Here is a 57,671-nt window from a genome sequence, read left to right as displayed (position 1 = left end):
CGTTGCCTGTTTAAGCGTCGTGACCTGATCTGCCGTCAGCAGGGCGGGGAAATGCGCATCCGCCAGAACCGGAGCCAGGGCTGATTGCAAATTCTCTGCAAGCTGAGAGAAAGCAGCTTGAAAACGTGGATGCATGACGTTGCCTCATCAAGGTTAATGGATCGGTAGTGTACGGAGCCGTACGGCCTTTATATGTGATCCAAATCTCATTATGTGTGCAACTTATGAAATGAAAATGAAATTTGCGCGACGCATCGCAAATTTTAGCCCATTACTGCCAGAATAATCGGGAAGATAAACGGCGCGACCAGGGAAGTGATAATCCCGCAGATCACCAGCGCCAGCGAGCTGAATGCCCCTTCCTGATAATCCAGTTCCGCGCAGCGTGCGGTGCCCAGCGCGTGCGAGGCGGTACCCATCGCCAGACCGCGTGCCGCTTTGGTACGAATTTTCATGATATTCAGCAGCGTATGACCAAACACCGCGCCCAGGATACCGACGAAAATCACGCACACGGCGCTGATGGCCGGAATGCCCCCGATGCTGCCGCCCACGGCCATGGCAATCGGCGTGGTGACGGATTTAGGCAGGATAGAGGCGGCGATCTGCGGCGATGCGCCCATCATTAAGGCCACCGAGGTGCCGGTGATCATCGCAACAAGGCTCCCCACGAAGCAGATGGTTATGATGGATTTCCAGCGCGCGCGGATCTGATGCAGTTGCTCATATAAAGGAAACGCCAGCGCCACCACGGCAGGCTGCAACAAATCGTTAAGGATCTTGCTCCCGGCGAAGTAACGCTCATAAGAAATGCCGGTGAGCAGCAGAAAAGGAATAATCACCACCATGGCGACCAGCAGCGGGTTGAGCAACGGCATTTTGAAACGCACCGCAAGCTTACGCGCAGCAAAGAACACCACCAGGGTTAACGGCAGGGACCACCAGATATTCGCCATCATTTTTTTGTTTTCTCCCCGACGACCTTACGTTCGCCATGCACAATGTGTGAACTCCAGCTGACGACCAGGAAAACCACCAGCGTACTGATGGCGCAGGAGACCACAATCGGGCCGAACTGCGCTTTAAGCACATCGTAATACTGCATAACCCCAACGCCGATAGGCACAAAAAGCAGGGCCATGTAGCGAATGAGAACGAAGCACCCTGGGTTGACCCATTTTGCGGGCAGCACCTGTAATGCCAGCAGTACAAACAGGATCAGCATGCCGATAATGCTGCCGGGTATCGTAATCGGCAGCAGCGAAGCGATAAAAATGCCGGCGTACAGGCAGGCATAAATGAGGACGAAGGCGCGAAGGTATTGCCAGATAGTATTCAGTGATTTGCTCATGGTGAAAGTCCTTGCTGAGACGTATTCATCATACAATTAAACCTGAAAATGTGCCACGGATCACATCATGAATTTTGGGCATATCAGACATTCCGGAATGGAACGCCGGGCTTTCAACATACATAGAGAGCAGCTACTATAGCGCGTCTTTTTTCACAGGTACTCAGAATGCGTGTTTTACTGGCCCCGATGGAAGGCGTGCTCGACTCTCTCGTGCGCGAGCTGCTTACCGAGGTGAACGATTACGATCTCTGCGTGACGGAGTTTCTGCGCGTGGTCGATATGTTGCTGCCAGAAAAATCATTTTATCGTCTCTGTCCGGAACTGCATCGTCAGAGCCGCACGCCGTCCGGTACGCTGGTGCGCGTCCAGCTGCTCGGCCAGTATCCTGAGTGGCTGGCTGAAAACGCCGCCCGCGCGGTAGCGCTTGGTTCGTACGGCGTCGATCTTAACTGCGGCTGTCCGTCAAAGCTGGTCAACGGCAGCGGCGGGGGGGCGACGCTACTTAAAGATCCGGAGCTGATTTATCGCGGCGCAAAGGCCATGCGTGAGGCAGTGCCATCGCATCTGCCGGTGACGGTCAAAGTCCGTCTGGGATGGGACAGCGGCGATAAGCAGTTTGAAATTGCTGACGCGGTGCAGCAGGCGGGCGCCACCGAGCTGGTGGTGCACGGGCGAACCAAAGAGGATGGTTATAAAGCCGAGCGCATTAACTGGCAGGCGATTGGCGAGATCCGCAAACGGCTTACGATTCCGGTGATTGCCAACGGCGAAATCTGGGATTACGAGAGCGCGCAGGCCTGCCTCAAAGAGACCGGCTGTAATGCCGTGATGATTGGCCGCGGTGCGCTGAACGTGCCGAACCTCAGCCGGGTGGTGAAATATAATGAGCCGCGGATGCCGTGGGCGGATGTGGTGAAACTACTGCAAAAATACACGCGGCTGGAAAAGCAGGGCGATACCGGCTTGTATCACGTCGCGCGCATTAAACAGTGGCTGAGTTATTTGCGTAAGGAGTACGACGACGCGCTGGGATTATTTCAGGAGATCCGTACCCTACAGACGTCTGCGGATATTGCCCGGGTGATCCAGTCGAAGTCCTGAGCGAAGTGTGAAGAGTTTGCCCGGCGCGGAGCCGGGCAACGGAATCAGAAAATCATCTTGAATACGCCGGTTACCACCAGCAGCCCTATCAGAAATATAATCAAAATAACCCACAATAATATTTTCATTCGCCTCTCCTGCGTATGTCTGTCGAAGTAAGTGTAGCAGTCAATTCATAATTAGCATGAATACATGAAATTAACTCATTGTCTTGGGGAATAAATTTCCGGATATGAAAATGTATAACAATATGCGGATTGCCACGCGTTACTAAAAAACGGAACGTCAGTAAGCGTAAGTTGCGCCTTTATTTTTTTGAGTTCATGGCGTAATGAAACGTTCTCTTACTTTATCTCTGAGTGCTCCTCTTGTTTTTATGCTGGCCGCCTGCGCGCCGGAACATGCCACGGTGTCTCCAGTAAAAACGCAAGCCGCCGCCGCAACTGTAAATACCCAACTGCGTCATGCCGACTGGCCAAAAAGCGAATGGTGGAAAGACTTTAACGACCCCCAGCTCAACGCGCTGATCGACAAAGCGCTGGCGGATGCGCCGGATATGCAAATTGCCCGTCAGCGTATCACCCTGGCGGAAGCACTGGCGAAAGCCGCTGTCGCTGCTGAGGGTCCACAAATGGATTTTTCCGCAGATGTGGAACGGCAAAAGATGTCGGCAGAGGGGTTGATGGGGCCATTTGCACTGACCGACCCGGCAGCGGGGACCACCGGCCCCTGGTATACCAACGGCACCTTTGGTCTGACGGCGGGTTGGGATCTGGATTTATGGGGTAAAAACCGCGCCCAAATTGAGGCCCGCATCGGTAAGGTGAATGCGCAAAAAGCGGAGCTGGAGCAGACCCGCCAGCTGCTCGCCAGCAGCGTCGCGCGGCTGTACTGGGACTGGCAGACCGAGGCCGCGGTGGGTGACGTGCTCGCGCAGATCAAACGGGAGCAGGAAAATATCATCGGTGCCGATAGGGAGCTTTATCAGCACGGCATTACCTCCTCGGTGGAAGGGGTTGAAACGGATATCAGTGCCAGCAAAACCGATGAACAGCTCGCTGACGTGCACGGCAAAATGAAGGCCATTGAGGCGCGTCTGAATGCGTTGACCAATACCCCTTCAGTCACGCTCGCACGGCATGCCTTACCTGACGCAGAGGCATCGCTGCCATCAACGCTCGGTTATGAACTGCTGGCTCGGCGCCCGGATTTGCAGGAGGCGCACTGGTATATCGAAGCATCCATGAGCGAAGTCGATGCCGCCAGAGCCGCGTTCTACCCTGACATCAATTTGATGGCGTTTTTGCAGCAGGATGCATTGCACCTGAGCGACCTGTTCCGCTCATCTGCGCAGCAAATGGGCGTAACCGCGGGGCTGACGCTGCCAATTTTTGACAGCGGTCGGTTGAATGCGAACCTGGATATCGCCCAGGCGCAAAACAACCTCTCCGTGGCGAACTACAACAAGGCCGTGGTAGATGCCGTAAACCAGGTCGCCCGGACGGCCAGCGAAGTGGAAACGCTGACCGCCAAAAATCAGCACCAGCAGCAGATCGAAAAAGATGCGGCGCGCGTCGTCGCGCTGGCGCAGGCGCGCTTCAGGGCGGGGATCATTGCCGGCTCCCGGGTGAGTGAAGCAAAAATTCCGGCGCTCAAAGAGCGTATTACCGGGTTGATGCTGAAAGGTCAGTACGTGGATGCCACGCTCCAGCTCACCTCCGCGCTGGGTGGCGGATATCATCACGGCTAAAATTGCGCATTATCTATACTTACCTCTTTGCAGATTTTCAGGAGGTGAGTATGACGCGAGTCGCAATTGTTACCGCATCGGATTCAGGAATTGGCAAAACGACGGCCCTGATGCTGGCCGAGCGCGGGTTTGATATCGGGGTGACCTGGCACTCAGATGAGGAAGGGGCGCTGGCAACCTGCCGTGAAATTGAAGCGCGCGGGCAGCGTGCCGAGGCCATTCAACTCAACTTAAGCCATTTACCGGAAGGCGCAAAGGCCATTGAAACCCTGATTACGCGTTTCGGGCGGCTGGATGTGCTGGTTAACAATGCCGGGGCGATGAATAAAGCGCCATTTCTGGACCTGTCGTTTGACGACTGGCGGCACATATTCACCGTTGACGTGGACGGCGCGTTTCTCTGCTCGCAAATCGCGGCGCGTCAGATGGTGAAGCAGGGGGAAGGGGGACGGATCGTGAACATCACCTCGGTTCATGAACATACTCCGCTGCCGGATGCCAGCGCCTACACCGCCGCAAAGCACGCTCTGGGCGGGTTAACCAAATCAATGGCGCTGGAACTGGTGCAGCATAAGATCCTGGTGAACGCCGTCGCCCCCGGTGCGATCGCCACGCCGATGAACGATATGGACGACAGTGAAGTGAAAGAGGGATCTATGCCGTCAATTCCGCTGGCGCGCCCCGGCCACACCAAAGAAATTGCCAGCCTGGTGGCGTGGCTGTGTGACAGCGACGCCAGCTACACCACCGGGCAGTCGTTTATCGTCGACGGCGGTTTTATGCTGGCGAATCCGCAGTTTAAGCCGGAAGGGTAGATACCCTTCTCCCTCTCCCTGTGGGAGAGGGGCGGGGTGAGGGCAGCAGGCCGAACTCACTCTTCATCCCGCCGCTTTTCACGATGCTTGAGCCACAGCCGTACCCCAATCACCACCGCAACCACCAGGATCAACCACGCCCAGTGCTTCAGGTGCTGGTCAAGATTATGCAGCCATGGGCCAATCACTTCGCCACCCGCGTAGCCAAGCGTGGTGAAAATCAGCGCCCAGGCAATCGCCCCGAGAATGTTCAGCGGCAGGAAGATTTTCGGCGGTAAGCGGCTCGCGCCAATCAATATTGGCCCAATGATGCGAAAGCCGTACATAAAGCGGGTGCCAATCACAAACAGCCAGGGACGTCGCTGGATAAGCCGCTGAGCACGGCGAATTTTCTTTTGATGCCTGGCAAAACGTTGCAAAAGCGTCGGGCCAAAGCGCAGCCCCAGAAAGTAGAGCAGCTGATCGCCAATCATACCGCCCAACGCGACGGCGGCGACCACCAGCGAGAATTTCAGCAATCCCTGGTGTGCGGCCACCCCGCCCAGCAGCGTGATGGTTTCGCCTTCCGCCACGCTGCCGATCACCAGCGCGGCGTATCCATATTGTTCAATAAGACCGTTGATATCCATTACGTAAACGTCGTCTCCCTTACTGTGCCTGCGTTAATCATATACCCCATCCATTAACCGCGCGGCAATCAACGGAAATTTCCCACTGTACATAAAATAATCTAAAGCCTGCATTATACTTAAGCTATTGCTGACGGGCCGACAACAAGGGGGCGTTATGAACCATGTCTGGGGACTTTTCTCCCATCCCGATCGTGAAATGCAGGTCATCCGTAACGAGAACGAAACGGTCGCGCATCACTATACCCACCATGTCCTGCTGATGGCAGCGGTGCCGGTGGTCTGCGCATTTATTGGTACTACGCAGATAGGCTGGAACTTTGGTGACGGCACCGTGGTTCAGCTTTCGTGGTTTACCGGACTGTACCTGGCCATTCTGTTTTATGGCCTGATGCTGGCCGGGGTGGCGGTGATGGGGCGGGTCATCCACTGGATGGCGCGCAACTATCCGCAGCGCCCGCCGCTGGCACACTGTATGGTCTTCGCCGGATACGTCGCGACCCCGCTGTTTTTAAGCGGTATTGTCGCGCTCTATCCACTGGTCTGGCTGTGCGCGCTGATCGGTACGGTTGCCCTCTTTTATACCGGTTATCTGCTGTATGTAGGGGTGCCAACCTTCCTCAATATCAATAAAGAAGAGGGCCTGAGCTTCTCCAGTTCTACGCTTGCCATCGGCGTACTGGTCCTGGAGGCGCTACTGGCCCTGACAGTTATTCTTTGGGGTTATGGATACCGTCTCTTCTAAGTTCCCTGCATTGCTGGCGTAAATGCCAGCAATGCAGCATCTGGTTATGATTCTCCGCTGGCGACAACGCACGGTGACCGCTATGATGCCGAAGCCAGCCTGTGTTTATCCGTCGACACAGGCGGTGTACGTCATAACGTGCGTGAATCATTATCAGAAGTCTCATCATGCTGAAATTTCGAGTGTCACTCCTTAGTCTTGCGCTGCTGTTGGGCGTCTCCGCTACCGCGCCAGCCATCGCCAAAACGACCGCAGTCGCCACCGCTGCTGCGCAACCCCAGATTGCGTCCGGCAGCGCGATGATCGTTGACCTGAATACCAACAAGGTGATCTACGCCAGTCATCCGGATCTGGTGCGCCCGATCGCTTCCATAACCAAAGTCATGACCGCGATGGTGGTGCTTGATGCACGACTGCCGCTGGACGAAAAGCTAAAAGTGGATATCAGCCACACGCCAGAGATGAAAGGGATCTACTCTCGCGTGCGTCTGAAAAGTGAAATCAGCCGTAAAAATATGCTGCTGTTGGCGCTGATGTCCTCAGAGAACCGCGCGGCGGCGAGCCTTGCCCACCATTATCCTGGCGGTTACGACGCGTTTATCCGCGCGATGAATGCCAAAGCCAAAGCGCTGGGGATGAAAAATACCCATTTCGTGGAGCCAACCGGTCTGTCGATCCATAACGTCTCGACGGCGCGTGATTTAACAAAGCTGCTGATCGCCAGTAAGCAATACCCGCTGATTGGTCAGCTCAGCACCACGCGTGAGGAGATGGCGACATTCTCGAACCCGGCGTATACGCTGCCGTTCCGCAACACTAACCATCTGGTGTATCGCGATAACTGGAATATTCAGTTAACCAAGACCGGATTCACCAATGCGGCAGGACACTGCCTGGTGATGCGCACCGTATTTAACGGTAAGCCAGTGGCGCTGGTGGTGATGGACGCCTTCGGCAAATATACCCACTTCGCGGATGCCAGCCGCCTGCGTACCTGGATTGAAACCGGGAAAGTGCAGCCGGTGCCGGCTTCAGCGCTGGCGTATAAAAAGCAGAAAGCGGAACAGATGGCGACGGCGCAGAACGATTAGGAAAAAGCAAAACGGTAACGCATGTTACCGTTTTTTATGTTTTCTCCCTCTCCCTGTGGGAGAGGGCCGGGGTGAGGGCACCAGACCGCACTGCGTTTATTCCGGCAGCGTCCAGTCCCCGTCGTTGAGCGGGCGCTGCATCATCACCGTGTCCCGCCAGTCGCCTTTTTTATATCCCACACTTCTGAGCTGACCCACAATTTCGAAACCGTGCTTTTTATGCAGCCGCAACGACCCGGGGTTATTTTGCCCGTCGCCGACCACGGCAATCATCTGCCGCCACGGTCCTTGTTCACAACGGGCGATCAGTGCCTGGAGTAAGGCCGAGCCAAACCCGCGGCCGGTGGTGCTGGCATCCACATAAATGGATTCTTCAAGGGTATAGCGATAAGCCTGGCGTGGACGATAAAACGTGGCGTAGCAGTAGCCGACAACAATGCCGCGATACAGCGCAACCAGCCACGGTAAACCGCTGTCGGTCACGCTCTTCATCCGCTGACGCATCTCATCGACGGTGGGGGGAACTTCCTCGAAGGACGCACGGCCATGAAGCACATGCCAGGCGTATATCGCCGAGATGGCATGCGCATCGTCAGGAAGGGCGTCGCGCACCTCGATTTCAGTTTCGGGGAAAGTTTCTACAGCCGACATGTTCTGCCCGCTCCTTGTTTGGAAAGCCAGAGAAACGTTTCTCTGGCAACAGGCAGATACTCTAGTACGTTTGAGGAGAGCTTAACAATCTCTTAAATTTGGCTATATGAGTTCATCAGAGGCTTGCGTATTGTGCTGCTCTGATTCGGTACTCTCTTTCCAGTATTTCTTCCGCGTTGTCTTACCAATGCCGGGGTTCATACTGTTTGTAGGGTCATTTTTGCGATAAAACTGTTTAAGCGTCTCCGGCGCTTTATACAGGTGTCCCACGTTGTGCTCGGCAGGATATTGCGCGCCACGCTCGTGCAGCAGCGCCAGCATCTGTTCTTTCAGCGCGTGTGCATCAACCCCTTTTTTCACGATGTAATCCTGGTGGAAGACATAGCACATAAAGTGGCCGTAATAGAGCTTATGCACCAGCTTGCTGTCGATCTCCGGCGGCAGATGTTCAAACCACTCGGTATCGTTGCGACGCAGGGCGATATCCAGCGCCAGAATATCCTCCACTTCTTCGGAATGCACCGCCTGATAACGGATAGCGGCACCCGCCGCGGCGAAACGATGCAGGAAGGCTTTGCTGCCTTCTTCCGGCGTGCAGGCAAAGAAATCCCCGTCGGCGGTTTTGAAGAATTCGGTGAGCCAGCTCTGCGCTTCGTCAATTCCGTCCCCGGCCATTTTCAGCAGCAGATGGTGCTCATACTTGTCGCGCCAGGTCTTCATCCGCTCCGGTAAATGCGCCGGGAAGACGTTGCCCAGCTTCTGCATAAAGCGGTCGGTGAAGTGCGGCTTGAAGAGCGACACTTTCTCCAGCATCGCATCGGTGCGGCCCTTCATGGTGAAGAAGAACGGCATTTTGTCGGTGCCGAGCTTGTCGATCATCAGGAAGGTATCTTTGCCGTAGCGCTCGGCGATGTCGTAAATGTCCCGGTGCATATACTCGCCCGCCACCGGCAGGTGAGTGAACTCGGCCAGAATATGACGGCGGATCTCCGTCAGCACCTCCGGCTGATTGGTGCCGATGTAAAACACCTGCTGCTTTTTCTCTGCCGGGAAGGTATCGAGGCGCACCGCAAAAACGGCCAGCTTGCCCGCGCAGCCGGAGGATTCAAACAGGCGATCCGGATCGGCGTTATAGCGCGCCGGTGTATCGGCATTGATATCGCGCACGCGGGTGATGTAATCGTGGTCATGCGCGTGACGGCCATCGTGCTGAACGTCTTCGTCCTTCACGCGGTCATCGTCAAGTTTGCTGAGGATCTGCTCTGGCGTTACGCCCAGATCGATCCCCAAATGGTTAACCAGCGTCAGCTTGCCGTTTTCATCGATACGGGCAAACAGCGACATCTCCGTGTAGGCCGGGCCGCGCTGCACCAGCGAGCCGCCGGAGTTATTGCAGATCCCGCCGATCACCGAGGCACCAATGCACGACGAGCCGATCACCGAGTGCGGTTCGCGACCCAGCGGCTTAAGCGCCTTTTCCAGCGAGTAGAGCGTGGTGCCGGGGAAGGCGAGTACCTGTTCGCCCTTGTCCAGCAGGTGCAGTTTGTCGAGGCGCAGGGTGCTGATAATCACGATGTCACGATCGTAATCGTTGCCGTTCGGCGTGGAGCCTTCAGTCAGGCCGGTGTTAGCAGCCTGCATTAAAATAATCTTGTCTGCCGCAACGCAGGCGCTGAGCACGCGCCACAGTTCGAGCAACGTACCGGGGAAGACCACCGCCAGTGCCTCGCCCTGACCGGAGCGGAAGCCCTTGCGGTAGCGGGCGGTTTTAGCCGGGTCGGTAAGCAGGTGAGAGTGACCAACCAGGCGCGACAGTTCGTTAATAAATGTAGTGTTATCGTCAGTTCGAACAGAAGACATCTTCCACTCCTTGTGGTGGGGCAAATTTCTCGCTGTAAAGCATAGCGCGATTAGCCGTTGAGCGGTCGGGTATTCATGAGAAAAATCAGAGAATAACCCTGCAAGGTTTTCAGGCTTTGTGGCACACTGCGCTTTTCGCACGGTCTGGCCGGGTGCTTCCCGCGGTTATTGATGAGAGAGAATAACAACATGAAATGGCTATGTTCTGTAGGTGTCGCCGTCAGCCTGGCGCTGCAACCTGCGCTGGCAGAGGATTTGTTTGGTAATCACCCGCTCACGCCCGAAGCCCGCGACGCCTTTGTCACGGATTTACTCAAAAAAATGACGGTCGATGAGAAAATCGGCCAGCTGCGCCTGATCAGCGTCGGCCCGGATAACCCGAAAGAAGCCATTCGCGAGATGATCAAAGACGGGCAGGTAGGAGCCATTTTTAACACCGTTACCCGCCAGGATATCCGCAAGATGCAGGATCAGGTGATGGAGCTGAGCCGCCTGAAAATCCCACTGTTCTTCGCTTATGACGTGGTGCACGGCCAGCGTACCGTCTTCCCGATCAGCCTCGGCTTAGCCTCCTCCTTTAACCTCGATGCGGTGAAAACCGTCGGGCGCGTATCGGCATATGAAGCCGCAGACGACGGCCTGAACATGACCTGGGCGCCGATGGTTGACGTCTCCCGCGATCCGCGCTGGGGCCGCGCTTCGGAGGGCTTTGGAGAAGACACGTATTTAACCGCCACGATGGGCAAAACCATGGTGGAAGCGATGCAGGGCAAAAGTCCGGCAGATCGTTACTCGGTGATGACCAGCGTCAAGCACTTCGCCGCCTACGGCGCGGTGGAGGGCGGTAAAGAGTACAACACCGTCGACATGAGCCCGCAGCGCCTGTTTAACGACTACATGCCGCCATACAAGGCAGGGCTGGACGCGGGCAGCGGGGCGGTGATGGTAGCGCTGAACTCGCTGAACGGCACGCCTGCCACCTCCGATTCGTGGCTGCTGAAAGACGTGTTGCGCGACCAGTGGGGCTTCAAGGGCATCACCGTTTCTGACCACGGCGCGATTAAAGAGCTGATCAAACACGGCACGGCGTCTGACCCGGAAGATGCGGTACGCGTGGCGCTTAAGTCCGGCATCAACATGAGCATGAGCGACGAGTACTACAGCAAATACCTGCCGGGGCTGGTGAAGAGCGGCAAGGTGACGATGGCGGAGCTGGACGATGCCGCTCGCCACGTGCTGAACGTGAAATATGACATGGGACTGTTTAACGATCCTTACAGCCATCTGGGGCCGAAGGATTCAGACCCGGCGGACACCAACGCCGAAAGCCGTCTGCACCGTAAAGAAGCCCGGGAAGTAGCTCGCGAAAGCCTGGTGCTGTTGAAAAACCGTCTCGACACGCTGCCGCTGAAAAAAACCGGCACCATTGCCGTGGTCGGTCCGCTGGCCGACAGCAAGCGCGACGTCATGGGCAGCTGGTCCGCCGCAGGCGTGGCGGATCAGTCCGTTACGGTGCTGACCGGCATTAAGAGCGCCGTGGGTGATAACGCAAAAGTGGTTTACGCCAAAGGTGCGAACGTCACCGACGATAAAGACATCGTGACCTTCCTCAACCAGTATGAGGAAGCGGTGAAGGTGGATGCGCGCACGCCGAAAGAGATGCTCGACGAAGCGGTTAAAGCCGCGAAGCAGTCCGACGTGGTGGTCGCCGTGGTGGGTGAAGCGCAGGGGATGGCGCACGAAGCCTCCAGCCGTACCGATATTACCATTCCGCAGAGCCAGCGCGATCTGATCGCGGCCCTGAAAGCCACCGGCAAGCCGCTGGTGCTGGTGCTGATGAACGGGCGCCCGCTGGCGCTGGTGAAAGAAGATCAGCAGGCTGACGCCATTCTGGAAACCTGGTTCGCCGGTACCGAAGGCGGTACCGCCATTGCCGACGTGCTGTTTGGCGATTACAACCCGTCCGGCAAGCTGCCGATGTCCTTCCCGCGCTCCGTCGGGCAGATCCCGGTTTACTACAGCCACCTGAACACCGGTCGTCCGTATAACGCCGACAAGCCGAACAAGTACACGTCCCGTTACTTCGACGAAGCTAACGGCCCGCTCTATCCGTTTGGCTATGGCCTGAGTTACACCACCTTCAAGGTGTCTGACGTCAAAATGTCGGCGCCGACCCTGAAGCGTGACGGCAAAGTGACCGCCAGCGTAGAGGTGACCAACAGCGGCAAACGCGAAGGCGCGACGGTGATCCAGATGTACGTTCAGGACGTCACGGCCTCCATGAGCCGTCCGGTGAAACAGCTGCGCGGCTTCGAAAAGGTCAACCTGAAACCGGGCGAAACCAGAACGGTCAGCTTCCCGATTGACGTAAATGCGCTGAAGTTCTGGAATCAGCAGATGAAATACGATGCTGAGCCTGGCAAATTCAACGTCTTCATCGGCGTGGATTCCGCCCGCGTGAACAAAGCCGAGTTCGAACTGCAATAATCTTACCTTTCTCCCTATCCCCCGCCTGGCGGGGGATGCCTCTCATCTTGTACGAAAAACGGTTAAATTCACTGTTTTAAGCTACGCTTTTCTCTCAAGCCTATGAAAAAGGCCACAAAATAATGAGGAAAGCAGAATGACGATGATTAAGGGGATAACAGGGTCGGCGGTGCTTCTGGCGGCGCTGAGCCTGCCGTTACAGGCCGCAGAGCCGGTTAAGGTGGGTTCCAAAATTGATACCGAGGGCGCGTTGCTCGGCAATATCATTTTGCAGGTACTCGAAAGCCACGGCGTGAAAACGGTCAATAAAGTACAGCTTGGCACCACGCCTGTCGTGCGCGGTGCCATCACTTCCGGCGAGCTGGATATCTACCCGGAATACACAGGCAACGGGGCATTCTTCTTCAAGGATGAAAACGATCCGGCCTGGAAAAATGCCAAAGCCGGGTACGAAAAAGTCAAAAAGCTGGACGCAGAAAAAAATAAGCTGGTCTGGCTAACGCCGGCACCGGCCAACAACACCTGGACCATCGCGGTGCGCAAAGATATCGCCGAGAAAGGCAAGCTCACCTCGCTTGACGATCTCAGCCGCTACCTGAAAGAGAAGGGCGAGTTTAAGCTCGCGGCCTCGGCAGAGTTTATCGAGCGCGCTGATGCCCTGCCAGCGTTTGAAAAAGCCTATGATTTCAAGCTCGATCAGGCACAGCTGCTCTCTCTGGCAGGCGGCGACACGGCAGTGACCATTAAGGCGGCGGCGCAGCAAACCTCCGGCGTCAACGCGGCGATGGCCTACGGCACAGACGGCCCGGTCGCGGCGCTTGGCCTGCAAACCCTGACCGACCCGAAAGGCGTTCAGCCTATTTACGCCCCAACCCCGGTCGTGCGCGAGGCGGTGCTGAAAGCCTACCCGGATATTGCGGAATGGCTCAAACCGGTATTTGAAAAACTGGATGCGAAAACGCTGCAACAGCTGAATGCCAGCATTGCCGTTGAGGGGCTGGATGCCAAAAAAGTGGCTGCCGACTTCCTGAAACAACAAGGGCTTGTGAAGTAACGGGATAAGGCTGTGCCAATAAAATGCCATAACCGCGTCCTGCTGCTGTTGGCCTGTGTGGCCATCGCGGCGGTCGCGTTACCTTTTGTGAATGTCGCGCCAAACCGTCTGGTGTCGGGCGAACCGCGCGCGCTCTGGCAGATCTGGGCATTTACGCCGCTGCTGCTGGGCGCGGCGCTGGCGAGTACTGTTGCTTTAGCCTTCTGGCCGGGGCGAACCGCCCTGTGGCTGACGTTTTTGCTCAGCGAAGCGCTGTTTATCGTACTGTTCTGGAGCGCGGGACAGGCGGCAACGCAGATGGCCGCGGTTGAAAGCCCGCTGGCGCGCACGTCGGTTGGTAGCGGGCTGTGGCTGTGGCTGGCACTTTGTCTGCTGGTCTGTAGCGATGCCATTCGCCGTCTGACGCCGCAACCCGTCTGGCGCTGGCTGCTGAACGCGCAATTCTGGGTTATCCCTCTGCTGATCCTCTTCAGCGGCGATCTGAATCAGCTCTCGCTGTTAAAAGAGTACGTCAACCGCCAGGAGGTATTTGACAACGCGCTGGCGCAACATCTGACGATCCTGTTCGGGACGCTGATCCCGGCGCTGCTGCTGGGCGTGCCGCTGGGCATGTGGTGCTACCGACATACCAGCCGCCAGGGCGCCGTCTTTACCGTGCTCAACGTTATTCAGACCATCCCCTCCGTCGCCCTGTTTGGCCTGCTGATTGCCCCCCTCGCCGGTCTGGTGAAATCCTTCCCTGCGTTGGCCGCGGCAGGCATTGCCGGAACCGGGCTGACGCCAGCGCTGATTGCCCTTGTGCTGTATGCGCTGCTGCCGCTGGTGCGCGGCGTGGTGGCGGGGTTAAGCCAGGTTCCGCCCGACGTGCTGGAAAGCGCCCATGCGATGGGGATGAGCGCGCGCCAGTGTTTCTGGAAAATACAGCTGCCGCTTGCGCTTCCGCTGCTGGTTCGCAGCCTGCGGGTGGTGACAGTGCAAACCGTGGGGATGGCGGTGATTGCCGCGCTGATCGGGGCGGGCGGCTTTGGGGCACTGGTCTTCCAGGGGCTGCTCAGTAGCGCGCTGGATCTGGTGTTGCTGGGCGTCGTGCCCACAATTGTGCTGGCGGTCGTACTGGATGCCCTGTTTGCCCTGTGGCTCGCGCTGCTCAGGAGAAGAGCCAATGATTGAATTTCATGATGTGAGTAAAACCTTTGCGGGCCGTCCGGCGGCAAGCCACCTTAATCTGCATTTTGCCGAGGGGGCGTTCTCGGTATTGATCGGGACATCGGGGTCGGGAAAATCCACGACGCTGAAGATGATCAATCGGCTGGTGGAACACGACAGCGGGACGATTCGCTTTGCCGGAGAGGAGATCCGCAGCCTGCCGGTGCTGGAGCTGCGGCGGCGTATGGGCTACGCCATTCAGTCCATCGGCCTGTTTCCCCACTGGACGGTGGCGCAGAACATTGCCACCGTGCCACAGCTGGAAAAATGGTCCCGGGGGAAGATCAATGAGCGTGTCGACGAACTGATGGCGCTGCTGGGCCTGGACGCGTCGCTTCGTAACCGCTATCCGCACCAGCTTTCCGGCGGACAGCAGCAGCGGGTCGGGGTGGCGCGCGCGCTGGCCGCTAACCCGCAGGTACTGCTGATGGATGAGCCCTTCGGCGCACTGGATCCGGTCACCCGCGGCGCACTTCAGGCCGAGATGAGCCGCATCCACCGTATTCTCGGGCGCACCATCGTGCTGGTGACGCATGATATCGACGAAGCACTGCGGCTGGCCGATCGTCTGGTACTGATGGATCACGGCGAAGTCGTCCAGCAGGGTACGCCGCTTGAGCTGTTAACGTCGCCGGCAAACGATTTTGTGCGTGAATTCTTTGGCCGCAGCGAGCTGGGCGTCAGGCTGCTCTCGCTGCGCACCGTCAGGGACTATCTGCGTCCGCAGGATGCGCAAATCGGTGGTGAACCGCTGCACGATGGGATGAGCCTGCGCGATGCCCTGTCGGCGTTTGTCGCCCGGCAGTGTGAGGTGTTACCCGTTGCGGACGGGCAGGGGACGCCATGCGGGACGATCCATTTTCGCGATCTGCTGGCGGGGGAGGTGACGCGTGAAGTGGGTCCGTGATCCGTTACTCTGGCTGACAGGGCTATTTATCGCCTTACTCTACCTGATGCCGCACAGCGCGGCGCTGTTTAATGCGCTTATTCCCGGGCTGCCACGTCCGGTATACCAGCAGGAGAGCTTTGTTAATCTCACCCTGGCGCACTTCTGGCTGGTGGCGGTGTCAAGCGTGATTGCTATCGTGCTGGGCACAGGCGCCGGTATTGCGGTGACGCGGCCTGCGGGCAGGGAGTTCCGTCCGCTGGTGGAGACCATCGCCGCAACGGGGCAGACCTTCCCGCCGGTGGCCGTGCTGGCGATTGCCGTGCCGGCGATCGGTTTTGGGCAGGAGCCTGCCATCATTGCGCTGATTTTGTACGGCGTGTTGCCCATTCTGCAAGGGACGCTGGCAGGGATTGCGGCGGTGCCTGCATCGGTGCTGAGCGTAGCGGAAGGAATGGGGATGAGCGCCTGGCAGCGGCTGGTGAAGGTCGAACTGCCGCTGGCCGCACCGGTGATTATCGCTGGCGTGCGAACGTCCGTGATAATCAACATTGGTACGGCAACCATCGCCTCGACGGTCGGAGCCAATACGCTGGGAACGCCGATCATTATCGGGTTAAGCGGGTTTAATACGGCTTACATTATTCAGGGGGCGATTCTGGTTGCGCTGGCGGCAATTGTGGTGGATCGCCTGTTTGAACGCCTGGCCGGATACCTCAGCCAACACCGCCGCGAACAATAAATGAATAACCTGCAAGCATAACGCCACCGATACCGCTGACAGCCATCAGTGCAAAAAGAGTAATTACGGCCAGTTTCGTTGCCTTCATCATGTGCTCCTGTTGTTAACGGAACAATTATACGGTGAAGCGCAGCTGTTAATGAACCATTAAATGCCGTTACGACGCATTTGGACCCAGTGAGTAAACGGGATAACCATGTTCGCGCCACTCCGTAAGGAGCTGCTGCTGGGAAGCGGAGGGGACTTCGCCGCACCAGACCAGCAGCGTCTGTCCCTCAAACAGTTCCGGCCTGAGCTGGGCCAGGGAGTGGGCAAGCACGTCAACGCGCCAGCCCTGCTGGGTGGCAATCCAGGCTTCGAGCCACAGCCGGGTGGTATCGTGTACGTTCCAGCCGATCACCAGTGCATCTTTGCTGTTTTTATTCCGCGCTGAGGCAAGACAGACGGAAATATAGTTAATCAGCACGCCATCAAGCATGCTGAGCAGCGCCTGTAAGGTGGTTTGCTGACACTGAAGCCGACGCCGTAGGGGAATAAAAAGATGAGTGATCAGGGTTTGCGCCGGGTAGTCTCGACCCTGTTCTTTGATCCAGCCGCGCAGACGCTGCAAATTGCCACTCTGCAACAGCCTCAGCAGCGTTTCCTGCTGCTCGCGCCAGAGATGCTGCGTATCTGGATCGTCCTGGCTCAGAAGCGATTTTACCTTGCCGACCTGTACGCCGTTGTCGATCCAGCTTTTGATCTCGCGGATCCGGTCAATATCCGCATCGTTAAACAGGCGGTGCCCGCCGTCCGTTCTTTGCGGCTTAAGCAATCCATACCGTCGCTGCCACGCCCGTAGCGTAACGGGATTGATATCACACAGGAGTGCCACTTCACCTATTGTGTAAAGCGCCATTTTCGCCCCCAGGCTTGCGCGTCCCCAGCTTAACTGTAGACCCACTTTGCGGAACCAGGAAGATTTGATTCTTTTTTGTACAAATTATACGAAAGAAAGGTTATCTCCGGCAAAAGGTGTGATGACAGACACGATTTATCGCTTTTTTGGCACGTTTCAAAGAAAGTTAACCGCTATCAGTGTATGTTACGCGTTTTTAGAATGTGCGGTTTGTGAGTATGTACGAGTTTAATCTGGTGCTGCTGTTGCTTCAGCAGATGTGCGTGTTCCTTGTCATCGCCTGGTTGATGAGCAAAACGCGCCTGTTTATCCCGCTGATGCAGGTCACCGTCCGTCTGCCGCACAAATTCCTCTGCTACGTCGTATTTTCCATATTCTGCATTATGGGGACCTGGTTTGGTCTCCATATCGAAGATTCCATCGCCAATACGCGCGCCATCGGCGCAGTAATGGGCGGGCTGCTCGGAGGCCCGGTTGTCGGCGGTCTGGTGGGGTTAACCGGCGGCCTGCACCGCTATTCGATGGGCGGTATGACGGCGCTAAGCTGCATGATCTCCACCATTGTCGAAGGGCTGCTCGGTGGTCTCGTCCACAGCTATATGATTAAGCGCGGACGGCCGGATAAAGTGTTCAGTCCCCTTACCGCCGGGGCGATCACCTTCGTGGCGGAAATGGCGCAGATGGCGATCATCCTGCTGATCGCGCGCCCGTTTGACGATGCGTTACATCTGGTCAGCAGTATTGCCGCACCGATGATGGTCACCAATACCGTAGGTGCGGCGCTGTTTATGCGCATTCTGCTCGACAAACGCGCCATGTTCGAAAAATACACCTCGGCATTTTCTGCCACCGCCTTAAAAGTTGCGGCGTCGACGGAAGGGATCCTGCGGCAGGGATTCAACGAGGAGAACAGCATGAAGGTGGCGCAGGTGCTGTATAAAGAGCTGGATATCGGGGCCGTGGCGATTACCGATCGCGAAAAGCTGCTGGCGTTTACCGGCACCGGCGACGACCACCATCTGCCGGGCAAACCGATCTCATCGGCCTATACCCTGCGCGCTATTGAAACGGGTGAAGTGGTGTATGCCGACGGGAATGAAGTGCCGTACCGCTGTTCCCTGCATCCGCAGTGCAAACTCGGCTCTACGCTGGTCATTCCCCTGCGGGGCGAAAATCAGCGCGTTATGGGCACCATTAAGCTTTACGAAGCCAAAAACCGCCTGTTCAGCTCCATCAACCGCACGCTGGGGGAGGGGATCGCCCAGCTGCTTTCGGCGCAAATCCTGGCGGGGCAGTATGAACGGCAAAAAGCGCTGCTGACGCAGTCAGAAATTAAGCTCCTGCACGCTCAGGTGAATCCGCATTTCCTGTTTAACGCGCTTAACACGCTGAAGGCAGTGATCCGCCGCGACAGCGATCAGGCCGCGCAGCTGGTGCAATTTCTGTCGACCTTTTTCCGCAAAAATTTGAAGCGTCCCTCGGAGATCGTCACCCTCGCGGACGAGATTGAGCATGTAAACGCCTATCTGCAAATTGAAAAAGCGCGCTTCCAGTCACGTTTACAGGTGTCGTTATCCGTCCCGGATGAGCTGGCGTATCAGCATCTTCCGGCCTTTACCCTGCAACCGATTGTAGAGAACGCCATTAAGCATGGGACCTCGCAGCTGCTGGGTACCGGAGAAATCATGATTTCCGCGTCCCGTTTTAACCACCATCTGGTGCTGGATATTGAAGACAACGCGGGGCTGTATGAAGCTTCCGCGTCAGGCGGTCTGGGCATGAGCCTGGTGGATAAACGCCTGCGCGCGCATTTTGGTGACGACTGCGGTATCACCGTTGCCTGTGAGCCAGACCGCTATACCCGAATTACCTTACGATTGCCGCTGGAGGAGAACGCATGTTAAGAGTGCTGATTGTTGATGATGAGCCGTTAGCACGGGAAAACCTGCGTGTCCTGTTGCAGGAGCAGAGTGATATCGAGGTTGTGGGGGAATGTGCCAATGCCATTGAAGGCATCGGTGCGGTGCATAAACTGCGCCCTGACGTGTTGTTCCTCGATATTCAGATGCCGCGCATCAGCGGGCTGGAGATGGTCGGCATGCTCGACCCGGAGCACCGTCCCTATATCGTCTTTCTGACGGCCTTTGATGAGTACGCGGTAAAGGCGTTTGAAGAGCACGCGTTTGATTATCTGCTGAAACCGATTGAAGAGAAACGGCTTGAAAAGACCCTGACCCGTCTGCGCCAGGAGCGTACCGCGCAGGACGTGACGCTGCTGCCGGAGCATCAGCAGCCCCTGAAGTTTATCCCCTGTACCGGGCACAGCCGGATTTACCTCCTGCAAATGGACGACGTTGCCTTTGTCAGCAGCCGTCTGAGCGGGGTATACGTCACCAGCGCCGAAGGCAACGAAGGCTTTACCGAGCTGACCCTGCGCACGCTGGAGAGCCGCACGCCGCTGATCCGCTGCCATCGTCAGTATCTGGTGAACATGGCGCACCTGAAGGAGATCCGCCTGGAAGATAACGGCCAGGCCGAGCTGGTGTTACGTGCCGGGCAAACCGTTCCCGTCAGTCGTCGCTACCTGAAAAGTTTGAAAGAGGCGATAGGGCTGTAAAACTGGTACACTGCGCGCCATTGCATCATCGACATTCGAAGGCTCTATGCTAAGTAACGATATTCTTCGTAGCCTGCGCTACACCCTGAAAGCGAACAATAATGACATGGTGCGCATTCTTGCGCTCTCCGACATGGAATCCACGTCCGCCGGGTTCGACACCTGGATGACTAAAGAAGATGAAGAGGGTTTTGTTCGCTGCCCGGACATCATTCTGTCGGGCTTTCTGAACGGCCTGATCTACGACAAGCGCGGCAAAGATGAATCTGCTCCTGAGCTGGCGCTGGAGCGTCGGGTGAATAACAACACGGTGCTGAAAAAGCTGCGTATTGCTTTCTGCCTGAAAACTGACGACATTCTGGCGATCATGACCGAGCAGAAATTTCGCGTGTCGATGCCGGAAATCACCGCCATGATGCGCGCGCCGGATCATAAGAATTACCGCGAGTGTGGGGATCAATTTCTGCGTTATTTCCTGCGTGGGTTGACGCAGCGGGTGCATAACCAGAAGGGGTGATTTTTAGCCGGACGGCGGCTTCGCCTGACCCGGCCTACAAAACCCGTCGGCCCGTGCAAGCGTAGCGCCGCCAGGCAAAAAAAAGCCGGATTCTCATCCGGCTTTTTTATTACTTCACCTGCTGACCCGGCTTCGCGCCTTCGTCAGGGCTTAACAGGAAGATGTCTTTTCCGCCCGGGCCTGCGGCCATCACCATCCCTTCGGAGATGCCGAAGCGCATTTTACGCGGCGCCAGGTTTGCCACCATCACGGTCTGACGACCGATCAGCACCTGCGGATCAGGGTACGCGGAACGAATGCCGGAGAAGACGTTACGTTTCTCGCCGCCCAGATCCAGCGTCAGACGCAGCAGTTTGTCAGAGCCTTCCACGAACTCTGCGTTTTCGATCAGCGCCACGCGCAGGTCGACTTTAGCGAAATCATCAAAGGTGATGGTCTCCTGAATCGGATCGTCCGCCAGCGGGCCGGTCACCGGTGCGGCAGCCGCTTTCACCTCTTCTTTGGATGCTTCCACCAGGGCTTCAACCTGCTTCATCTCGATGCGGTTGTACAGCGCTTTAAAGGTGTTCACCTTGTGGCCGAGCAGCGGCTGCTGGATGGCATCCCAGGTCAGTTCGGTGTTCAGGAATGCTTCCGCGCGGGCTGCCAGCTGCGGCAGAACCGGCTTCAGCCAGGTCATCAGCACGCGGAACATGTTCAGACCCATGGTGCAGATCGCCTGCAAGTCGGCGTCGCGACCTTCCTGTTTCGCCACCACCCACGGCGCCTGCTCGTCCACATAGCGGTTGGCCACGTCTGCCAGCGCCATGATTTCGCGAATGGCTTTACCGAATTCACGGCTTTCCCAGGCCTCGCCAACCGCAGCGGCGGCGTCGGTGAAGGTTTTATACAGCTCAGGATCGGCCAGTTCGGCAGAAAGCACGCCGTCAAAGCGTTTGGCGATAAAACCTGCGTTACGTGACGCCAGGTTCACCACCTTGTTGACGATGTCCGCGTTCACGCGCTGCACGAAATCTTCCAGGTTCAGGTCGATATCGTCGATGCGGGAAGAGAGCTTCGCGGTGTAGTAGTAGCGCAGGCTGTCCGCGTCGAAGTGGTTCAGCCAGGTGCTGGCCTTAATAAACGTCCCGCGAGATTTAGACATCTTCGCGCCGTTCACCGTTACGTAGCCATGTACGAACAGGTTGGTCGGCTTGCGGAAGTTGCTGCCTTCCAGCATTGCTGGCCAGAACAGGCTGTGGAAGTAAACGATGTCTTTACCGATGAAGTGATACAGCTCGGCATCGGAATCTTTCTTCCAGTATTCGTCGAAGCTTACGGTGTCGCCGCGCTTGTCACACAGATTCTTGAAGGAGCCCATGTAGCCAATCGGCGCATCCAGCCAGACGTAGAAATATTTGCCCGGCGCGTTCGGGATTTCGAAGCCAAAGTATGGCGCATCGCGGGAGATATCCCATTGTTGCAGACCGGATTCGAACCACTCCTGCATTTTGTTCGCGACCTGCTCCTGCAATGCACCGCTGCGGGTCCACGCCTTCAGCATTTCGCTGAACGACGGCAGGTCGAAGAAGAAGTGCTCGGAGTCACGCATCACCGGCGTCGCGCCGGAAACCACGGATTTCGGTTCGATAAGCTCGGTCGGACTGTAGGTCGCGCCGCACACTTCGCAGTTATCGCCGTACTGGTCCGGGGATTTACATTTCGGACAGGTGCCTTTAACGAAACGGTCCGGCAGGAACATGCCTTTTTCCGGATCGTACAGCTGAGAAATGGTGCGGTTTTTAATGAAACCGTTCTCTTTCAGACGGGTGTAGATCAGCTCTGACAGCTCGCGGTTTTCGTCGCTGTGTGTGGAGTGATAGTTGTCATAGCTGATGTCAAAGCCAGCAAAATCGGTCTGATGCTCCTGACTCATTTCGGCGATCATCTGTTCCGGGGAAATGCCCAGCTGCTGCGCTTTCAGCATGATCGGCGTGCCGTGGGCATCGTCCGCACAGATAAAGTTCACCTCGTGGCCGCGCATTCGCTGGTAACGGACCCAGACATCAGCCTGGATATGCTCCAGCATGTGGCCGAGGTGGATTGAGCCGTTGGCGTACGGCAGGGCGCACGTTACCAGAATTTTTTTCGCGACTTGAGTCATAGTAGGCATTACTTCTTTTAACTGTGAAAAGGGTTTTCGATATTACCAAAAGGGGCATTATTAAGTAAGCACAAACCGCGGCCTTTCAGGTAAACTTGTTTGTCTAAGGTCTTATTCACAAGAACAAAGGAGTCGGGATGAGTTCTCAATCCCAGGCCAAATCACCGGAAGCCTTACGAGCAATGGTCGCCGGGACGCTGGCTAATTTTCAGCATCCAACCCTGAAGCACAATCTCACGACGCTGAAAGCGCTTCATCACGTCGCATGGCTGGACGATACGCTGCACATCGAGCTACAGATGCCGTTCGTCTGGACCAGCGCCTTTGATGCCCTGAAAGAGCAAACCAGCTCTGAGCTGCTGCGCATTACTGGCGCAAAAGCAATTGACTGGAAGCTAAGCCACAGCATCGCCACGCTCAAGCGCGTGAAAAATCAGCCGGGAGTTAACGGCGTGAAGAACATCATCGCCGTCAGCTCTGGCAAGGGCGGGGTGGGTAAATCATCTACCGCCGTGAATCTGGCGCTTGCACTGGCGGCAGAAGGGGCGAAGGTCGGCATTCTGGATGCGGATATCTATGGCCCGTCCATTCCAAACATGCTGGGGGCGGAAAACCAGCGTCCAACTTCGCCGGACGGCACCCACATGGCGCCAATCGTGGCGCACGGTCTGGCGACCAACTCCATTGGATATCTGGTTACTGACGATAACGCGATGGTCTGGCGTGGCCCGATGGCCAGCAAAGCGCTGCTGCAAATGTTGCAGGAGACAATGTGGCCTGACCTCGATTATCTGGTGCTGGACATGCCGCCGGGCACCGGTGATATCCAGCTGACGCTGGCGCAGAACATTCCGGTTACCGGCGCCGTCGTAGTCACCACGCCGCAGGATATCGCGCTGATCGACGCCAAAAAAGGCATCGTCATGTTCGAGAAGGTAGAGGTGCCGGTACTGGGTATCGTCGAGAACATGAGCATGCATATTTGCAGCAACTGCGGGCACCATGAGCCCATCTTTGGTACCGGCGGTGCGGAGAAGCTGGCTGCGCAGTATCACACCCAGCTGCTGGGGCAGATGCCGCTGCATATTTCCTTGCGTGAAGACCTGGACAGCGGGAAACCAACGGTGGTCAGCCGCCCGGACAGCGAATTTGCCCAGATGTATCGCCAGCTTGCAGGGCGCGTTGCGGCGCAGCTCTACTGGCAGGGGGAAGTGATCCCGGGTGAAATCGCCTTCCGCGCGGTGTAACGCCTCTGCGCGTTAGTGCCGGGTGACGGCTTTGCCTTACCCGGCCTACCTCGATTTTGTAGGTCAGGTAAGCATAGCGCCACCTGACTTTACCCAAGCCGATAGTGCATCAAATAATACTCCCCGTCCGGAGAATCTCCCGTCGCTTCAATGTGCCAGCCGTGGCGATGGTAAAACGCAATAGCCCGTTCATTCTTCACCAGACACTTCAGCGCGCCTGTACTGGTAAACGTCTTCTGTACCTGTTCCAGTAACAAATGACCCACTCCCAGACGCTGATACTGCGGATCGACAAACAGGTTGTGCAGAAAATTATCGTTCGTCCAGACTGAGGCAAAGCCAAGTCGGTGCCCATCCTGCTCCGCCACCCAAATCTCTTCGTCCAGGGTTGCCGCGTCAAAATCTTCAAGCTGCCACGCAGAACTGTCCAGCCACGGCCAGGCTTCACGCCGGGCGTGGAGGAACAGCGTGCGCAGGAAAGGGCGATCGCTCTCCTGCCACGGACGGATTAGGATCGTATCAGCGGTGATAGAAAATATCTCCGTTATAGGCTTTGTAGATTTTGCCATCGGCATCGCCAATCAGAACATAATTCTCGCCCATGTAGGTCCAGTGTGTGCCGGCATCGGGCGCAGGAAGGTTACGTAGCTGGTACTGTTTGATGGTGTACTCGGGCGTCTGATACTGCGCGGGCGCGGTGTCGCCAATTTTGAACTTCGTAAAATCGGCAATAAACTCTTGTTCTTCGTAGGCCTTGATGCCGGAAGGCGCTGTCGACGCTTGCGGTGCAGCGTGCGCGGCCCCCGCCAGTGACACTAATACACCCAGAAGCAACAATTTACGCTTAGCCATTTTTTCTCCAGTCATATCGTTACTGATACTTTTTGTGTGCAGATCCGCAAACGGATGGCAGACAGTTCATTTTAAGTATCCTCACAGGGTGAGTTTGCAAAAAATGTAACAAAAGCGCACGGTTTTGTGTAGTCGCAACCGTCATTAATTATTTCTTCGATGAATAAATATTGGCTTACGCAGATAACATAATTATGGGTTTATTAATTAATTCTGAAAAAACTTTTTCAAAGCAAATTTACAAAGATCCAGGCATGCATTAAACGAATAGAACATTTAAGATTGCCCGAAACCCTCTTTCCTAATCCGTTAGTCAGACGATGCATGGCTGTAAAAGCCAGGCCGCAGGAATGCTGTGGTTTTTTAAATGTTACTGCCATCACTGTTAATTAATTTAGCGGTAAGGGGTTGTTTTAGAATGGAAAGAATCATTTCGGTACGTATTCGATAATCAATACTATAAAAAGAAATTTTTACTCAATGAAAAACACAACAGTCTTTTCGATATTGTTTTTAATTATTACGCCATTATCTGGCTGCGTATTTTCACCGGGTCAGCATCTGGATCTTGCTGGAAAACAGGTGATGACCACAGAAAATGCAAACGATCGTCTGGAGAAGCGGATTGATGTTTATCCTCTTACGCCTTCGTTAATTGAAAAATTGCGACCATCGGCCCTTAAATCTCAGGCAAATCCTAAGCTGGATGAACAGGTCAAAAACTGGGAATACCGTATCGGCGTTGGGGATATTTTGACCGTCACCGTCTGGGATCACCCTGAACTGACAACCCCGGCAGGGCAGTATCGCAGCGCCAGTGACACCGGTAACTGGGTTAATGCTGACGGTACGCTTTTCTATCCTTATGTCGGTAAATTGCAGGTGGCAGGCAAAACGGTCGCACGGGTACGCGAGGAGATCACGGCCCGGCTGAACAATGTCATTGAAAGTCCGCAGGTGGACGTCAGCGTCGCCTCTTTCCGCTCGCAAAAAGCCTATGTGACGGGCGAGGTGGTGAAGTCGGGGCAGCAGGCTATCACCAATATCCCGTTAACGGTAATGGATGCCGTGAACGCCGCAGGGGGGCTCTCTGCCGACGCGGACTGGCGCAATGTCGTGCTGACGCATAATGGGAAGGATATGCGCCTCTCGCTATATGCGCTGATGCAGCATGGCGATCTCACCCAAAATAAGCTGCTCTATCCCGGCGATATTCTGTTTGTCCCCCGTAACGATGCGCTGAAAGTGTTCGTCATGGGCGAGGTCGTTAAACAGAGCACGCTGAAAATGGATCGCAGCGGCATGACCCTGGCCGAAGCGCTGGGCAATGCGGGTGGGCTGAACCAGAATATGGCCGATGCCACCGGAATTTTTGTCATTCGTTCGCTGCCGAAAAGCGAGCGTTCAGAGAAAATTGCCAACATCTACCAGCTCAATGCTCAGGACGCATCAGCCATGGTGTTAGGCACCGAGTTTCAGCTTGAGCCTTATGACATTGTCTATGTCACCACTGCACCACTGTCCCGCTGGAATCGCGTGATATCACAGCTTGTTCCGACCATCAGCGGGGTGCATGACCTTACCGAAACGGTTCGTTACATCAGATCGTGGCCGCAATAATGTTCAAATCAATACTCGTGGTTTGCACCGGAAATATCTGCCGTTCTCCGATTGGGGAGCGGCTTTTACGCCAGCACCTGCCCGACAGACATATCGCCTCGGCGGGGATATACGGGCTTGAGGGGTGCCCGGCGGATGACAGCGCCCAGGACGTCGCCTGGCGGCATGGGATCTCCCTCGACGGTCATGTGGCGCGCCGGCTGACACGCAATCTGATGCAGGGATCCGATCTTATCCTGGTGATGGAGCCGGAACATCTTCGCTTCATTGCGGCCATGGCGCCGGAGAGCAGGGGAAAGTCGCTGCTTTTTGGGCAATGGCTGGAGCCGCAGGATATCCCCGATCCCTACCGTAAAAGCCGGGAAGCGTTTGAATATGTGTTCGGGCTATTGGGTAAAGCCAGCCAGGAATGGGCACGTCGTTTAGGTCAGAAAGGAATGAAGCATTAATGTCGTCTTACACAACAGACAATTATGGTGCAGCGGCACCCCAACAACATGAAGTCGATCTCGTTCGTTTGCTCGTCGAGATGATCGACCACCGCACGATGATTCTGTGCGTGACATTCCTGTTCACCCTATGCGCCGGTCTCTATGCCTGGGTTACACCCCCTGTTTATCAGGCGGATGCCATGGTGCAAATAGAAAGCAAACAGGATAACAGTCTGCTTAAAGGGCTGAGTCAGCTGGGCACCGATGTTTCGCCGGATGTTGCCCCTGAAATTTTACTGCTGAAATCACGCATGATCCTCGGCGAGACCGTCGACAAATTAGGTCTGACGCAGCAGGCAAAGCAGCTCGTTTTGCCTGTGGTGGGGCGTCTCTGGCAGCGTCTGCATGGGCGTGGGCAGGGTAAGATCACGTTAGGTGAACTCCAGATCCCGCAGGTGGAAGGCAAAGCGCAAGAGCTCACGCTGACCGTACAGGAAGCGGGAAAATATCACCTGACGGGCGAAAACATTAAGGCAGACGGTCGGGTTGGGAAAACGCTGGTCACGCAAGGGATCGTTCTGCTGGTGACGTCGATTGAGGCGACGCCAGGCACGCAATTTTCGCTTAAATCGTTGACGCGGCTGGAGACGATCAACGCCCTGAAGAAGAGCCTCACGGTTGCGGAGTCGGAGAAACAGAGTGGTATCGTGACCTTAACCCTGACGGGTGAAAATCCTGACAACATCGCCCGGGTGCTGAATGCGATTGCTGACAATTATCTTCAGCAAAATATCGCGCGCCAGGAGGCTCAGGATTCTCGTAGTCTGGATTTTTTACAGGAGCAGTTGCCGAAAATCAGAGCGGATCTGGATCAGGCTGAAGCACGGCTGAATGCTTATCGGGCGCAGCGTGACTCGGTGGATCTGTCTTTAGAGGCAAAATCCGTACTGGATCAGGTAGTGAACGTTGAGAACCAGCTAAATGAGCTGACGTTCCGGGAGGCAGAGATCTCCCAGCTCTTTAAAAAGAGTCACCCTACCTATCGTGCATTGCATGAAAAGAGACAGACCCTTGAGCGGGAACGGGATCGCCTGAATAACCGTGTGTCAGCTATGCCCTCCACGCAGCAGGAGATTTTACGCCTGAGCCGCGATGTTGAGTCGGGCCGCACCATTTATTTACAGCTATTGACGCGTCAGCAGGAGCTGAATATTTCCCGCTCCAGCGCTGTCGGGAACGTGAGGATCATTGATGAGGCGGTTACGCACCCGGATCCGATAAAGCCGCGAAAAGCGTTAATCATCATTCTTGGCGCGCTGTTCGGCCTAATGCTCGCAATGGGGACCGTGCTGGTACGCCAGGCGTTCAAACGTGGGATCACGCTTTCCGAGCAGCTGGAAGCGCAGGGGCTGCCGGTTCTGGCTACGTTGCCACGTTCCCAGTGGCTGTGGAGTAAAACGCATTTGCGCAGAAAAAATCCGTTCTCTCGTCGCTGGAAACACAAAACCTCGGATGTACCTTTCCTGCCCGTCGATCGCCCTGCTGATATGTTTGTTGAAGCGGTACGCGGGCTGCGAACCAGTCTGTATTTCGCCATGATGGAGGCTGAGAACCGCATTGTGATGATTTCTGGCCCCACTCAGGACTGCGGAAAAACGCTGGTGGCGACGAATCTGGCGGCCGTCGCCGGGCAGAGCGGTCAGCGAGTGCTGTTTATTGATGCGGATATGCGCCAGGGCTATGTTCATAATATTTTTGGCCTGGAGAACCGCTACGGATTGTCCTGCCTGCTCGAAGGGAAATGCGACTGTACGGAGGTCATTCAGCATGCTGAAAAAGCGGGAATTGACGTCATCACCTGCGGCCCGGAACCCCTGCGTCCGTTAGAATTGCTGTTAAGCGAACGCTTCCTTGACATCATGTCCTGGGTTAACGAGCAATATGACATTGTCATCATTGATACTCCGCCGGTCCTGGCCGTCACCGATGCCTCGCTGGTCGCCAGAGCAGCCGGAACAACGCTAATGGTTGCCCGTTTCGATAAAACCAGCGTGAAAGAGATGGAGAATACTGTTAAACGTCTCCAGCATGTTGGTGTTAAGGTCAGCGGCACAATCCTCAACGATATTGTTAAATCCGCAGCGCTGTTTTACAGCTCGGGGTACAGCCAGTGTGATTACGGTTATGCTTCGAGGAAAAAAGGAGACAGGCGTTAGCGCGGGAAAAACAATCCCTCTCCCGGGTGGGAGAGGGATAAGCATTACTTCGCCATCACTTCCTGCGCGGTACGCTCAACCAGAGACAGCAGGACTTTAACATCCTCCAGCGTCACGGTTGGGTTCAGCAGAGTCAGCTTCAGGCAGGTGATACCGTTATGCTCGGTCACACCGACGTTTGCACGGCCAGACTCCAGCAGCGCATCGCCAATTTTCTGGTTCAGCAGGGCAATACCGGCGTCATCCATTTGCGCCTGCGGACGGAAGCGGAACAGCACGCTTGCCAGTTGGGGTTGCATCACCAGTTCCAGAGCAGACTGCTCTTTCACGTAAGCCGCAACCTGCTGTGCCAGCGTCACGCCGTGATCGATGATTGCCGCGTATTGCTCCTGACCCAGCGCTTCCAGGCTCATCCACAGTTTCAGCGCGTCGAAACGGCGCGTGGTTTGCAGAGATTTGGAGACTAGGTTAGGTACACCCGCTTCTTCATCGAACTCAGAGTTCAGATAGGCCGCCTGATAGCGCATCAGCTCATAGTGACGCGCTTCCTTCAGCAGGAACGCACCGCAGCTGATGGTCTGGAAGAACTGCTTGTGGAAGTCCAGGGTGACGGAATCCACCAGCTCGATACCGTCCAGGTAGTGACGATACTGCTCAGACATCAGCAGCGCGCCGCCCCAGGCCGCATCAACGTGCACCCAGATATTCTGTTTCGCAGCCAGCTCAGCAATAGCACGCAGCGGATCGATAGCACCCGCATCGGTCGTACCGGCCGTGGCCACAATCGCCAGGATCTGCTCGCCGTTCGCGTTGCACTGTTCGATTTTCGCCGCCAGATCGGTGAGATCCATGCGGGAGAATTCGTCCGTTTTCACCTGCACCACGGACTGGTAGCCCAGACCCATCAGCGCCATGTTTTTCTGCACGGAGAAGTGTGCGTTTTCCGAGCACAGCACGCGGATCTTACGCAGATCGCCTGTCAGACCGTCCTGCTGAACCGAGTGGCCCTGACGCGCAAAGAACGCGTCACGCGCCAGCATCAGCCCCATGAGGTTACTCTGGGTACCGCCGCTGGTGAAGACGCCTGCGTCGCCAGCCTGATAACCCACGCGGGTACGCAGCCACTCGATCAGTTTGATCTCGATGATGGTTGCGGACGGGCTTTGATCCCAGGAGTCCATACTCTGGTTGGTGGCGTTAATCAGTACTTCCGCCGCCTGGCTAACCACCAGGCTTGGGCAGTGCAGGTGCGCCACACACTGCGGGTGATGAACGGACAAGCTGTCTTTCAGGAAGAACTCCACGGCGCGTTCAATCGCCGCTTCGTTACCCAGCCCTTTCGGGTTGAAATCCAGCTTAATACGGTCGCGCAGCTCCGCGACCGTTTTGCCCTGGTACATCTCAGGCTGTTTCAGCCACTGCATCACAGCCTGAGTGCTTTGTTCAATCGCCTGCTGGTAAGCTTCAATGCTCTGCGCAGAGGAGAACAAAATTGGGTTTGAATCAGACATCGTAATCAATAACTCCGGTTACGCCGGGCTAACGCCCGCAGCAAGCAGTGCCTGCTCGAATTTATCCAGGAAGACTTTCAGCTCGTCATCGCTGATCAGCAGAGAAGGCAGCAGACGCAGAACGATACCGTTACGGCCGCCACGCTCCAGAATCAAGCCTGCTTCGAAGCACTTCTTCTGAATCAGTGCAGACAGCTCGCCGTCGCCCGGGAAGCAACCCATGTGGTCAGCGGCTTCGTGCGGCTTAACGATCTCAATACCGATCATCATGCCCAGGCCGCGAACGTGACCGATAACCGGATAGCGTTTCGCCATCTCTTTCAACTGGCCTTTCAGCCATTCGCCCTGTGCGGCCACTTTGCCCGCGATATTCTGGTCTTTCAGGATCTTCAGCGTCGTCAGACCGGTTGCCATCGCCAGCTGGTTGCCGCGGAAGGTACCGGTATGGTGGCCTGGCGCCCATGCATCGAACTGCTTTTTGATACCGAGCACGGCCAGCGGCAGACCGCCACCGACTGCTTTAGACATCACGATGATGTCTGGCTCGATACCTGCGTGTTCGAAGGCAAAGAATTTACCGGTACGGGCAAAGCCAGCCTGGACTTCGTCGAGGATCAGCAGGATACCGTGTTCCTGAGTGACTTTACGGATGCGCTGCAACCACTCAACAGGCGCCGGGTTCACGCCGCCTTCACCCTGAACGGCTTCGAGGATCACCGCGGCAGGTTTACGCACGCCGCTTTCAACGTCGTTAATCAGATTTTCGAAGTAGTAGGTCAGCGCCTTCACGCCCGCTTCACCACCGATACCCAGTGGGCAACGGTACTCGTGTGGGTAAGGCATGAACTGGACTTCTGGCATCATACCGTCAACCGCTTCTTTAGGAGACAGGTTGCCGGTGACGGACAGTGCGCCGTGGGTCATACCGTGGTAACCACCAGAGAAACTGATGATACCGCTACGACCGGTCACTTTTTTCGCCAGCTTCAGCGCCGCTTCAACGGCGTCAGCCCCGGACGGGCCAGTGAATTGCAGGCAGTATTCTTTGCCCTGACCAGGCAACAGAGAGAGAAGGTATTCTGAAAACGCGTCTTTCAGCGGCGTGGTCAGATCCAGGGTATGTAACGGCAAGCCGCTGGTAATGACATTTTGGATGCTTTTCAGCACATCAGGATGATTGTGTCCAAGCGCGAGGGTGCCTGCGCCTGCTAAACAGTCAAGGTATTCTTTATTATCTGCATCGGTGATCCACACGCCTTCTGCTTTTGTGATCGCTAAAGGCAGTTTGCGCGGATAACTCCTGACGTTAGATTCAAATTCGGCCTGACGGGCCAGATAGGTTTCGTTGCTTTTGTGGGCATCTACGGTGTCAATACGGACTTTATCCGTCATCATATCACTCCTACAACCGCCGCTTCGTTATGAGCCACGATTGAATAAAAAGTTAAAAAACAGATGGGGCCTGAAAAAAACGCCGCCAATATAGAGCCTTTTGTCACCGGGCTCAATGGTTAATTTGTTTACTGTTTTGTGACACAGGGCACAGGGCAGGGAAGAACGCCGTTTGTATGGGGAAGATTGCACTTTATGCTAAATAAAAACAGCAGCTTACGTATGATTTGTCAGCATTGTAAAATCAGACAAAAGAGTGTGACAAATCGTGCGATTGGCAGGCGAAAAGGAGGCAGAGAGCCTCCTTACGCTGTTTATTTCTGACTAATGCGTAAAACGCCGTGTTCGCGTCCCTTCGTTTTATTCCATGACGCGTCCGTAATACCGTTTTCATCCAGGCTTATCGATATCACAAAACCGTTACCATGGATCTCATAGAAATTCGCATTCAGACGTTTAACGCTGGCTTTTTTGCCGTTCACGGTAGCGCTAAAAAAGCCGTTAGAAAGCGTGGCGTTAACCGTATCCGACGAGAACGAGGCTTCACGCAGGGGATCGTGAACGGATGCCGTTGGTTCGTGTTGTGCCGTGTTTTCCGCTTTGGTTTTGCTGACATCGCAAGAGCCATCGCCAGCGCTAATTTGCGTGCATCCCGAACGTTCTAATTGAGCGCGATAATGGGCGTTTATGGCGTGCGCAGGCGAGACACAACCTGCAAGCACGGTACCACTTATGACTAACATCATTAATTTTTTCATTTTATTGCCTTAAAAACGACACAAATACCAGGAGACATACATCACGCCGATCCAGATCCCGACCGAAATCAGCATTAGATACAGGGCTACCGAAATAAAAATATATTTAGACATCTTTTTGTATCAACGAAATGCTCATCCGTTAAAATGAGGTTTTATACTTGTCCCGACGATTGTTTTACGCTTTAAAAGCCCATACCAATCCCAACCGAAGCGCCCATATTATTCGCAGTGTCATCTGAGAAGCTCACTTTCGCGATGACATGGGAATTAAAGTTAACGGACGCACCGACAGCAAGCGCGCTCTCACCGTTGTAAGTCGCACCACCAGCAGAGAACATGACGCGCTGATTGGTTTGCACTTGTGGCAAACCCGCCATCGCCATCGCCCCTGAAATACCGGCATTAGCCTGCTTCTTATTATTGTCCACTTCATCACGCAGAGATTTAAATTGCTGGCTGGTGTTAGTATTCATTGCCTGTAATGACTGCCTGGTGGCTTGCAGATCCTGCGTGGCGGCAGTAACAGCCATGCTATTTTTAGCGACCTTCGCCTGGGTAGCTGTATCCAGCTGTCGTTGTGTCACGGTGGTTGTCACACCATCTTTACCGTTATGACCGTCTGCACCGTCGCGACCGTTTCTTCCCGCAATGCCTTGTGCGCCAGTATCACCCTTATCACCTTTCATACCTGTCGCGCCAGCATCGCCTTTTTCACCCTTCGCGCCAGTTACACCGGTATCCCCTTTATCGCCCTTTGCGCCAGTCGCGCCGGTATCCCCTTTATCACCCTTCGCGCCAGTTACACCGGTATCCCCTTTATCACCTTTCGCTCCATCTGCACCGTTGATGGGTTTAGGTGCATTTTCGAGAGCAGTAAGGCGGCTATCCTGAATATTATCGACGTGTTGAAGGTTGATAATGGCTGTGCCGTTAGTCGCCACACCCTGTAAGGCCGTCTCACTTTTCAGACTGGCGGTATCGGCAAGTGCGCCAGCAAGCAACGCTTTCTGATGTGCGTCGTTAGCCATTTTATCCACGACTAACACGCCTAGTTTTGTGGACTGAAGGTCGTCGTTAACCTGCGTTAAGCGGTTATCCGTTGCGCTATCACGGTTAATACTATCAGCGTTGTTTTGTGTAATTTGATCCTGATGGTCATTTACAATATTGGTGATTTGCTGATCGTCCCAAACCGTATTCGCGGCTTCAGCCTGGCTCATTGTACCCGCTAAGACAATGCCCATTACAAAAATAGCAGTAAAGTTTTTATTCATAGATTTCATTTAAAAAGCTCACATCATTAATTATCGAAAATACTGAAGCTGAACAGCTTTATTTTTTTGGATTTAAAAAACGGTTGAAGGTTGTCTAAATCTTATTTAGTAACGCGAGTGAACTATCAATTAAACGCAAACCAATGATGTTGATCTAAGTCATAAATACTATAAATAGTTCCGAGGGCGTAAAAGTTATTTTGCGGTTGTTATTAATGTAAACATTAAAGTGAAAATGACGAGGGAAATGAGAGGGTCAGATTAAGTAATTGACAGAAATAAATTTCTGCAAAATAAATGTTTACATTGATGCCTGAGTTTATTTCATACGAAAGCAGGTGGGCTGTCTTATAAAATTACTCCCGGTGAGTCATTATGGATAAAAATAAAATTTCTCAGCACAGAAAGTGAATATTATATTTAATGAGTTCTTAACAAATATGGCGGGATAATTAACTGAACAATAATGTATACATATTGAGCGTAGTTAATATCTTGTCGTTTATTGTTCGTTACAGGGGGTTAACGGACAGCCCAAAACTCCTTGCACCCGGGTTACCCCCCGGTTACACTACATGACTACGAAACGCCATTTTGTAAGTAACTGTTTTATAAGTAATTTGACTCGGGGTGCCCTTCTTTGTGAAGGCTGAGAAATACCCGTATTACCTGATCTGGATAATGCCAGCGTAGGGAAGTCAGATGCCTACCCGGTCATCGCTTCTTCACGCACGGCAGGAGCGAAACCATGCAGCCTGACCTGCTCGACTCACACGTTTTACATCAATTCCGAACCCGTTCCCCGCTCACGCACTGTATGACCAACGATGTCGTGCAGACCTTCACCGCCAACGTGCTGCTCGCGCTGGGCGCTTCCCCGGCAATGGTGATCGAAGCCGAGGAAGCGGAACAGTTTGCCGCGCTTGCCGATGCTCTGCTCATCAACGTGGGTACACTCACCGCACCGCGCGCCCAGTCGATGCGTCGGGCTATTGAGAGCGCTGTAGCCGCGGGCACACCCTGGGTTCTGGATCCGGTTGCGGTTGGCGCGCTGGCGTTCCGCACCCGTTTTTGCCAGCAAATATTATCCCTTAAACCTGCGGCCATTCGTGGAAACGCCTCCGAAATCCTCGCCCTTGCCGGAATGAGTGCGGGCGGGCGGGGGGTTGATTCCACCGATACGGCAGCGAGCGCGTTGACCGCTGCGCAGACGCTCGCCCGTCAGACCCATGCCGTTGTGGTCGTCACAGGAGAAGTGGATCACATCACTGATGGTCAGCGAACCCGTACGGTCGCGGGCGGCGACCTGCTGATGACCCGCGTGGTAGGAACTGGCTGTGCGCTCTCGGCGGTCGTCGCCGCCTGCTGCTCGCTGCCTGGCGACAGGCTTGATAACGCGACGGCTGCCTGCGGCTTTATGAAGCGCGCAGGGTCAGTTGCCCTGACTCAAAGCCGGGGGCCCGGCAGCTTTTCCTCCGCGTTTCTGGACGCGCTTTACGCGCTGGAGGAACAGGTATGACACGCATAAATGCCCTGACTATTGCGGGAACCGATCCCAGCGGCGGAGCGGGGATCCAGGCAGACCTGAAAACCTTCTCTGCGCTCGGCGCTTACGGATGTTCGGTTATCACCGCGCTGGTGGCGCAAAACACGCGCGGTGTACAGTCGGTGTATCGCATTGAGCCGGATTTTGTCGCCGCACAGCTGGATTCGGTATTCAGCGATGTACGTATCGACACCACCAAAATTGGCATGCTCGCAGAGGCGGACATTGTTGAAGCGGTCGCGGAACGTCTCAAACGTTATCAGATAAAAAACGTGGTGCTCGATACCGTGATGCTGGCCAAAAGCGGCGATCCGCTGCTTTCCGCCTCGGCCGTCGACACCCTGCGTAAAAAGCTGCTGCCGCAGGTGGCGCTGATCACGCCAAACCTGCCTGAGGCCGCCGCGCTGCTGGATGCGCCACACGCGCAAAACGAACGTGAAATGAAAGAGCAGGGCAATGCGCTGCTGGCGATGGGGTGTCGCGCGGTACTGATGAAAGGCGGTCATCTCGATGATGCAGAAAGCCCGGACTGGCTCTTCACCCACGATGGCGCGCAACGTTTCACCGCCCCGCGCGTACGGACCAAAAACACCCACGGCACGGGCTGTACGCTCTCGGCGGCGCTGGCGGCGCTGCGTCCCCGAAACGCGAACTGGGCGGATACGGTACAGGAGGCGAAGATCTGGCTCTCGGACGCGCTGGCAAAAGCCGATTCTCTGGAAGTGGGTCACGGTATTGGGCCGGTTCACCATTTTCATGCATGGTGGTAAGCCGTATACTGGCATAAAACCTTATGCCAGAGAAAAACAGAGATGGAACAAGCGCATACCCGGTTAATTGCTCAACTCAAGGAACGAATTGCCGCACCGGACAACACGCCGCTGTATCTGAAATTTGCCGAAACGGTTAAAAACGCGGTACGCAGCGGCGTGCTCGCGCACGGTAATATTTTGCCTGGCGAGCGCGATCTGAGCCAGCTTGCCGGTGTGTCGCGCATTACGGTGCGTAAAGCGATGCAGGCGCTGGAAGAGGCTGGCGTCGTCACCCGCGCGCGTGGATACGGGACGCAAATCAACAATATCTTTGAATATTCGCTAAAAGAGGCGCGCGGGTTTTCTCAGCAGGTGGTGCTGCGGGGCAAAACGCCCAACACGCTGTGGGTCAATAAACGCGTCGTGAAATGTCCGGAGGAGATCGCCCGCCACCTTTCCCTTGCGCCAGACAGTGATGTATTTCTGCTTAAGCGCATCCGCTATGTGGATGACGATGCGGTATCGATAGAGGAGTCCTGGGTACCAGTAGGATTAATTCCCAACCCGGACGACATTGGCGTCTCGCTTTATGATTACTTCCGCAGCCAGAATATCTTTCCGCAGCGCACCCGGTCCCGCGTCAGCGCCCGGATGCCGGACAGCGAGTTTCAGGCGCATATCAAGATGGACGATAAGATACCGGTGCTGGTGATCAAGCAAGTCGCGCTCGATCAACAGCACCGGCCAATTGAGTACAGCATCAGCTACTGCCGCAGCGACCTATACGTCTTTGTGTGCGAGGAGTAGGGCCTCGCGCGTGGGGGCGCAGTCGCCACCGCGATGGCTGACTACCCAGGCGGCTACGGCATTGCCAAGCTGCACCGCCTCTGGCAGTGACCATCCCGCGGCCAGACCGGCAAGGGTACCTCCCGCATGGCTGTCACCCGCGCCGATGGTATCGACCACGGTAGCAGGAAACGCCGGAACGTGTCCGGAAGCGTCACCGTCATACCAGACCGCCCCGTCTTTATCATGGCGTATGATCAGCGCAGCGCCAAACCTCTGCTGCCACCGTGTGCCGAGCTCTTCCACGCTTACGCCAAGCCATTCTCCGGCAAGTTCCGCCTCCTGACGATTAAGCGAGACAATCGGTTTGCAGGCCATAATCCTTGCCATCAGCGGGTCGGGAATATCCGCGATGCGCGGACCGAAATCGATAAAGAGCGTCGCATCCTGAAGACTTTCCAGCCAGGCCGTCAGCAGCTCACCGCTGGGGGACGCCAGCTGGTAGCCGGACAAAGAGATCAGGCTCCCTGCCGGCACGCTTAACCCGTCCAGCCAGCGCTGCTGCCACTGATTCTCCACGCCGCTGAACGACATAAAGGTCCGTTCACCGTCAGGCTCCACCAGCGCCAGGCACCAGCCGTTATCACCCGTTTCCGCTTCCACGGCGCTGTGCAGATCCTGCTTCGCCATGGCGTTACGGATAATATCGGCCCACACGCCGTGGCCGACAGGAAGCGCGTTTTGCGCAGCAATGCCGAGCCGCTTTAGAGCGATGGCGATATTCAGCGCGCAGCCGCCAATATTCACTCCCTGTTGCTTCAGTTCGATATCACACCCGCGCCAGGGCAGGGCGTAGGCGTCGGCAATCACGTCGATGACCGCCGCGCCGAGCACCGTTACGGGACGCGTGGCGTGAAGGGTTTCGAGACGGCGGGCAAAAGCACTCATACGCCCTCCCTGTGCTCCCGGAAGTGCAGCAGTTTTTCACAGTAGTGGCCGAAATCGAGCCGGTTTACGGCATCAAGTTCGTTTTTGAGTGCCGGATCAATGGCCTGTACACCGTGCAGCGCGCCGCAGATAGCTGTTGCCATCGCGCCGATAGTGTCAGTATCACCGCCCAGGTTGGCGCATAACACCGCGCAGCGGTTCGGATCGGTGCCCGCGAGTTCGACCATCGCAATCGCCGCCGGAACGGACTCAAGGGTGCTCGTGCCCGCGCCAATAAGCTGATAGATCTGCTCGCTGGCGGACTCGGTACCGTTGGCTTCGCGCACGGTTTTCAGGGCCAGCTCAATACGAGCGGAAAGCGATGCGCTGAAGGTGGTCGTGTTCGCCTCCTGCGCCGCACGGGCAATACCCGGCAGGGCATCGGCGATGTGATGCCAGCGCTCGCCGTCGATAGCGCGTGAAACCGCCCAGGCGATCACCACCGCACCGGCGATGGCGAGATCCGATTTATGGGTCGGGCTGGAGGCTAACGCAACCTGTTCCACAAAGTGCGCCAGACGCGTGGCCGGCAGCAGGCATCCCAGCGGGGAGGCGCGCATCGCCGCACCGTTGGTGACGCCGTTGTTCTCCAGCTGGCTCACCGGCTTGCCGTCACGGATGGCGTTCAGGGCAATTTTGGAGGTCGGGCCGAGCACATTCTTATTGAACGCGTCAAAATCCAGCGCCCAGTCCAGAATATGCTTACCGATAACGTCAGGGTTAATTTCCCCGTCGCATTCGATAATCGCGTCGGCCAGGCACAGCGCCATTGACGTATCATCCGTAAATTCGGCCTGCTTAAAGTAACAGGCGGCATTATTCTCAGCCGGGCCGGGTAAGAAACGGTCGATCCAGCCGAAGTGCGCTTTCACCCGCTTGCGCGGCCACAGCTCCGACGGCATCCCCATCGCATCCCCTAACGCCTGCCCGTAAAGAGCACCGAGAATACGGTCTTGTTTCATTTAACTTCCCCTCGTGTCAGCGCGGTATCGCCATCAACCACCTCAATTGCGGTGATCTCTTTATCCGATTCGCGGAAAAACAGCATAAACAGCACGGCAATCACCACAATCATGATTGCACCAAACGTCCACATTCCGGCCCAGTTGAAGGTCAGCCCATTCACCGGCTCTTTATATGCGAACATTTTTTCCATCATCACGCCGCCGAGACGGTAACCCAGCAGGCTACCAAAGCCCTGACAGCACAGCGTGATCAAGCCCTGCGCCGCGTTGCGCATATGCACGGGCGATTTTTTATCCACGTAGATGTACGCGGTGACGTAATAGAAGTCATAGCTTACGCCGTGCAGCAGAATGCCGAGGAACAGCAGGGCGTAGGTGAAGTATTGCTCGGCGCCGCCGTAAACAAAGAAACCGTAGCGAATGGCGGCGGTGATCAGGCCCAGCAGCAAGACCTTCTTAATACCAAAGCGTTTGGTAAAGAACGGCAGAGCGAGCATGAAGAAGATTTCAGAGAACTGGCCGAGGGTCATCCAGCCGGTGGCGTTTTTCATCCCCACTTCGGTGAGATAGCCGTTGGCAAAGATGTAGTAGAAGGCCAGCGGCATGGCGAACAGGAAAGAGCAGAAGAAGAACACCAGAAAGTTTTTATCGCGCAGCAGGATCAGCGCATCCAGCCCCAGCATCACTTTGAAATCCAGCTTGCCGGTACTCTTCGGCGGGGTATTCGGCAGGAACAGCGCGAAGACGCCGAGCAGAAGGGAGCTGGCAGCGGTCATCAGCAGCGGAATATTGGTATCAGAGATGTCGCTATAGCCCATTATCTGCGGCAGGAAGCCGCACGCCAGGCCGGAGGCAATCCAGCCGATGGTGCCCATCACGCGGATGCGCGGGAAATCAGCCTCTACGTCATCGACGTTTGCGAAGGCGATGCTGTTGGTCAGCGCGATGGTCGGCATATAGGTCAGGGAGTAGGCCAGCAGCAGCGGGAAGAAGGTGCTGAACTGGGTTTGCTGTGCTGCGAAATACATCAGAATCGCGCCAGCGAACATCAGCACGGCCAGCACTTTCTGGGCGGCGAAGAAACGGTCCGTCAGCGAGCCGACCAGGATAGGAGAGAGGATCGCGGCAATCGCGGTACAGGCATACGACCAGCCAATTTCCCCGGCGGTAAACCCGCTCTTACTCAGCCACAGCCACAGCGGCACAAACCATGCGCCCCAGATAAACCATTCAACGAACATCATGAATGACAGTTGGACTTTCGTTTTCATTTTTTAATCCTGCATGTCAGAGGTACGCATGTAACATACCATGTGATAATACCTTTTAAATACCTTTAAGGCGATTGTTTGATCAGTGTAACAAAAATGTTGTACACGAAACGAGCCAGCAGATTGTGCTTAAAAAAGTTGCAAATGGTGGAAAATAGGTTAAGTCGGTACCAGGCTTACTCTGCCTGCAAAAACGTGGGCTTGGATCACACGCTCCGACATCATGTCGGACTTACGGGAGCATCACTATGACTGATATTGCGCAGCTGCTTGGCAAAGACGCCGACAGCCTTTTACAGCATCGTTGTATGACCATTCCAGCCGACCAGCTTTATCTGCCTGGCCATGATTACGTAGACCGGGTCATGGTCGACAACAACCGTCCGCCTGCCGTACTGCGAAACATGCAGACGCTTTACAATACCGGCCGTCTGGGCGGGACCGGCTATCTCTCCATTCTGCCCGTTGACCAGGGCGTAGAGCACTCGGCGGGAGCGTCGTTTGCTGCTAACCCGCTCTACTTTGACCCGAAAAACATTGTCGAGCTGGCGATTGAAGCAGGGTGTAACTGTGTGGCATCGACGTATGGCGTGCTGGCCTCCGTTTCTCGCCGCTATGCTCACCGCATTCCGTTCCTCGTCAAGCTGAACCACAACGAAACCCTGAGCTACCCAACCGAATATGACCAGACGCTGTACGCCAGCGTCGAGCAGGCGTTCAACATGGGCGCGGTGGCGGTCGGGGCAACCATCTATTTCGGCTCTGAACAGTCGCGACGTCAGATTGAAGAAATCTCCGCGGCGTTCGAGCGTGCCCACGAGCTGGGCATGGTAACCGTGCTGTGGGCCTATCTGCGTAACGCGTCATTCAAGAAAGACGGCGTGGATTACCACGTATCAGCGGATCTGACCGGTCAGGCAAACCACCTGGCGGCAACCATCGGCGCGGACATCGTGAAGCAGAAAATGGCCGAGAATAACGGCGGCTATAAAGCGGTGAACTTTGGCTATACCGACGACCGCGTGTACAGCAAGCTGACCAGCGACAACCCGATCGATCTGGTGCGCTACCAGCTGGCGAACTGCTACATGGGCCGCGCCGGGCTGATTAACTCCGGCGGTGCGGCAGGCGGTGAAACCGACCTGACCGACGCGGTGCGCACGGCGGTCATTAACAAACGTGCGGGCGGTATGGGGCTGATCCTGGGCCGTAAGGCGTTTAAAAAATCCATGGCCGACGGCGTGAAGCTGATTAATGCGGTTCAGGATGTCTATCTGGACAGTAAAGTCACGATTGCCTGACGCCACCGTATCCCTCTCCCCCGTGGGCTGAGGGTTCCTCACAAAATAATGCCTGCACAAACGGCCCCCTCTCCCTTGAGGGAGAGGGTGGCTCAGTCGCCACCACCCTGGCGACCCGGGCTCCCGGCGGTAAATCGCCGCTTCGCGGTCCCTTCGGCTTATTCCTTCCGGCTTATCGGGGACGGGCGGAAGTAACATCCCTGTACAGCCCGCCCTCTCGGCGCATCCCTGCGCCTCGCCCCGGCCTACAGGAAACGCCTCAGCGATTTACAGCCGGACCGAGGCATCGCTGAAAGCCCTCAGTTATTCTGAGGCAACGTTATCGCTTTTGCTTTCAAATTACTGGGGAACCCTCAGCCCTGTGGGGAGAGGGCATTATCGCGCACGCTGTAAAAAATCAGCGCAACAGCACGCAGTCCGGCGGCAATCGGCACTGCAACGCCCCGGGCAAGACCTCAATGCGGAATCGCTCGCCGCTGAGCGGCTCTCCGTCGAGGTTAAAGGTCATGCCGTGTGGGGCGATCACTTCAAACCACGCGGATTTCCCGTCGATGATATTGGGGCTCTCCTCTGGCTGCGTCAGCGTCGTAAACAGCGCAGGCAGCAGCCCGTCGCCGGTAAAAATACGCAGCTGTAATTGACCGTCGTTGATCAATGCTTCCGGGCAAAGCTGTTGACCGCCCCCCGCCTGCCGCCCGTTGCCGATACCAATCACCAGCGCGTCGCCCTGCCAGTGGAAGTTCTCACCGTGAATTTCACAGCTGTCGGGCTTGAGGGTGTCCATGCGCATTAGGCCGTGAATGAGATACGAGACGCCGCCCAGCGCGGCTTTCAGTTTTTCCGGTGTTTCGCTGGTGATCCGCGTGCCGAAACCGCCCGTTGCCATATTGATAAAGCAGGTTCTTTCATTCACCTGCGCAATATCGACGGCGGTCGCTTTCCCGAGGATAGCCAGTTGCAGTGCTTTGCCTAAATCCTCAGGTATACCGGCGCTGGTGGCAAAATCGTTGGCGGTACCGAGCGGTAAAATCCCCATCGCCGGGCGAGCTGCGGCGTTGAGGTCAATGAGCGCACCGGCGATCTCGTTGATCGTTCCGTCGCCGCCGCCGGAAATGATGGTCTCAGCGCCTAACCTGATACCTTCATCGATATAGCGCGCCGCATCGCCTTTTTCAAAGGTCACCCGCACGTGAATGCGCGCGCCATCTTCACGCAATTCGGTAATCGCCTGGCGCAGCAGATCGTTGCCTGCACTCTTGCCGTTAAGAATTAATAAACTGTCTGGATAGGTTGCCATCCGGGTTGCTCCCTTTTTTAGCTATAGAAAGAGTGTATCCCAGAGAGGGAAAAAGCGGGTAAGAACAGGATGAAAGGCAAAAAATAAGCCCGCGTAAGGGCTTTGAAATCGACTAAAGAACCCCGTAGCGCTTACAGTGCATACTACTGCCGCTCAATTGACTATTGTGGTCAACGTTTGAGGTGTGACATTGGCCTTGCCTCGATTTTGAGCTGCTTACGCCAGACCCGATTATGTAGCGTTAGCGCAATGGAGCGGTAAAAAATCGATGAATTCATCCACATAATGTTCAGAAAGAAACATCCCAGCCCCAGCAAAGAGGTTATTTGCGGTGTGTAGTTCTCAACAGGGCCGAATAAAAGCGAAATCCCCGTCCAGATGAAATAAATGATGCTCATTATGCCTGTCAGCGTAATGACGAAAATATGCAGTTTATATCCAGGTAAAGAACCTCGTGTAGTCAGAAACATCGTGCTCATCACTACCAGACAATACACAATCGCTGCAATGAATACTCCCATCATAACCTTAAATTCGGGTAAGCCGAGCCAGCGAAACAGCAACAACCAGAGGGACACTTGCAGCATGGCGTAGCAAAAAATAGCCAGTAACGTGCTCACTGCCAAAGGAATTCCTGTCATATGGACGCCCACAGGAACGCCGAACCGATCTTTTAACTGTTCTTTTAAAGTTTCAAGCTGGTTGAGATCATCGGTCGCCATTTTACTTTTAACCAAAGCACTTAATGCAAGGCTATCTTTAATGTATTTCATCATGGACGGGTCAATAACTTCCTGTAAATGAAAAAGACTGAATTAAACCAAAAATGTATTTACCCGTTTGTGCAACATTCTGTGGATTTCTGATATTTCCTGAGATGGCACTTCCAACGAAGGCAGAAGAATTTGAAATGGTATTCAGCAACTCACGCTGTAAGAGCAACTGCAACGCTTCTGACGGATAACGTTTGGGATACACGCCTGCCTTCATTGCTGCTTTTACACCTGAATTCGAGATGCCGGGATTGCGGATACGAATAATCTCCTCTGTTAATCGCGTACGGTCGGCCCGGCTCATTTTTTGTAATAAGGAGAGCAAACTCTCAGACGATGAACGGTTAAGAAGGCGATATGTTAATGCAGCGCTTTTTAAACCCGCAGCAGCCCCGGCAAGAGAAATCGCATCCAGGGCTGTGTTGGTTGCTGTATACCACTCCTGGGAGTCCATCCACGCAACGTAATCATCATGATTCATAGCAATCAACGATAGTCGGCCAAGCCCATTTGCACATTGAATTCCAGTTGCTACACCACCGGCTAAAATCACAGCGGCTATAGCACCGGAAGACCCTGCAGTGAGAGGTATAGCCATACCGGCCCCTGCCGCAAGTACAACAGTAAGAATTGCGGCTCCGCAGGAAATTGCCGTTGAACCAATTTCAGTTGCCAGGGAAGGGGAATTAATCGTCGCCGTTGTTGCCTGAACAGGGTTAACTAATGCGGCATTTACTTTGGTTATGACTACATGACTAACCGAGCTTTCGTTTGGTGTCGCAATCCTTCTTGATGGCCGTACTAGCCACTGACGTGTACCGTCTGAGTAGATAATCCCGGCCTGGCTAAAATTTCTGCTACAGTCCAGTTGACCTGCAAGTGCTGTGAAATTTATATCGCCGCCAGAGGCAAGACCAAGACTGCGTGCGAGTTCGTAATCTGGAAGATCCTTTGAAAATTGTCCTGTGAATGTCACTTCATCTCTCCGTCCGTGTGAAACGTTGATTGTTAATAAATCAAGAGTAAAGGTCCTGTTAACACTTAAAATTAGGAATGTTCCGAATAGTGTTCATCCCTCTCAAATCCATTAAAAAATGTGATTAGGATCCTTTGTTCGTTCGATTTGCTTAGATGATACGCCTAATGCTGACACAAACCTTTCCCGGGTCAATGCAACGCCATATTTATCAGGGGGAAAAATTTCAGGAGTTAACAAAAAAAATAAGCCCGCGTAAGGGAGATTACGCAGGCTAAGGAGGTGGTTCCTGGTACAGCTAGCATTTATGGGTTATGTTTTTCAGCGGGGGGGATAATACCCGTATTGAACGAAGCGGTATGTGATCCGATTCTAAGAATTATCCCAGCGTGAAAAAATCCCGTTGATTGACTATTTGCCGTGTGGATTTCGGGTATTTTCACCTTCAAAATTACGCATCAGCAGCGCAAACTCCAGCTCCACCTCTTCAGGAACCGGCAGCCAGACCACATGGCCGTCGCCAGGTGCGACCTCAATCGCCTCACCTTTTTTGTTTTCCAGGTGCTCCAGTCGGAAGTTCATGTTGCCCTGCGGCGTCATCAGCTCCAGGCTGTCGCCTTTAGTGAATTTGTTTTTTACGGCGACGGCGGCCAGCGGGCCTTTACGCTCGCCGGTGAAGTCGCCTACAAACTGCTGGCGTTCGGAAATCGAATAGCCATGCTCGTAGTTCTGGTAGTCGTCGTGAGTGTGACGACGCAGGAAACCTTCGGTATAGCCGCGATGCGCCAGACCTTCCAGCGTTTCCAGCAGGCTGGTGTCGAACGGTTTACCGGCAGCGGCATCGTCGATGGCTTTGCGATATACCTGTGCGGTACGGGCGCAGTAGTAGTAAGACTTGGTGCGGCCTTCAATTTTCAGGGAGTGTACGCCCATCTTGGTTAAACGCTCGACGTGCGCGATGGCGCGCAGATCTTTAGAGTTCATGATGTAGGTGCCGTGCTCGTCTTCGAAGGCGGTCATGTACTCACCCGGACGTTTGGCTTCTTCGATCATAAACACGCTGTCGGTAGGCGCGCCAATTCCCAGCGTTGGCTCAACGTTGGTGACCGGAATCGGCTCGTGTTTATGCACGATGTTACCGATGTCATCCTCTTTGCCTTCCTGAACGTTATATTCCCAGCGGCAGGCGTTGGTGCAGGTGCCCTGGTTCGGGTCACGCTTGTTGATATAGCCAGAGAGCAGGCAGCGGCCGGAGTAGGCCATGCACAGCGCGCCATGAACGAAGATTTCGATCTCCATATCCGGCACCTGGGTGCGGATCTCTTCGATCTCTTCGAGGGACAGCTCGCGGGACAGAATGACGCGGGTCAGCCCCATCTGTTTCCAGAATTTCACCGTTGCCCAGTTGACGGCGTTAGCCTGCACTGAGAGGTGAATGTCCATCTCCGGGAAATTCTCCCGAACCAGCATGATTAAACCCGGGTCCGACATGATCAGCGCGTCCGGCCCCATCTCCACGACCGGCTTCAGGTCGCGAATGAACGTTTTCAGCTTGGCGTTGTGCGGCGCGATGTTCACCACCACGTAGAATTTTTTGCCCAGGGCATGCGCTTCGTTGATGCCGAGCTGAAGATTCTCGTGGTTGAATTCGTTGTTACGCACGCGCAGCGAGTAGCGCGGCTGGCCCGCGTAAACGGCGTCGGCACCATAGGCGAAAGCGTAACGCATATTTTGCAGCGTTCCCGCCGGGGAAAGAAGTTCCGGTTTAAACATGTTTGTTCTCGTTCTGATGACAGGTCAGATCCGCATGCACCTGGTGCAGCGGTAAGGGGAGATCCCCCACTTTAAGGGCGGGCATTGTAGCGCTGCGGGGAAGAGAGGTAAAGCTTTGCCCCTCACCCTAACCCTCTCCCCTTTGGGGCTGAGGGTTCCCCACAAAATAATGCCTGCACAGACGGCCCCCTCTCCCTTGAGGGAGAGGGCTGGGGTGAGGGGGAACATACGGCTCTGGTGGTCATTCCGTTCACGTTATGTTCCTTGCTACTCTGTCACGACATGGCCGGTGAACGTGCCAGGGTGGCTCAGTCGCCACCACCCTGGCGACCCGGGCTTCCGGCGGAAAATCGCCGCTTCGCGGTGTCTTCGGCTTATTCCTTCCGGCTTATCGGGGACGGGCGGAGGTAACATCCCTGTAAAGCCCGCCCTCTCGGCGCATCCCTGCGCCTCGCCCCGGCCTACAGGAAACGCCTCAGCGATTTACAGCCGGACCGAGGCATCGCTGAAAGCCCTCAGTTATTCTGAGGCAACGTTATAGCTTTTGCTTTCAAATTGCTGGGGAACCCTCTCCCTTTGGGGAGACGGCAGGGTGAGGGGGGTTATTCAGGCAATCCTGCACGCATCCGCTTCCCAGCGATACCCCACGCCGTACACCGCGCGAATAAACGACTGGTCGGCGTCCAGCGCCTCCAGCTTGCGGCGCAGGTTTTTGATGTGGCTGTCGATGGTGCGGTCGGTCACCACGCGGTAATCGTCATACAGATGGTTGAGCAGCTGCTCGCGGGAAAACACTTTGCCCGGCTCGTGGGAGAGCGTTTTCAACAGGCGAAACTCTGCGGGGGTGAGATCCAAAAGTTTGCTGCGCCAGCTCGCCTGGAAACGGCTTTCGTCGACGATCAGCGGGCTTTGCGCATCGAGCACCTGCAATTCACGCTGCGGCTTACAGCGGCGGAGGATGGTTTTCACCCGAGCGACCACCTCCCGCGGGCTGTAAGGCTTGCAGATGTAATCGTCGGCGCCGATTTCGAGCCCCAGCAGACGATCGATCTCTTCGATTTTGGCCGTCACCATCACGATGGGCACATCGGAGAAACGACGAATTTCGCGGCACAGGGTTAGGCCGTCGGTACCCGGCAGCATCAGATCCAGCAGGATCAGATCCGGCGGCGTCTGGCGCACGTAGGGCAGCACCTGGTCGCCGTGGCTGATAAGCGTTGGCGCGTAACTCGCAGCGCGCAAATAGTCGATCAGCAGTTGCCCAAGTTTAGGCTCGTCTTCCACGATCAAAATACGCGGTGTGTTGTTGTCAATCGGTAACTCGGTCATGCTTCCCTCGATAAATCCCGTTCCAGAGGTAACTCTACTGTAATGCTAACCCCGCCAAAAGGCGAATGGGCGGCGCGGATGGTGCCGCCATGGGCCTCCACAATATTAACGCAAATGGCCAGCCCAAGGCCGGAACCGCCGCTGGCGCGGTTGCGTGAACCTTCGGTGCGATAGAAGCGCTCGAACAGTTTTTCCAGCTGCGCATCCTTCACGCCAGGGGCGGAGTCCGCAAAGGTCAGGGCAAAGCGCCCGTTTTCCTGCCTGCCGGAGATATGCAGCGCGCCGCCGCCATCAGTGTAGCGGAGGCTGTTCTCCAGCAGATTATTGAACAGCTGCATCAGGCGATCTCTGTCGCCGAACACCACCGCGCTGTCCGGCAGCGAAAGGTTGATTTTCAGGTCACGGCTGGCGAAGCGCTCGCGGAATGCGCCGGTCACGACTTCAAGGATATTGATCACATCGATCGGTGCTTTCTGGTAAGCCAGGGCGCCTTCGTCGGACATGGACAGCTGATGCAGATCGTCCACCAGCTTGGTCAGCGTACCGACTTCCGCCTGAAGCGAGGCCACGGACTCGGGGGTGAACTGCCGCACGCCGTCCTGAATCGCCTCCAGCTCGCCGCGCAGCACCGCCAGCGGGGTGCGCAGCTCGTGCGAAATGTCGGCCATAAAATCGCGGCGCATCTGCTGGTTTTTTTCCAGCGTGCTGGCGAGCTGGTTGAAGTCCTGCGCCAGCTTGCCCAGTTCATCCTGGCTGCGGGTGTCCACGCGGGTCGAGAAATCACCCGCCGCCAGCTTGTGCGTGCCTTCCACCAGGCGCTTAACCGGCGCCAGCAGGCCGCGCGCCAGCGGGAAGGTGGCGAGCGCAGCAAGCAGGGTAGAAAGCGCGACAATCAACCAGCTGGTCTGACGCTGCTGGCGGTCAAAGTTGATGTCGGTGTTGCGCGTCAGCCGCTCGACCGGGGAGGCGATAACCCAGCCCACCGTGGCGCCGTTCGAGGTAATGGCGCGCTTTGTGCCGTCCGGCGGTACCGGAGAGCGTGGGCCAACGAGCACGCGCATCTCCTGATCAATTACCCAGAACTGGGTGCGCCAGCCGTGCGGCGGCATGCCCGGTCCCGGACGGTCGTCGTCATTATCGTGCTCCAGCGAGCGCAGAATTTGAAATATAAAGCGATCGTTGTTGCGCAGAAAACGCCAGTTACCGTGCAGGCTATACTGTTCCCCCAGCGCGTCGCTTAAGCCCTGTAAACGCTGTTCGTTACCGTGCTTGATGTAGTCAATAAAGCCGCGCTCAAAGCTGACCCGCACCGCCCAGTGCATAGTAATCAGCAGGACGATACAGGTGGCGAAAATCGCCACAAAAAGCTTACCGGTGATCCCCGGACGCCAGAATTTCATGGTGCACTCCTTTTGCCGCGTCGGATCACGACGTTTTTGGTCGTGTCATTCGGCACTCTGGCAAAGATAAAAGCGGGCAGAGCGATAATTACCGCCATGCTGAGGTAAGTGTATAAAAAGACCTGATGCGCGACGGGGGTGTCGGCGCTGAGATGGTGCTGACCGTACATGCCGAGCAGCAATCCGGCGACCGTGACCCCCACGCTCATGGAGAGCTGCATGATCATCGACAGCAGACTGTTACCACTGCTTGCCAGCTCGTCCGGCAGATCTTTCAGCGTCAGGGTGTTCATCGACGAGAAGCGCATGGAGTTGATGATCCCCTGGCAGAACAGCACCAGCGGCAGGATGTAGTACCAGCCCAGCAGCGCCACGGCCATAAACAGCAGGCAGACCAGCGCCAGCCCGATCGTGGCGGCCACCAGCACGCGGCGATAGCCAAAGCGGTTCACCACCTGCACCACAATACGCTTCATCCCCATGCTGCCAAGTACCATCGGGATCATCATCAGCCCGGCATGGAACGGCGAGAAGCCCATCCCAATCTGTAAAAATACCGGCGTCATAAACGGCAACATGCCGCTGCCGATGCGTCCGGCAAAGCTGCCGAACAGACCAAGACGGTAGGTGGGATTCTTGAACAGATTTAGGCTGAACAGCGCGTTAGCGTTACCTCTGGCATGCCACAGATACCAGAGAATGGCGGTGACACCCAGCGCTACCAGCAGGGCGAGCGACAGGGAGGAGATCCCCAGCCCTTTTTGCCCGTCGAGCGCGAGGGTAAGCGTCGCCATGCCAGCTGCCAGCAGGATGAAGCCAAAGAAATCAAAGCGCCGGGTCTGCATTTTATAGTTCGGCATCAGCGTCAGGGTGGCAATCGCGCCGATAATACCGACCGGCAGGTTGATCAGGAAGATCCAGTGCCAGGAGGCATACTCCACCAGAATCCCGCCCAGCGCCGGGCCAAGCAGCGGGCCGACCTGACCGGGCAGGGTGACGAAGGTCATCGCCGCCATATACTGCGCGCGCGGAACAATTTTCATCACCGTTAACCGCCCGACGGGTACCATCATCGCGCCGCCGACGCCCTGTAGCACGCGCGCCATCACCAGCTGGTCGAGGGTATTGGCCTGGGCGCAAAACAGCGACCCGGTGGTAAACAGCACAATGGCGGTGAAGAAGATGTTTCGCACGCCGACTTTATCCGCCAGCCAGCCGCTGGCAGGCAGCATCACGGCGACCGTCAGCACGTAGGCGACAATCACCATATGCATGTGCAGCGGGCTCTCCCCCAGGCTTTTCGCCATCGAGGGGAGGGCGGTGTTCACGATAGTCGTGTCCAGCGACTGCATAAAGAAGCCGAACGCGACGATCCACAATTGCCAGCGAACGTTACTGGGTAGGTCGGTCATTTACTCGGTCACCGTGGTTCTCTTTTTACGCGAAAAACGCAGCCGCAGGCGGTCAAAGAACAGATAGACGACCGGCGTCGTGTAGAGCGTCAGCAGCTGGCTCATCACCAGGCCGCCAACGATCGTGATCCCCAGCGGCTGGCGTAGTTCAGAGCCGTCACCGCCGGATATGACCAGCGGCAGCGCGCCGAACAGCGCGGCCAGCGTGGTCATCATGATCGGGCGAAAACGCAGCAGACAGGCCTGGAATATCGCCTCGTCCGGCGTCAGGTTGCCGTTGCGCTGGGCGTCCAGGGCAAAGTCGACCATCATTATCGCGTTTTTCTTCACGATGCCAATCAATAGCATGATCCCGATAAGCGCGATAAGACTGAATGGGGCACCGAACAGCTCCAGCGCCAGCAGCGCCCCCACGCCCGCAGAGGGAAGCGTGGAGAGAATGGTCAACGGGTGCACGTAGCTTTCGTACAGCACGCCCAGCACGATATAAACCGTGGCAATGGCCGCCAGAATCAAAATAACCTGCGAGTTCATGGTGTCCTGGAACACCTGCGCCGTACCGGCAAAGCTGCCGCGCACCGAGGAGGGCACCCCGAGCTGGGTCATGGCGCGATTAATGGCATCGCTGGCCTCAGACAGCGACGAGCCGGTTGGCAGGTTAAACGAGACGGTCGAGGCGGCGGAAAGCCCCTGGTGGTTCACCGACAGCGGGGCGTTCGACGGCTGCCAGCTGGCGAAGTACGACAGCGGAATCGCCTTACCGTCATCATTGATCACAAACATCTTGTCCAGCGCGCTGATGTCCTGGGTGTAGCGCGGATCCACCTCCATCACCACCTTGTACTGGTTCATCGGCTGATAGATGGTAGAGACTTCACGCTGCCCGAAGGCGTTGTTCAGCAGGCTGTTGGCCGCCTCCACGTTAATGCCCAGGCGGGCCATGGTTTCACGATCGTAGGTGAGCGCCATCTCCGCACCGTTGTTTTGGCTGTCAGAGTTCACGTCCGCCAGCTGCGGCAGCGCGGCCAGCGCTTTACGGATCTTCGGCTCCCACTCGCGCAGGGCGGCTAAGTCATCCGAGAGCAGGGTGTACTGATAGCTGGCGTTAGCCTGTCGTCCGCCGACGCGGATATCCTGAACGGCCATCAAAAACAGATTTGCCCCCGGCTCTTTGGCAAGCTTCAGCCGCAGGCGGTCAATGATCTGCTGCGCCGTTTCGTGACGTTCACCGCGCGGCTTAAGGGTAATAAACATCATCCCGCTGTTAACGCGCGAGCCGCCGGTAAAGCCGGTGACGTTATCCACGGCCGGATCTTCCCGGATGATTTTCATAAAGTCTTGCAGTTTGCCGCGCATCGCCTGGAACGAAATGCTCTGGTCCGCCTGAATGCCGCCCATCAGCACGCCGGTATCCTGCTCCGGGAAGAAGGTTTTCGGGATGGTGATATACATCCAGACGTTGAGGACGATGGTGCCGATCAGCACCAGCCCGACAATACGCGTGTGGTTCAGCACCCATTTCAGCGATTTGCCGTAGCCGGACTGCATCGCCATCAGGACGCGGCCAAAGCCTTTCCTGCGCGGCTGCGAGTGCGGTTGGCTGCGCTTTAGCATCCAGCCGCACATCATCGGCGTCAGCGTCAGCGAAATCACCAGTGAGATACCAATGGCGACGGAAAGCGTGACGGCAAATTCGCGCAGCAGTCGCCCCGGCAGGCCGCCCATCAGCAGCAGCGGCAGGAATACCGCTACCAGCGACAGGCTCATGGACAGGACCGTGAAGCCCACTTCGCGCGTCCCCTGAAGCGCCGCCTGGAGCGGCTTCATGCCCGCTTCCAGATGGCGCGAGATATTCTCCAGCACCACGATGGCGTCATCCACCACAAACCCGGTGGCAATCGTCAGCGCCATCAGCGACAGGTTGTTAAGGCTAAAGCCGCACAGGTACATGGCGGCAAAGGTGCCTATCAGCGATACCGGCACCGCCACCGCCGGGATCAGCGTCGCGCGCCCCGAGCGCAGGAACAGGAACACCACCAGGATCACCAGCGCGACGGAGATGATCAGCGTTTGCTCTACCTCCTCAAGCGAGGCGCGGATGGTGGGGGAGCGGTCCTGCGCAATCTGGAGATCGATGGCCGCCGGAATCGTTTCCTGAAGCTCCGGCAGGCGCGCGCGGATGCTGTTCACCGTCTGAATGATGTTGGCTTCCGGCAGCTTGCGGATCATCAGCAAAATCGCCGGTTTGGCGTTGGTCATCCCGGCGTTACGCACGTCCTGCACCGAATCGGTGACGCTGGCGACGTCGCTCAGGCGCACCGCCGCGCCGTTGTTGTAGTGAATAATCAACGGCTGATACTCGGCGGCGGTTTTCAGCTCGTCGTTAGTCTGGATCTGCCAGCGGTGGCTGTTGTCCTCAATCGCGCCCTGCGGCTTACGCACGTTGGCGTTGCTGATGGCGGAACGCACGTCGTCCAGCGACACGCCCTGGTTAAACAGCGCCTGCGGATTCAGCCCCACGCGCACGGCGGGCAGGGAGCTGCCGCCGACGTCCACGTCGCCCACGCCGTCAATCTGGGCGATGGTTTGCGCCAGCTGGGTGGAGGCAAAATCGTACAGCTCGCCCTGGGAGTAGGTCTCTGACGTGAGCGTCAGGATCATGATCGGCGCGTCGGAGGGGTTGGCCTTGCGATAGGTTGGACGGCTCGGCATGCCGCTCGGCAGCAGGCTTTGGGCGGCGTTAATCGCGGCCTGCACGTCACGCGCCGCGCCGTTGATGTCCCGGTCGAAATTGAATTCCAGAATGATGCGCGTGCTGCCCAGCGAACTGCTGGAGGTCATCTCGTTAATCCCGGCAATTCGACCAAGCGAGCGCTCAAGCGGCGTCGCCACCGATGAGGCCATGGTTTCCGGCGAGGCACCCGGCAGCGAGGCGCTGACCATGATCACCGGGAAATCGACCTGCGGCAGCGGGGCCACCGGCAGCAGCCGGAAGCCCAGCACGCCGCACAGGGTGATAGCGACGGAGAGTAAAATCGTCGCCACCGGACGGTAAATGAAGAGGGCGAAAAACTTCACTTACGCCTCCTCTTCACGTTTCGGGAAGCGGCTTTTCGTCCACAGGGCCAGACGGTCAAACAGCAGGTAGATAACCGGCGTGGTAAACAGCGTCAGCACCTGGCTTACGAGCAGGCCGCCGACCATCCCGATGCCCAGCGGACGGCGCAGTTCGGCCCCCACGCCGGTGCTCAGCATCAGCGGCAGCGCGCCCAGCAGGGCGGCGAGGGTGGTCATCAGGATCGGGCGAAAACGCAGCAGACAGGCCTGGTAAATGGCCTCGCGCGGCGCCATACCCTGCTCGCGCTCGGCGGCCAGCGCAAAGTCGATCATCATGATGGCGTTTTTCTTCACGATGCCGATAAGCAGAATGATGCCGATGATCGCAATCACGTCCAGTTCGCTCCCCGCCAGCATCAGCGCCAGCAGTGCCCCCACGCCCGCCGTCGGCAGGGTGGAGAGAATGGTGATCGGGTGGATAAAGCTTTCATACAGCACGCCAAGCACGATATACATCGCCACCACCGCCGCGACAATCAGCCAGACGGTGCTGCCCAGCGCGGCCTGGAACGCCAGAGTACTGCCCTGGAACTGGGTCTGAATATCGGACGGGAAGCTGAGTTCTTTCTCCGCACCCAGAATGGCCTCCACCGCTTCGCCCAGGGAATAACCGTCCGGCACGTTGAACGAAATGGTGGTGGATGGGAACTGATCGAGATGGTTAATCGACAGCGGGGTGTGACGCTCTTCCACGCTGGCAATGGCGCTGAGCGGCACAATCCCGCCGTCTTTGCTGGTCAGGCGTATCGAGTCCAGCGCGGCAAGCCCGGGCGTGTTCTCGGTGTTATGTTCCAGCACCACGCGATACTGGTTCGCCTGGGTGTAAATGGTGGAGATAAGGCGCTGGCCAAAGGCGTTATACAGCGCGTTATCCACGTCGGACATGGTAATGCCCAGACGGCTGGCGGTGTCGCGGTTGACGTTCACGTACGCCGCCAGCCCTTTATCCTGCCAGTCGCTGCTGACGTCAGAAATCTGCGGCAGTGCTTTCAGCTTGTCCACCAGCTGCGGCACCCAGGTGCTGAGTGCATCAAGCGAGGTGGCCTGGAGCGTAAACTGGTACTGCGTGCGGCTCACCTGCGTATCAATGGTTAAATCCTGGATCGGTTGCAGATACAGCTCAATGCCCGGTACGCGCGCCACAGCGCTTTGCAGACGCTCAATAACCGCGTTGACGCGATCGTCACGGTCATCGAGCGGTTTAAGGTTAATTTGCAGGCGCGCGCTGTTAAGCGACGGGTTGGTGCCGTCCACGCCCACGTAGGCAGTCAGGCTTTCCACCGCCGGATCTTTCATGATGATCTCAGACACCTGCTGCTGGCGCTGCGCCATGTTGGCGAAGGAGACCGTCTGTGGCGCCTGAAGCGTGCCCTGAATAATGCCGTTGTCCTGAATCGGGAAGAAGCCTTTCGGAATGAAAATCCACAGCATGACGCTGAGCGCCAGCGTGCCGAGGGCCACGCCGAGCGTCGCCCAGGGATGGTTCAGGACTTTCGCCAGCACGCGGCCGTAGGCGGCAATAATACGCTCGAACATCCGCTCGGAGGCGAGGGAGAAGCGGTTTTGCTTGCGCAAAGATTCGTGGCTCAGCATGCGGGCGCACATCATCGGCGTCAGCGTCAGCGACACCACGGCAGAGATCAGAATGGCGACCGCCAGCGTCACGGCAAACTCGCGGAACAGCCGCCCGACGATATCGCCCATAAACAGCAGCGGGATCAGCACCGCAATCAGCGAGAAGGTGAGCGAAATAATGGTAAAGCCGATCTCCCCCGCGCCCTTCAGCGCGGCGGCTAACGGCTTTTCACCTTTCTCGATATAGCGCGAGATGTTTTCGATTACCACGATGGCGTCGTCCACCACAAACCCGGTGGCGATGGTGAGCGCCATCAGCGTCAGGTTGTTAATCGAGAAGTCGAGAAATACCATTACCGCGAACGTCCCGACCAGCGAGAGCGGCACGGCAACGGCGGGAATGATGGTTGCCGGAACGTTGCGCAGGAACAGGTAGATGATCATCACCACCAGCGCAATCGCCAGCATCAGCTCGAACTGGGTGTCAGTCACTGACGCGCGAATATTCGTGGTGCGGTCAGAGAGCACTTTCACGCTGACCGATTTTGGCAGGCTTTCCACCAGCTGCGGCAGCATGGTGCGAATGCTGTCGGCGGTATCAATAATGTTCGCGCCCGGCTGGCGCTGAACGTTCATGACAATCGCCTGCTGCTTATTGGCCCACGCCCCGAGCCAGCTGTTTTCCGCGCCTTGTTCGACGGTTGCCACGTCGCCCAGGCGGATCGGTGCGCCGTTCTGGTAGGCAATAATCAGCTGACGGTATTCATCGGCGGACTGCATCTGGTCGTTGGCGGAGAGCGTGACCGCGCGGGTCGGGCCGTCCAGCGAGCCCTTCGCTGAGTTAACGTTGGCGCTGCTGATGGCGGTGCGAATGGTTTCGCTGGTTAACCCCAGCGCGGCAATGGCCTGGGCATTGAGCTTAACGCGCACCGCGGGGCGTTGTCCCCCTGCGAGCGTCACCAGCCCGACGCCGGTCACCTGCGAAATCTTCTGCGCCACGCGGGTTTCGACCATGTCTTCCACCTGCGTCATCGGCATGGCGGAGGAGGTGACGGCAAGCGTCATGATCGGCGGGTCTGCCGGGTTCACCTTGCTGTAAACCGGCGGGTTCGGCAGGTCAGACGGCAGCAGGTTGGTGGCGGCGTTAATGGCGGCCTGCACCTCCTGTTCCGCGACGTCCAGCGACAGGGCGAGCTGGAACTGAAGTGTGACGACCGAGGCGCCGCCCGAGCTCTGGGAGGACATCTGCTTCAGGCCAGACATCTGGCCAAACTGACGCTCCAGCGGGGCGGTGATGGCGGATGTCACCACATCCGGACTGGCGCCCGGATAGAGGGTGACAACCTGAATAGTCGGGTAGTCCACTTCCGGCAGCGCCGACACGGGCAGAAAACGGTAGCCAATGATCCCGGCCAGCAGGATCGCCACCATCAACAGGGTCGTCGCAACCGGTCGTAAAATAAACAGGCGTGATGGCCCACCTGTAGAGCTCGGCGGCATCACCTGCATCAGGCTTTTGCTCCTGTATTCTGCGCTTCCACCACCTCGACCTGCGCCCCTTCGGTCAGCCGGTCAATACCGTCGGTTACGACGCGGTCGCCTGCGGACAGCCCGGCGCTGATCACCACCGTCTGACTGTCCTGGATCCCGGTTTTCACCAGGTGTTTGCTGACCTTGTTTTCGCTGTTCAGCACCCAGACAAAGTTGCCTTCACTGCCCATTTGCAGGGCCGCCGTCGGGATCACCACGGCGTTTTCTTCGGTCGCGACCAGCATTCGCGCATTGACGAACTGATTCGGGAACAGGGCATCGTCCTGATTGTAGAAGCGTGCTTTTAACTTGATGGTGCCGGTGGTGGTGTCGATCTGGTTATCCAGGCTCAACAGCGAACCTTCGCTCAGCTTCTGCTTGTTGGTGCGATCCCAGGCTTCAACTACCAGCGATTTTCCGGCCTTCTGCGCCTGTATCACCGTCGCAATGTCGCTTTCCGGCAGGGTAAAGACGAGATCGATAGGGTGCGTCTGGGTGATCACCACGATGCCCGTGGTATCGCCGCTGGAGATTTGGTTCCCGATATCAACCTGTTTCAGGCCCACGCGGCCGTCAATCGGCGCGGTGATCCGGCTCCAGTCGAGCTGGAGCTGGGCGCTGGCGACCGCGGCTTCGTCGGCCTTGATGGTGCCCTGAGATTCACTGACCAGAGATTGCTGGGTATCCAGCTCCTGGCGCGACACGAGGTTGGTTTTTACCAACTGCTGATAGCGGGCTAAATCGCGGCGGGCATTGGCGAGGGTGGCTTTGTCTTTCGCGAGTTGCCCCTGCGCCTGCGCCAGGGCCACCTTAAACTGGCTTGGATCGATTTCCGCCAGCAGATCGCCCGCTTTCACCTGTTGACCTTCCTGGAAGTGGATGGCCATCAGCTGACCGTCCACGCGGCTACGTACCGTCACGGTGTTGGCGGCAGTGATGGTTCCCAGCCCGGAGAGATAACGAGGCACCGCTTTATTCACCGCCGTTGCCGCCTGCACCGGTGCCAGCGCACCGCCGCGCATACCGTGGCG

General features: G+C 56.4%; 49 protein-coding genes and 1 riboswitch (2 of these 50 cut by a window edge). Of the genes, 21 read left to right on the top strand and 28 right to left on the bottom strand.

The window, feature by feature from the left end; all coding sequences use genetic code 11:
- From cdd to SK47_RS14305, 3 genes are all read right to left on the bottom strand, one after another.
- On the bottom strand, positions 1-135 hold the beginning of the coding sequence (gene cdd, locus SK47_RS14315; protein WP_003859312.1) for a cytidine deaminase. Its footprint begins 750 nt before the window's first position; the window shows 135 of its 885 coding nt (coding positions 1-135); the start codon lies at positions 133-135; its stop codon lies beyond the left edge, outside the window.
- A 128-nt stretch (positions 136-263) separates the two neighbouring features.
- Positions 264-959, bottom strand: a complete 696-nt coding sequence (locus tag SK47_RS14310) for a CidB/LrgB family autolysis modulator (protein WP_003859310.1) — start codon at positions 957-959, stop codon at positions 264-266.
- Positions 956-1,351 (bottom strand): CidA/LrgA family protein, encoded by a 396-nt coding sequence (locus SK47_RS14305; protein ID WP_003859308.1) that lies wholly within the window; start codon positions 1,349-1,351, stop codon positions 956-958. The genes SK47_RS14310 and SK47_RS14305 overlap by 4 nt, the downstream gene beginning before the upstream one ends.
- A gap of 168 nt (positions 1,352-1,519) precedes the next feature.
- Here SK47_RS14305 and dusC point away from each other — a divergent pair, with 168 nt between their 5' ends.
- The 3 genes from dusC (at position 1,520) to SK47_RS14290 (ending at position 5,020) form a co-directional block, all read left to right on the top strand.
- Complete coding sequence (gene dusC / locus SK47_RS14300) at positions 1,520-2,455, top strand: tRNA dihydrouridine(16) synthase DusC (RefSeq protein ID WP_003859306.1); 936 nt, start codon at positions 1,520-1,522, stop codon at positions 2,453-2,455.
- A 331-nt stretch (positions 2,456-2,786) separates the two neighbouring features.
- The gene (mdtQ, locus tag SK47_RS14295; RefSeq protein WP_048244557.1) at positions 2,787-4,205 is read left to right on the top strand and encodes a multidrug resistance outer membrane protein MdtQ; all 1,419 of its coding nucleotides are present in this window, start codon (positions 2,787-2,789) and stop codon (positions 4,203-4,205) included.
- Between the two features lie 50 nt (positions 4,206-4,255).
- Positions 4,256-5,020, top strand: coding sequence for an SDR family oxidoreductase (locus tag SK47_RS14290; RefSeq protein WP_048244556.1), 765 nt, complete (start codon positions 4,256-4,258; stop codon positions 5,018-5,020).
- A gap of 56 nt (positions 5,021-5,076) precedes the next feature.
- On the opposite strand, the gene SK47_RS14285 is transcribed toward SK47_RS14290, so the two are convergent.
- The gene (locus SK47_RS14285) at positions 5,077-5,649 is read right to left on the bottom strand and encodes a DedA family protein (RefSeq protein ID WP_045340718.1); all 573 of its coding nucleotides are present in this window, start codon (positions 5,647-5,649) and stop codon (positions 5,077-5,079) included.
- A gap of 157 nt (positions 5,650-5,806) precedes the next feature.
- On the opposite strand from SK47_RS14285, the gene SK47_RS14280 reads away from it, so the two are divergent.
- Entirely contained in the window at positions 5,807-6,394 is a 588-nt protein-coding gene (locus SK47_RS14280) for a Yip1 family protein (RefSeq protein ID WP_048244555.1), read from the top strand.
- 167 nt (positions 6,395-6,561) lie between these two features.
- Entirely contained in the window at positions 6,562-7,485 is a 924-nt protein-coding gene (pbpG, locus tag SK47_RS14275) for a D-alanyl-D-alanine endopeptidase (protein WP_003859292.1), read from the top strand.
- A gap of 96 nt (positions 7,486-7,581) precedes the next feature.
- Here the strand turns inward: pbpG and SK47_RS14270 are convergent, their stop codons facing one another.
- On the bottom strand, positions 7,582-8,136 hold the full coding sequence (locus SK47_RS14270) for a GNAT family N-acetyltransferase (protein WP_003859289.1): 555 nt from the start codon (positions 8,134-8,136) through the stop codon (positions 7,582-7,584).
- A gap of 102 nt (positions 8,137-8,238) precedes the next feature.
- On the bottom strand, positions 8,239-9,996 hold the full coding sequence (dld, locus tag SK47_RS14265; protein WP_048244553.1) for a D-lactate dehydrogenase: 1,758 nt from the start codon (positions 9,994-9,996) through the stop codon (positions 8,239-8,241).
- 189 nt (positions 9,997-10,185) lie between these two features.
- On the opposite strand from dld, the gene bglX reads away from it, so the two are divergent.
- From bglX to SK47_RS14240, 5 genes are all read left to right on the top strand, one after another.
- Entirely contained in the window at positions 10,186-12,483 is a 2,298-nt protein-coding gene (bglX, locus tag SK47_RS14260; protein ID WP_048244551.1) for a beta-glucosidase BglX, read from the top strand.
- A gap of 136 nt (positions 12,484-12,619) precedes the next feature.
- Complete coding sequence (locus SK47_RS14255) at positions 12,620-13,537, top strand: glycine betaine ABC transporter substrate-binding protein OsmF (RefSeq protein WP_003859284.1); 918 nt, start codon at positions 12,620-12,622, stop codon at positions 13,535-13,537.
- Positions 13,538-13,549: 12 nt separating this feature from the next.
- Complete coding sequence (locus SK47_RS14250) at positions 13,550-14,707, top strand: ABC transporter permease (RefSeq protein ID WP_048208356.1); 1,158 nt, start codon at positions 13,550-13,552, stop codon at positions 14,705-14,707.
- The gene (locus SK47_RS14245; RefSeq protein WP_022651508.1) at positions 14,700-15,650 is read left to right on the top strand and encodes an ABC transporter ATP-binding protein; all 951 of its coding nucleotides are present in this window, start codon (positions 14,700-14,702) and stop codon (positions 15,648-15,650) included. Before SK47_RS14250 ends, SK47_RS14245 begins: the two co-directional genes overlap by 8 nt.
- On the top strand, positions 15,634-16,371 hold the full coding sequence (locus SK47_RS14240; protein ID WP_003859277.1) for an ABC transporter permease: 738 nt from the start codon (positions 15,634-15,636) through the stop codon (positions 16,369-16,371). The genes SK47_RS14245 and SK47_RS14240 overlap by 17 nt, the downstream gene beginning before the upstream one ends.
- Here SK47_RS14240 and SK47_RS23305 read toward each other — a convergent pair.
- A complete protein-coding gene (locus tag SK47_RS23305; RefSeq protein ID WP_022648678.1) occupies positions 16,346-16,459 on the bottom strand; it encodes a protein YohO in 114 nt (37 codons plus the stop codon). The two genes, SK47_RS14240 and SK47_RS23305, sit on opposite strands and share 26 nt — an antisense overlap.
- A 69-nt stretch (positions 16,460-16,528) precedes the next feature.
- Positions 16,529-17,269, bottom strand: coding sequence for an HTH-type transcriptional regulator MlrA (gene mlrA / locus SK47_RS14235; RefSeq protein ID WP_003859273.1), 741 nt, complete (start codon positions 17,267-17,269; stop codon positions 16,529-16,531).
- A gap of 218 nt (positions 17,270-17,487) precedes the next feature.
- Between mlrA and SK47_RS14230 the strand changes: the two genes are divergently transcribed.
- Genes SK47_RS14230 through SK47_RS14220 form a run of 3 tightly spaced genes read left to right on the top strand, consistent with a single transcriptional unit; the run spans position 17,488 to position 20,403 of the window.
- On the top strand, positions 17,488-19,173 hold the full coding sequence (locus SK47_RS14230) for a sensor histidine kinase (RefSeq protein ID WP_003859271.1): 1,686 nt from the start codon (positions 17,488-17,490) through the stop codon (positions 19,171-19,173).
- Positions 19,167-19,886, top strand: a complete 720-nt coding sequence (btsR, locus tag SK47_RS14225) for a two-component system response regulator BtsR (protein ID WP_022648676.1) — start codon at positions 19,167-19,169, stop codon at positions 19,884-19,886. The genes SK47_RS14230 and btsR overlap by 7 nt, the downstream gene beginning before the upstream one ends.
- 46 nt (positions 19,887-19,932) lie before the next feature.
- Entirely contained in the window at positions 19,933-20,403 is a 471-nt protein-coding gene (locus SK47_RS14220; RefSeq protein ID WP_003859267.1) for a YehS family protein, read from the top strand.
- Positions 20,404-20,512: 109 nt separating this feature from the next.
- Here SK47_RS14220 and metG read toward each other — a convergent pair whose 3' ends face one another.
- Positions 20,513-22,546 carry a methionine--tRNA ligase gene (gene metG, locus SK47_RS14215; RefSeq protein WP_023324959.1) on the bottom strand — a complete coding sequence of 678 codons (2,034 nt, stop codon included), beginning with the start codon at positions 22,544-22,546 and terminating at the stop codon, positions 20,513-20,515.
- A gap of 137 nt (positions 22,547-22,683) precedes the next feature.
- Here metG and apbC point away from each other — a divergent pair, with 137 nt between their 5' ends.
- The gene (gene apbC, locus SK47_RS14210) at positions 22,684-23,793 is read left to right on the top strand and encodes an iron-sulfur cluster carrier protein ApbC (protein WP_003859263.1); all 1,110 of its coding nucleotides are present in this window, start codon (positions 22,684-22,686) and stop codon (positions 23,791-23,793) included.
- Positions 23,794-23,882: 89 nt separating this feature from the next.
- Here the strand turns inward: apbC and SK47_RS14205 are convergent, their stop codons facing one another.
- Complete coding sequence (locus SK47_RS14205; protein WP_032609688.1) at positions 23,883-24,362, bottom strand: GNAT family N-acetyltransferase; 480 nt, start codon at positions 24,360-24,362, stop codon at positions 23,883-23,885.
- Complete coding sequence (locus SK47_RS14200) at positions 24,313-24,645, bottom strand: RcnB family protein (RefSeq protein ID WP_003859260.1); 333 nt, start codon at positions 24,643-24,645, stop codon at positions 24,313-24,315. Before SK47_RS14200 ends, SK47_RS14205 begins: the two co-directional genes overlap by 50 nt.
- Positions 24,646-25,125: 480 nt before the next feature.
- On the opposite strand from SK47_RS14200, the gene SK47_RS14195 reads away from it, so the two are divergent.
- The 3 genes from SK47_RS14195 to SK47_RS14185 are packed head-to-tail and all read left to right on the top strand — an operon-like array spanning position 25,126 to position 28,912.
- Entirely contained in the window at positions 25,126-26,265 is a 1,140-nt protein-coding gene (locus SK47_RS14195) for a polysaccharide export protein (RefSeq protein ID WP_032609687.1), read from the top strand.
- A complete protein-coding gene (locus SK47_RS14190; protein WP_003859256.1) occupies positions 26,265-26,714 on the top strand; it encodes an arsenate reductase/protein-tyrosine-phosphatase family protein in 450 nt (149 codons plus the stop codon). Before SK47_RS14195 ends, SK47_RS14190 begins: the two co-directional genes overlap by 1 nt.
- Complete coding sequence (locus SK47_RS14185; protein WP_048244549.1) at positions 26,714-28,912, top strand: polysaccharide biosynthesis tyrosine autokinase; 2,199 nt, start codon at positions 26,714-26,716, stop codon at positions 28,910-28,912. The genes SK47_RS14190 and SK47_RS14185 overlap by 1 nt, the downstream gene beginning before the upstream one ends.
- Before the next feature lie 44 nt (positions 28,913-28,956).
- On the opposite strand, the gene SK47_RS14180 is transcribed toward SK47_RS14185, so the two are convergent.
- The 4 genes from SK47_RS14180 to SK47_RS24420 all read right to left on the bottom strand — a co-directional run bounded on the left by SK47_RS14180 (position 28,957) and on the right by SK47_RS24420 (position 33,850).
- Positions 28,957-30,423, bottom strand: coding sequence for a pyridoxal phosphate-dependent decarboxylase family protein (locus tag SK47_RS14180; protein WP_003859252.1), 1,467 nt, complete (start codon positions 30,421-30,423; stop codon positions 28,957-28,959).
- 18 nt (positions 30,424-30,441) lie between these two features.
- Complete coding sequence (locus SK47_RS14175; protein WP_015572345.1) at positions 30,442-31,818, bottom strand: diaminobutyrate--2-oxoglutarate transaminase; 1,377 nt, start codon at positions 31,816-31,818, stop codon at positions 30,442-30,444.
- Positions 31,819-32,129: 311 nt separating this feature from the next.
- Positions 32,130-32,573 carry a hypothetical protein gene (locus tag SK47_RS14170; RefSeq protein WP_045345872.1) on the bottom strand — a complete coding sequence of 148 codons (444 nt, stop codon included), beginning with the start codon at positions 32,571-32,573 and terminating at the stop codon, positions 32,130-32,132.
- Positions 32,574-32,758: 185 nt separating this feature from the next.
- A complete protein-coding gene (locus SK47_RS24420) occupies positions 32,759-33,850 on the bottom strand; it encodes a YadA-like family protein (protein ID WP_075262102.1) in 1,092 nt (363 codons plus the stop codon).
- Positions 33,851-34,466: 616 nt separating this feature from the next.
- A riboswitch (TPP riboswitch) is annotated at positions 34,467-34,563 on the top strand.
- Positions 34,564-34,598: 35 nt separating this feature from the next.
- Between SK47_RS24420 and thiM the strand changes: the two genes are divergently transcribed.
- The 3 genes from thiM to SK47_RS14145 are packed head-to-tail and all read left to right on the top strand — an operon-like array spanning position 34,599 to position 36,955.
- Entirely contained in the window at positions 34,599-35,369 is a 771-nt protein-coding gene (gene thiM / locus SK47_RS14155) for a hydroxyethylthiazole kinase (protein WP_032609682.1), read from the top strand.
- Entirely contained in the window at positions 35,366-36,166 is an 801-nt protein-coding gene (gene thiD / locus SK47_RS14150) for a bifunctional hydroxymethylpyrimidine kinase/phosphomethylpyrimidine kinase (protein WP_023324951.1), read from the top strand. The genes thiM and thiD overlap by 4 nt, the downstream gene beginning before the upstream one ends.
- A 42-nt stretch (positions 36,167-36,208) precedes the next feature.
- The gene (locus tag SK47_RS14145) at positions 36,209-36,955 is read left to right on the top strand and encodes a GntR family transcriptional regulator (protein ID WP_003859242.1); all 747 of its coding nucleotides are present in this window, start codon (positions 36,209-36,211) and stop codon (positions 36,953-36,955) included.
- Here SK47_RS14145 and SK47_RS14140 read toward each other — a convergent pair.
- Genes SK47_RS14140 through SK47_RS14130 form a run of 3 tightly spaced genes read right to left on the bottom strand, consistent with a single transcriptional unit; the run spans position 36,929 to position 40,157 of the window.
- Positions 36,929-37,882, bottom strand: a complete 954-nt coding sequence (locus SK47_RS14140; protein ID WP_045896154.1) for a PfkB family carbohydrate kinase — start codon at positions 37,880-37,882, stop codon at positions 36,929-36,931. The genes SK47_RS14145 and SK47_RS14140 overlap by 27 nt on opposite strands.
- Positions 37,879-38,883, bottom strand: a complete 1,005-nt coding sequence (locus SK47_RS14135; protein WP_032609678.1) for an ADP-ribosylglycohydrolase family protein — start codon at positions 38,881-38,883, stop codon at positions 37,879-37,881. The genes SK47_RS14140 and SK47_RS14135 overlap by 4 nt, the downstream gene beginning before the upstream one ends.
- Positions 38,880-40,157, bottom strand: coding sequence for a nucleoside permease (locus SK47_RS14130; RefSeq protein ID WP_045331192.1), 1,278 nt, complete (start codon positions 40,155-40,157; stop codon positions 38,880-38,882). The genes SK47_RS14135 and SK47_RS14130 overlap by 4 nt, the downstream gene beginning before the upstream one ends.
- Positions 40,158-40,405: 248 nt before the next feature.
- Here SK47_RS14130 and fbaB point away from each other — a divergent pair, with 248 nt between their 5' ends.
- Positions 40,406-41,458, top strand: a complete 1,053-nt coding sequence (gene fbaB / locus SK47_RS14125) for a class I fructose-bisphosphate aldolase (protein WP_000129585.1) — start codon at positions 40,406-40,408, stop codon at positions 41,456-41,458.
- Positions 41,459-41,855: 397 nt separating this feature from the next.
- Here fbaB and yegS read toward each other — a convergent pair whose 3' ends face one another.
- The 10 genes from yegS to SK47_RS14075 form a co-directional block, all read right to left on the bottom strand.
- The gene (gene yegS / locus SK47_RS14120; protein ID WP_023314523.1) at positions 41,856-42,755 is read right to left on the bottom strand and encodes a lipid kinase YegS; all 900 of its coding nucleotides are present in this window, start codon (positions 42,753-42,755) and stop codon (positions 41,856-41,858) included.
- Between the two features lie 170 nt (positions 42,756-42,925).
- The gene (locus SK47_RS14115) at positions 42,926-43,531 is read right to left on the bottom strand and encodes a hypothetical protein (RefSeq protein ID WP_022651497.1); all 606 of its coding nucleotides are present in this window, start codon (positions 43,529-43,531) and stop codon (positions 42,926-42,928) included.
- Positions 43,532-43,538: 7 nt separating this feature from the next.
- Positions 43,539-44,504: a hypothetical protein gene (locus SK47_RS24150; protein WP_032609677.1), complete on the bottom strand. Its 966-nt coding sequence runs from the start codon at positions 44,502-44,504 to the stop codon at positions 43,539-43,541.
- A 411-nt stretch (positions 44,505-44,915) separates the two neighbouring features.
- Positions 44,916-46,277, bottom strand: a complete 1,362-nt coding sequence (gene yegQ / locus SK47_RS14105; protein WP_022651495.1) for a prephenate-dependent tRNA uridine(34) hydroxylase TrhP — start codon at positions 46,275-46,277, stop codon at positions 44,916-44,918.
- Positions 46,278-46,883: 606 nt separating this feature from the next.
- Positions 46,884-47,606: an envelope stress response regulator BaeR gene (gene baeR, locus SK47_RS14100; RefSeq protein WP_045346758.1), complete on the bottom strand. Its 723-nt coding sequence runs from the start codon at positions 47,604-47,606 to the stop codon at positions 46,884-46,886.
- Positions 47,603-49,006, bottom strand: a complete 1,404-nt coding sequence (gene baeS / locus SK47_RS14095) for an envelope stress sensor histidine kinase BaeS (protein ID WP_006811258.1) — start codon at positions 49,004-49,006, stop codon at positions 47,603-47,605. The genes baeR and baeS overlap by 4 nt, the downstream gene beginning before the upstream one ends.
- Positions 49,003-50,418 carry an MFS transporter gene (locus tag SK47_RS14090; RefSeq protein WP_003862087.1) on the bottom strand — a complete coding sequence of 472 codons (1,416 nt, stop codon included), beginning with the start codon at positions 50,416-50,418 and terminating at the stop codon, positions 49,003-49,005. The genes baeS and SK47_RS14090 overlap by 4 nt, the downstream gene beginning before the upstream one ends.
- Positions 50,419-53,496, bottom strand: a complete 3,078-nt coding sequence (gene mdtC / locus SK47_RS14085) for a multidrug efflux RND transporter permease subunit MdtC (protein ID WP_045346757.1) — start codon at positions 53,494-53,496, stop codon at positions 50,419-50,421. It lies immediately after the preceding gene.
- On the bottom strand, positions 53,497-56,619 hold the full coding sequence (locus tag SK47_RS14080; RefSeq protein ID WP_022651491.1) for an MdtB/MuxB family multidrug efflux RND transporter permease subunit: 3,123 nt from the start codon (positions 56,617-56,619) through the stop codon (positions 53,497-53,499).
- Positions 56,619-57,671, bottom strand: the 3' portion of a protein-coding gene (locus SK47_RS14075; protein WP_048244546.1) for an MdtA/MuxA family multidrug efflux RND transporter periplasmic adaptor subunit. Its footprint extends 150 nt past the window's final position; the window shows 1,053 of its 1,203 coding nt (coding positions 151-1,203); its start codon lies beyond the right edge, outside the window; it ends in the stop codon at positions 56,619-56,621. The genes SK47_RS14080 and SK47_RS14075 overlap by 1 nt, the downstream gene beginning before the upstream one ends.

This window comes from Enterobacter sp. BWH52, assembly GCF_001037565.1.
Classification (GTDB): Bacteria; Pseudomonadota; Gammaproteobacteria; order Enterobacterales; family Enterobacteriaceae; genus Enterobacter; species Enterobacter hormaechei_C.
Note: the sequence above shows the minus strand (reverse complement) of the source record. Positions and strands in the feature narration are given on the sequence as shown.

Bases quoted from the DNA above. Each gene is read 5' to 3' on its own strand.
- SK47_RS14270 (WP_003859289.1), bottom strand. From the start codon at position 8,136: ATGTCGGCTGTAGAAACTTTCCCCGAAACTGAAATCGAGGTGCGCGAC.
- SK47_RS14195 (WP_032609687.1), top strand. From the start codon at position 25,126: ATGAAAAACACAACAGTCTTTTCGATATTGTTTTTAATTATTACGCCA.
- apbC (WP_003859263.1), top strand. From the start codon at position 22,684: ATGAGTTCTCAATCCCAGGCCAAATCACCGGAAGCCTTACGAGCAATG.
- SK47_RS14115 (WP_022651497.1), bottom strand. From the start codon at position 43,531: ATGATGAAATACATTAAAGATAGCCTTGCATTAAGTGCTTTGGTTAAA.
- btsR (WP_022648676.1), top strand. From the start codon at position 19,167: ATGTTAAGAGTGCTGATTGTTGATGATGAGCCGTTAGCACGGGAAAAC.
- SK47_RS14180 (WP_003859252.1), bottom strand. From the start codon at position 30,423: ATGTCTGATTCAAACCCAATTTTGTTCTCCTCTGCGCAGAGCATTGAA.
- SK47_RS14230 (WP_003859271.1), top strand. From the start codon at position 17,488: ATGTACGAGTTTAATCTGGTGCTGCTGTTGCTTCAGCAGATGTGCGTG.
- yegS (WP_023314523.1), bottom strand. From the start codon at position 42,755: ATGGCAACCTATCCAGACAGTTTATTAATTCTTAACGGCAAGAGTGCA.
- mlrA (WP_003859273.1), bottom strand. From the start codon at position 17,269: ATGGCGCTTTACACAATAGGTGAAGTGGCACTCCTGTGTGATATCAAT.
- thiD (WP_023324951.1), top strand. From the start codon at position 35,366: ATGACACGCATAAATGCCCTGACTATTGCGGGAACCGATCCCAGCGGC.
- baeS (WP_006811258.1), bottom strand. From the start codon at position 49,006: ATGAAATTCTGGCGTCCGGGGATCACCGGTAAGCTTTTTGTGGCGATT.
- SK47_RS14145 (WP_003859242.1), top strand. From the start codon at position 36,209: ATGGAACAAGCGCATACCCGGTTAATTGCTCAACTCAAGGAACGAATT.
- SK47_RS14220 (WP_003859267.1), top strand. From the start codon at position 19,933: ATGCTAAGTAACGATATTCTTCGTAGCCTGCGCTACACCCTGAAAGCG.
- SK47_RS14190 (WP_003859256.1), top strand. From the start codon at position 26,265: ATGTTCAAATCAATACTCGTGGTTTGCACCGGAAATATCTGCCGTTCT.
- SK47_RS14080 (WP_022651491.1), bottom strand. From the start codon at position 56,619: ATGCAGGTGATGCCGCCGAGCTCTACAGGTGGGCCATCACGCCTGTTT.
- SK47_RS14310 (WP_003859310.1), bottom strand. From the start codon at position 959: ATGATGGCGAATATCTGGTGGTCCCTGCCGTTAACCCTGGTGGTGTTC.
- bglX (WP_048244551.1), top strand. From the start codon at position 10,186: ATGAAATGGCTATGTTCTGTAGGTGTCGCCGTCAGCCTGGCGCTGCAA.
- SK47_RS14090 (WP_003862087.1), bottom strand. From the start codon at position 50,418: ATGACCGACCTACCCAGTAACGTTCGCTGGCAATTGTGGATCGTCGCG.
- dusC (WP_003859306.1), top strand. From the start codon at position 1,520: ATGCGTGTTTTACTGGCCCCGATGGAAGGCGTGCTCGACTCTCTCGTG.
- SK47_RS24420 (WP_075262102.1), bottom strand. From the start codon at position 33,850: ATGAATAAAAACTTTACTGCTATTTTTGTAATGGGCATTGTCTTAGCG.
- SK47_RS14245 (WP_022651508.1), top strand. From the start codon at position 14,700: ATGATTGAATTTCATGATGTGAGTAAAACCTTTGCGGGCCGTCCGGCG.
- SK47_RS14130 (WP_045331192.1), bottom strand. From the start codon at position 40,157: ATGAAAACGAAAGTCCAACTGTCATTCATGATGTTCGTTGAATGGTTT.
- SK47_RS14185 (WP_048244549.1), top strand. From the start codon at position 26,714: ATGTCGTCTTACACAACAGACAATTATGGTGCAGCGGCACCCCAACAA.
- metG (WP_023324959.1), bottom strand. From the start codon at position 22,546: ATGACTCAAGTCGCGAAAAAAATTCTGGTAACGTGCGCCCTGCCGTAC.
- SK47_RS14140 (WP_045896154.1), bottom strand. From the start codon at position 37,882: ATGAGTGCTTTTGCCCGCCGTCTCGAAACCCTTCACGCCACGCGTCCC.
- SK47_RS14285 (WP_045340718.1), bottom strand. From the start codon at position 5,649: ATGGATATCAACGGTCTTATTGAACAATATGGATACGCCGCGCTGGTG.
- SK47_RS14255 (WP_003859284.1), top strand. From the start codon at position 12,620: ATGACGATGATTAAGGGGATAACAGGGTCGGCGGTGCTTCTGGCGGCG.
- SK47_RS14305 (WP_003859308.1), bottom strand. From the start codon at position 1,351: ATGAGCAAATCACTGAATACTATCTGGCAATACCTTCGCGCCTTCGTC.
- fbaB (WP_000129585.1), top strand. From the start codon at position 40,406: ATGACTGATATTGCGCAGCTGCTTGGCAAAGACGCCGACAGCCTTTTA.
- SK47_RS14290 (WP_048244556.1), top strand. From the start codon at position 4,256: ATGACGCGAGTCGCAATTGTTACCGCATCGGATTCAGGAATTGGCAAA.
- SK47_RS14205 (WP_032609688.1), bottom strand. From the start codon at position 24,362: ATGGCAAAATCTACAAAGCCTATAACGGAGATATTTTCTATCACCGCT.
- SK47_RS14175 (WP_015572345.1), bottom strand. From the start codon at position 31,818: ATGATGACGGATAAAGTCCGTATTGACACCGTAGATGCCCACAAAAGC.
- pbpG (WP_003859292.1), top strand. From the start codon at position 6,562: ATGCTGAAATTTCGAGTGTCACTCCTTAGTCTTGCGCTGCTGTTGGGC.
- dld (WP_048244553.1), bottom strand. From the start codon at position 9,996: ATGTCTTCTGTTCGAACTGACGATAACACTACATTTATTAACGAACTG.
- SK47_RS14280 (WP_048244555.1), top strand. From the start codon at position 5,807: ATGAACCATGTCTGGGGACTTTTCTCCCATCCCGATCGTGAAATGCAG.
- SK47_RS23305 (WP_022648678.1), bottom strand. From the start codon at position 16,459: ATGAAGGCAACGAAACTGGCCGTAATTACTCTTTTTGCACTGATGGCT.
- thiM (WP_032609682.1), top strand. From the start codon at position 34,599: ATGCAGCCTGACCTGCTCGACTCACACGTTTTACATCAATTCCGAACC.
- yegQ (WP_022651495.1), bottom strand. From the start codon at position 46,277: ATGTTTAAACCGGAACTTCTTTCCCCGGCGGGAACGCTGCAAAATATG.
- mdtQ (WP_048244557.1), top strand. From the start codon at position 2,787: ATGAAACGTTCTCTTACTTTATCTCTGAGTGCTCCTCTTGTTTTTATG.
- SK47_RS14135 (WP_032609678.1), bottom strand. From the start codon at position 38,883: ATGAAACAAGACCGTATTCTCGGTGCTCTTTACGGGCAGGCGTTAGGG.
- SK47_RS14170 (WP_045345872.1), bottom strand. From the start codon at position 32,573: ATGAAAAAATTAATGATGTTAGTCATAAGTGGTACCGTGCTTGCAGGT.
- SK47_RS14200 (WP_003859260.1), bottom strand. From the start codon at position 24,645: ATGGCTAAGCGTAAATTGTTGCTTCTGGGTGTATTAGTGTCACTGGCG.
- baeR (WP_045346758.1), bottom strand. From the start codon at position 47,606: ATGACCGAGTTACCGATTGACAACAACACACCGCGTATTTTGATCGTG.